Genomic DNA, 56,977 nt, shown 5'->3' with positions numbered 1-56,977 from the left:
ATATAAAGCTTTGAGACCTTCAGCTGTGGAACCACCTGGCGTTGTTACTTGTTCACGGAGGTTAGCTGGATCTTGTGTTTGTTCAAGCATAGAAGCAGAGCCAGAAATCATTTGAATGACAAGGTGTTTTGCGGTTGCTTCATCGACTCCATAACTTTTTGTTGCTTCAATTAAACTTTCAGCAAAGTAATAAAGGAAGGCTGGTGCACTTCCAGTAACTGCAGTAAGTTGATGAACTTCTTCCTCGGTACAAAGTTGCGAAGTACCAATGCCCCCTAAAAGCAATTGCAGGGTTTCTTGATCAGTCTCGTTTACGAATTGTCCCATCGTGTATAAGGAGATAGACTTACCAATTTCAGCAGCTGTATTTGGCATAATCCAAGCAACAGGCGTTCCTTTAGGAAGTCTTTCTTCTAAATAAGATGGGCCGATGCCGGCAGCTACCGTTACGACAAGTTGATTCGATAGTAACGGAGATAACTCTGCTAATAATTCTTCGTGTGCAGAAGGCGGCATTGCTAAAACAATCGTATCAACAGATGTAACATGTTGCTTCCAATCTGTTGTAGTAGACACATTATATCGCGCTCGTAATTGATCTAGCTTTTCTACGTTACTTCGGTTAGAAACGATAATCTCTTCGATGTATTCTTTGCTTGTTTTAAGTAATCCGGAAAATATAGCTTCTGCCATACGACCAGCACCAATAAATAGAATTCGATGTTTAGTTAGCATATCCTCTATTCCTTTCTAGTGGAGATATGTTATAAAAAACGATAACATTTTTAAGAGAATTTTGTAAAAAGAAAAGACTTCCCGTAGGTGGAATGGATAATGAAAAGTAGGAAATTCATGGTAAATGTAAAGTCTATTACTTATACTGGTGATAGGGAATTTATTATACATCTGGGGAGAGATGATCATGATTAGAAGTCCGCTATTTTTAGTTGTTTCTAGTATCATTTGCGTATTGGTTGGATTGTATATTCAATCGAGCTATATTGAAATCTTTGCATCGGTTATGGGGATTATTAATGTTTGGCTATTAGCAAGAGAAAAAGTATCCAACTTTTTATTCGGTATGATTACCGTTGCGGTATTTCTGTATATTTTTATTACACAAGGTTTATATGCAATGGCAGTATTGGCAGGTTTTCAATTTATATTTAATGTATATGGTTGGTATCATTGGATTGCACGTAGTGGGGAGGAAGAGGTAAAAGCAACAGTGCGTTTAGATTTGCAAGGTTGGATTTTTTATATAATCTTTATTTTAGTTGCATGGATTGGTTGGGGATATTATCAAGTCCATTACTTAGAATCAACAAGTCCATATTTAGACGCTTTAAATGCTGTACTAGGATTAGTAGCTCAATTTATGCTAAGTCGAAAAATCCTAGAAAACTGGCATTTATGGATTTTATATAATGTAGTTAGTATTTCAATTTATATCTCCACTGGGTTATATGTTATGTTAATATTAGCTGTTATTAATCTCTTTATATGTGTAGCGGGTTTGCTAGAGTGGAAGAATAATTATAAGGGCCAAAAACATAAAAATAATTATATCTAGAAAATAATTAGAATTAAAAAACCCCTGAAGCATATGTGCCTCAGGGGTTTACTAATAGATTATAAATTTATGCTTTTGTCATACCAAGTAATACAGCGCCACCGATAATTAAAACACTACCTAGTGCAATAAAGATCAATTGACGTTTCGTTTTCTTTTCGCCTAAGAAGACAATCGCACCAAATGTTGAGATAACGATTCCAGTTTGAGATAATGGGAAGCTTGTTGCTACTCCGACACGTGGTAGTGAAAGAAGTAAGAATAAGTTTCCAGTTCCCCATAGTAAACCAGATAAAGCATTACGGATTGCATATTTGTTAAATGGTTTATGTTTAGATGTCAGTACAACCGCCCCAACAAACATACCAACTGCTTGTGGTAAAATAGCAGACCAACCATCGATGTTATACCAACGAATAATAATTACATATACAAGATAGCCGAAAGTAGAAACAATTAAAGTAAGAAGTCCTTTTTTCAATTGTCCTGGTGGCTGAGCATTTTCTTTATCATCTAATGATGTGAATACAACACCAACTACGATTAATAGGATTGCAATCGTTCCCAGAATGATCGTTGTAGTAGTAGTCCACTCGCGGAAAGCGATAACCCCAAAGATAGAAGTTGCAACAAGCTGCATACCAGTAGAAATCGTTACAGTAGTAGAAACACCTAACTTTTCAACTGTTTTTAATTGGTTTACTTGTCCTAAAGCCCAGAATAAACCTGAAATAAAACCAACAATCAAGATTGTCATTGTTAAAGCGGGTTGAGTAAATACATACATAATTGTTGCGAAGAATAGAGCACCGATTGTCATACCTACCGTTTGGCTATATGCACCACCGCCCATTTTTACGCTTACTAATAAGATGTTTCCCCATGCAATTGCAGGAAGAAGCGCTAATAAAATGTCCATTACAAGACTCCCTTCGTTTTGCTATACCAATATAATTACATATCGTTCTAACGATCGGTAATGCCCCACTAATAGAGTAGAAGATTACCGATCGCTAAAACAGGATGAAGAATTCACGATATAAATGCGTTTTCATTTCTTCAATTTTTGAAACACCTCCATATAATAACAGGAAATTGCCTATTTTAGAAAGTAAATTCAAATAGAATGTATATTTAAATAAAAGGTAAAATTCAGTTATTTCCCGGCGGTATATTTTTATTTCCTAAGAAATAAAAAAGCAGCTTTAAAAAAAGCTGCTTTACGAGTTAGTAATTCTTTTATTAATAAGCTGAATACATAGCAAAAATAGGAGGGACATACTAATCGTGATAACTACTAGTGTCCAGGCGAGCTGCATATTACTTGCATCAATCGCCATGTAAATGGCTGTTGGGATAGTCTGTGTTTTACCAGGAATGTTCCCAGCAAACATGAGTGTAGCACCAAACTCACCGAGCGCACGAACAAAGCTCAAAATCATTCCGCTTAGTAAGGCAGGAAATGCAAGCGGAAGTGTGACGTGCAGAAAAACTTGATATTCACTTGCACCAAGATCACGAGCACTTTCTTCAATTTGTACATTCGCGATAGAAAATCCTGTTTTTGCTGATTGGTACATAAGCGGAAATGCAACAACTGTAGAAGCAATGATAGCAGCAGTAGATGTGAACATAATAGATTGCTGAAATATTGATTCTATCCACGTTCCAATAGGACTGTTATTTCCAAAAATGATAATGAGAAAAAAGCCGATTACAGTTGGCGGAAGTACCATTGGTAACAAGAAAATAGTTTCTAATATTACTTTATATCTCCATGAGGAGCGTGCTAGCGCTCGTCCGATTATCGTTCCTAAAATGGTAACGATAATGGTGGCACATGCAGCTACTCGTAAAGATAGAAAGATTGGTGATAAAATAGTATCAAAGCTCATGGCAATTATGATAGGACTGTAAATCCGTATTTTTTAAAGATAGATTGTGCATCTTTTGACTGCAAATACTCATAAAACGAGGTCGCCTCTTTCTTGTGCTTAGATTCTTTTATAACACCTAAAGGATAGTGAATTGGCTCATGAGAAGTATCTGCTGCTGTCTCACCAATTTTTACTTTGTTTGAAATAAGAGCATCTGTTTTGTATACAATACCAGCATCAACATTACCTGTTTCTACATATGTTAACACTTGGCGAACATCTTTTGTAAATACGACTTTATTTTGAACGTCATTCCAAAGATTTTCATGTGTGAGAGAAGCTTTTGCGTATTTTCCCGCAGGTACAGATTCAGGTGTACCAAGTGCGATTTTTTTTATTTTTTCATCTTTTAAATCTTGAATTTTTGTAAGAGAACTATCTTTTGGGACGACTAGAACGAGTTCGTTTCCAAGGAGATTTTTCCCCTCTTTTTCATTAATGAATCCTTTTTTAACGAGAGTTTGGAATTTATCTTCGGCTGCTGAGAAGAATAAATCAGCAGGTGCACCTTGTTCGATTTGTTGTTGAAGTGCACCAGAAGCGCCGAAGTTAAAAGAAAGTTTAATATTAGGTTCTTTTTCTTTATATTTTGTTTCAATTTCTTTTAGCGCATCTTGTAAGCTTGCAGCTGCTGATATAGTAAGTTCAACTGTTTTTCCTTCTTTAGCGGTTGATTTCTCTTTCTTCTCTCCGCTTGTACATGCAACACTAAATATAAGAAGAAAAGAAAGGATAAGTGCCCCGATGGATTGTAATGTAAACTTATTCATAAAAAATCCCCTTTCGTTTTTACATAATTAATTATAACTAAATATAAATAAATATAACTAGTTATAATTGAATATAATTTGAACGATGTAGTTATTTTTAAAATATAGGAGAAATATTCTTTTCTTTGTTACAATGAAGAAAGAAAGTGAGGAATCGTCTATGGATCATCATTCCTACACAACGGAAGAAGTAGCGAAGCGATTAAAAGTATCAAAATTAACTGTATACGATTTAATTAAAAAAGGAGAACTGCCTTCTTATAGAATTGGTAGACAGATGCGCATTGATGCAGCAGATTTAGAACAATATATTAAGCAAATGAAAACAGGTAACGTACAAGTTACTTCTGTAAAGAATGACAGTAATAGTATCTCGAATACATGTATTATTAGCGGACAAGAACTAACGTTAGACATGTTGGCAAAACGTATAGAAAATCGCCTGCCAAGTTCAAATATATTAAGGGCATATCAAGGTAGTTTAACGAGCCTAGTAAAAATGTATCAAGGAGAAGGAAGTATCGTTAGCTTGCATTTGTTTGATGGCGAAACGGGTACATATAATGTTCCTTACGTAAAACGTATTTTAGTAGGACAACCATGTACGATGATTAATTTATTAGCAAGGAACGTTGGGTTTTATGTGCAAAAGGGGAATCCTAAAAATATAAAAACATGGGCTGATTTATCTCAATCATCTATACGATTTATAAATCGAGAAAAGGGTTCTGGTATTAGGGTGTTAGTCGATGAACAATTGCGCATTCAAAATTTAAATAAAGAACGTATTAGTGGATATGAATGGGAAGAATCGAATCATCTTGGTGTTGCTACGCAAGTCGCGAATGGGAAAGCTGATGTGGGAATAGGATCAGAAAAGTTTTCGCAAATTGTAAATGTAGACTTTATTCCAATCATGAAAGAGCAGTATGATTTAGTGATTTTGAAGAATAAAGAAAATGAAGAGTTGATCGAAGTTGTAAAAGACATTCTGCAATCGGAAGAATTTCATAATGAACTAAAAGCGATTGGCGGATATGATATGACGAAAACAGGTCAAATTATATATGAAATAAAGTGAAACTTTAATCAGTGGGGGGCTTCATCCCCCACTGATTATCAGCCCTCACCAATCGGACTTTAATGGGCAGCCCGACCCCACCTAACTTCTTTGCTTTCGCTGAATTTTGAGGTGGGGGTCTTACTGCCCATTAAAGCGGGACAAATTAAAAAGCTGCTTGTCTATAAGACAAGCAGCTTTTTCTATATATAAAGGGGTTTGGGGAAACAAAGTGTTAAACAAGACCTTGAGCAAGTGTGTAAATGAAAGCTGTAAGAAGAGTCGCTCCACTTGCAAGTCCGAAGAAATCTGATTTGTTAAATGTAATGTTGTTCATTATAATCTCTCCTTATTTGTTTAATGTAGTTGCAACGGCTTTTGCATCGACAAGTGCGGATAGCACCATGCCCATTGTATTTAAAAATTTGTTTGATTTCATTTTGTTCATCATGCGTATCCGCTCCTTTTCGAATTGTTGTTGCCCTGCTTTATATCTTAATTATAGGAAATATGATCGCCTGCAACTATCGAATTAGCTTACGGAAGACTTACACTTTTGTAAGAAAAAAAGACATTCGTGTAAGAATGTCTTTTAAAGCATATTAATGTGGTGGTGCTCTTCGATTGTTTTTAAAAAGCTACGCATTGAATTTGTCATATAGCTATCCTTGCGGCGTATGAAAACCGTTGAAATACTGCCGTATTTTTCAGGGATTGCATGACAATGTACTTTCCCTGCTTTAGAAAGGTGGTGGACAGCAGACTGTGGTACGAGCGTAATTCCAAGGCCGAGTGCAACACTGTTTAATATAGTCTCTAATATATTAAATTCCATAATTCTTTTTGGTAGCAAACCTTCGTCTTTCAGCCATCGTTCTAGTTTGGAACGGTATCCACAACCTTGGTTAAAAACGAGTAGAGGCGTTGTTGTAAATTCTTCTATATGAAAAGCTTTATTTTGTGTTACAAGCATTAATTTCTCTGTACTAACATCATATTGTTCAATAAGGGGATGTTTTATTGGCCCTGATATAAAAGCGCCATCTAGTTGATGATCGAGTACTTCTCTAATTAATTCTTCTGTTAGACCTGCTTGTAATGATAAATCGACGTTCGGATAGCTTTTATAGTAAGAAGATAAAATGGTAGGTAATGTACTTACTGTTTCGACAGTACCGATTTTTAATATGCCAGAGGGTGTTTCGCTATCTAAAAATACTTGTTTTAGCTCCTCAACATCTTGCAAAATTTTATTAACATAAACGAGCATTTTTCTTCCTTCAGCTGTTAAAGTCATGCCTCGTTTATGACGATAAAAGAGCGGTGTTTTCAGCTCGTTCTCCAGTTGTTTAATACGCGTTGTTACATTTGATTGTACGTAATTTAATTCCTTTGCTGCACTACTTACACTACCTTGTTCGGCAACGCTCTGGAAGATTTGTAAATCTCTTAATTCCATAATACGATCCTCCTTGATGTTAACTATCATTATAAATGATAGTTAACATCATTTTGAATCATTTTACGTGATATATTTTTTCTTTTACAATTCTCTTTGTGCAAATAGAAAGAAGTGGGGGATTGCGGTGAGAAAAGGTCAAATGATAATAGGCGCTTTAGCGTGTTTAATTGCAAGTATGTCATGGGGAGCAATGTTTCCAGTTGCTGATTATGCGTTAGAATACATAGATCCATTTTACTTTTCGCTTATTCGCTATGGAGCGGTGGCGATAATGCTGATTGTATTGTTGTTAATGAAAGAAGGAAAACAGGCATTTCGTTTAGAAGGAAGAGGAAAGCTGCTCGTCTTTTTCGGAACGATGGCGTTTACTGTATATAATGTACTTGTATTTTTAGGTCAAATGTTAATGGGAAAATCAGGTGTGATGGTAGCTTCCATTATGGAAGCACTTATGCCGATGATTTCTATTTGTATTTTATGGGGATATAAGCATGTAAAACCGAAAAAATATATGATAACGAGCATGATTATCGCTTTTGTAGGGGCTGTATTTGTTATTACAAAGGGCGACATGAGTTTCTTTTTAACATTGAAAGATAACATGTTTTCACTAGCATGTATATTTGTTGGAGTTGTAGGTTGGGTTATTTATACGATGGGTGGTCAAACGTGTAGCGATTGGTCGACATTACGTTACTCTACGTTGACGTGTGTATTCGGTACGACCGTTACAGGAATTATAACGGTACTTATTACGTCGCTTGGATATGTTTCAGTTCCGAGTATGGGAACGATTTCTGTCGTGAAATATGATTTGTTATTTATGATGACATTACCGGGAATTGTAGCATTACTTGCTTGGAATTACGGTGTGAAGATTTTATCATCGATTAATGGGATTTTGTTTATTAACTGTGTGCCTATTACGACTTTAATAATTATGATGATGCAAGGATATCAAATCACGATGTTTGATATTGTAGGGACTTTATTTGTTATTGCAGCGCTTATTCGCAATAATGTTTGTCAGAGAAAAGAAGAAAATATAAATAAGAAGATGTTACAAGAAGAGCAATTACGTCAAGCTGTTTAATAGGCAATTGGAGGATTTCATATGTTAGAAAGTTTATTGTTTTTCTTCGCCGTTGGAGTTGCTTGTGAGCTTGCAGCAATTAATCGAAATGGTCGTAAGAAGATAAAACAACAAGCTGAAATGATACAGCTTTTAAAAGAGTTAAAAGAAAGAAACATGTAAAAAGACGACCGGGCATAGACGGTCGTCTTCTTCTATATAAAGGGGAAAGGGGACACAAAGTTATACAAGCGTAGCAGCGTAAATAAAAGCAGTAAGAAGAAGGGAGCCGCTAGCTAATCCTAAAAAATCTAATTTGTTAAAAGTGATGTTATTCATGATGCATTCTCCTTACTTATTTAATGTAGAAGCAACAGCTTTTGCATCGATAAGAGCGGAAAATACCATGCCCATTGTATTTAAAAGATTGTTCGTTTTCAGCTTGTTCATCATATTGATCCGCTCCTTTTCGAATAATGGTTGCCCTGTTTCTGACTTAATTGTATGAAATATCGCAAGAAGTAACTATCGAATTAGCTTACAAGAAAATTACACTTTTGTAAGAATTGAAAATTAACAATTAATACTCATTTTTATTACCAACTCCTATAACTTAGTGTTATAATTAAGGTAAGAAAATGACTATACTTCGGATGTTCAGAAAGGAACGAAACCAATGTATAAACCAATTACATTTTTGTTGAAATATATATTTAAAACAGCTGGGAAAGTAGAAGTGCAAGGAAGAGAAAAGCTACCAGAAGGTGGTCCGTATGTTGTTGCTTGTACACATACAAGTTTTATGGATGTATTAATGTTAGCTACAGGGATGTACCCAACAGAGATTCATTACATGGCCAAAAAAGAATTATTTGAAGGGAAATTCAAAAATTGGTTCTTTAAAAATGTAAATGCATTCCCTGTAGATCGTGCAAATCCAGGACCGAGTACACTTAAAATTCCATCACGCTTATTAAAAGAAGGAAAAGTGGTAGGGATTTTCCCGAGTGGAACGAGATCGACAGAAGACGTTTCGTTAAAAGCTGGTGCTGTGACAATTGCGATGCGTTCTAACGTTCCATTAATACCGGCAGCTTATATTGGTCCCTCAAGTGTAAAAGAATTAATAAAAGGAAAAAGAGCGCAATTAATTTTTGGAGACCCAATTCAAATTGATGCTGAAGAACAAATAGATCGAAAAATAGCTATGAAAATGATGACAGATCAATTAAATGAGAGGTTTGAGGAGCTAAAGGAAGCTTTGCAATCAAATCAAAAGTAAGAAAAGACGACCGGGCATAGACGGTCGTCTTTTCTATTACTATTTATAAATAAAGGGGAAAGGGGACACAAAGTTATACAAGCGTAGCGGCGTAAATAAAAGCAGTAAGAAGAATCGAGCCACTAGCTAGTCCTAAGAAATCTAATTTGTTGAAAGTGATGTTATTCATCATACATTCTCCTTACTTGTTTAATGTAGAAGCAACAGCTTTAGCATCGATTAGAGCGGAAAATACCATGCCCATTGTATTTAAAAAATTGTTTGATTTCATTTTGTTCATCATATAAATCCGCTCCTTTTCGAATAATTGTTGTCCTGTTTCTGACTTAATTGTATGAAAAAAAGAAGGGGGTAACTATCGAATTAGCTTACAGGAAAATTACACTTTTGTAAGAAAAACGAATGAAGATGTAATGATGAGAAGGTTTGACATATGTTCATAAAATTTATTAAGTTAAAAGTAGAGGTGAGTGTATGGCTAATATTAAAGATATTGCAAAGATGGCGGGAGTTTCAGTTACAACTGTTTCGAGAGTATTGAATGATCATCCGTATGTAAGTGAAGAAAAAAGGAAAGCGGTTATAGAGATAGTTGAGAAGTTGAATTACTCACAAAACGCAAATGCTGTTCATTTATCAAAAGGAAAGACGAATATTGTTGGTGTGATTCTCCCTTACATTAATCACCCGAGCTTCGATGCAATGGTAGGGGGAATGATGGAGGGAGCGTTAACTCATAACTACAGGGTGCTACTTTGCCAAACAAATTATAATAAAAAAGAAGAAATGAAAAGTTTACATATGTTAAAAACGAAACAATTGGATGGTCTTATTATTTGTTCACGTGCGAATGATTGGGAAACGATTGAACCGTATGCTTCTTACGGCACAATCATTGCTTGTGAAGATAATGATATTTCGAATATATCAAGTGTATATACAAATCATTCGGCAGCTTTCCAGCTAGGAATGGATCACCTTATTGAAAAAGGTTATAAAAAAATTGGTTATTGTACGGGGAGAAAGCTAGGACCGAGTAGTCAAAAGCGTTTTGATGTGTATAAGCGTCAATTGCAATCTATAGATGAAGAAGTGAATGAAGAATGGATTTTCACAGAATGTTTTACGTTAGAAGATGGTGTGAGAGTGGCTCATAAATTAAAGGAGATGCAGCATCTTCCTGAAGCATTAATAGTAGCGGGAGATGAAGTTGCGATTGGGGTTATGACAGAAGCTGAAAAATTAGGTTTTCAAGTTCCTAAGGATTTAGCGATTATTGGCTTGGATAATCAACCTATCTCGCAAGTGTTACAACTTACAACTATTGATCAAAATTTAAAGGAAATAGGTAAAAAAGCCTTTGAAATGTTTTATCGGCAAACAAATGATGAAAGTTCTAAACAAGAAAAGGTGGAAATTCCATATGAACTTGTGGAGCGATCTACAGTGTAGTTTTAATCCGTTATGTGTATAAGTGCATAACGGATTATTTTTTTGAAATACCTTTGACAGGAAACGCGTTTCATACTTTATAAAGGGGTTAAACCGGTTTGTAACAATCCATGGATTCTTTTCAAGAATAGTATTTGGAGGGATGATGTGCATGAATGAGCTTTTATTGAGCGTGAAAAAGTATATAGAAGGTGATGAACAGGTTTTCGCTTTTGTAGTAGGGATATTTGAGAAGGATGATTTTACGCTATCGTATCAACATGGGATTTTTGCGGCTACTACTAGACGTCTCCTCTTTTACGGGAAGTTTCCATACTATCCTTCAACATGTAAAGAGTACTCATATTTGCATATAGATAGCATAGTTTTTCGCCCGTATTTCGAATTTATTTGTAATCATGAAACCATCCGAGCTAAGTATATTCAGAAGGGGAATGTGGAGCGATTTGTCCGTATAGTTAGAGCAAATGTGAATAATTAATCACCCCTCTGTTTAAACATAATATCCTGGTCTTTATGAGGAAAAATGCTGAATAAAAACAACTTCTAAACCTCTAGGAGATAGTGATACAATGTCAAATGGGGGAGGGTATGAACTATGGTTAATCAACGTATAAAGGAAATAACACTAATTACAATTGGTTCATTATTATTCGCAATTGGTATTAATTACTTTGCAATTCCAAATCGTCTATCAGAGGGTGGAATTATTGGTTTAACGGTTGTTACGTACTATTTATTTGATTGGTCGCCTGGGATTGTGAACTTTGCTATAAATGCAATTTTACTAGCTGTTGGTTATAAATTTTTTGATAAGAAAACGATGGTTTATACAATTTTAGGGATTGTAGAAACATCCTTGTTTTTATATGTTACAGAACATATTGAGTATCATGTAAATAGTGATACGTTATTAGCGGCACTATTTGCTGGTGTATTTGTCGGTATCGGATTAGGCTGTATGTTCAAAGCTGGAGGTACATCAGGGGGATCGGCAATTTTAGCCCGGTTAGCAAATCAATATTTAGGTTGGAGCGTTGGTAAAGGTGTACTTATTATTGACATCGTTGTAATTGCTGGTTCCGTATTTATAATAGGGCAAGAAAAAGCGATGTACACACTTGTTGCAGTATTCATCGGAGCGAAAGTAATTGATTTCATTGTAGAAGGAATGGACACAAAAACGGCTGTTACAATTATTTCAAATCAACCAGAGTTAATACGTGAGGCTATTACGAAAAACATGACACGCGGCGTTACTGTATTAGAAGGGCGCGGCGGATATACTGGTAAAAATAAAGAAGTTTTATATGTTGTTATTAATAAACAAGAGCTTGTTAAGTTAAAGCAAGTTATTAGCCGAGTAGATGATGATGCTTTCGTCGTTATCCATGATGTACGTGATGTACTTGGTGGAGGCTTTAAAGCGAGTTAAAAGGTGAACGAGTAAATTCGTTCACCTTTTTTTAATTCTTACAAAAGTGTAAGTGTAATGTAATGAGATTCAATAGTAGATTGTATTCCTTCTTTTTAAAATGGATGTATATATATCCTGCAGAGGAGGAATGTTTATTATGAAGAAAAAAATGATCACTACTATAATAGCGATGATAGTCATAGTAATAATGTTACTACCTACGAAACTTGGACCGGTTATCGATAAATATAATCCGCTTTATAAGACGAAAGAATACTATACGGTTGTGAATACAATTGGTCAGCATATTGGTGATGAGTGGTATGAATATGAATTTATTGCATTTGACGAACGTGGAAGAGAACAAAAAATAAAGAAGACTGTTAAGCATATGTTAAAGAGAGATGAAACATTAAAGGTGTATGCAAAAGGACGTTACGGCGAGGCAATTGAAGAAATTGAAGCGATAAATATTCCTATTAATGCAAAGAGTAAACTTTTAGCGATGAGATAGCGAATTATACCCCCACCTATTTTTTGTCGAAAATAAAAATACTAGGTAGGGGTATTTTGGTGTATGCAAAAAAAGCCTTATTCCATATGGACTAAGGCTTTTTTTAATATATAAAGGGGAAGGGGGTACATTGTAGTAGCATGAGTGAAAGGTATAAGAAGAGTAGCTACTAGCAATGTAATTTGGTTATGTGAGTGTTCTTCTTATTTGGCTTACTTGCTAACTTTATTGTACGAGATGTAGGTGAGAGAAACTATCGAATTACATTACACATAGCTTACAAACATGTAAGTCTTCTGTAATGTAATTCGATGGTTAAAAGATAGTGAATTTTATATAGTGTAATTAGAAAGTCTCACTGTATTACTTTCTGTTTGTAATATGAATGAAGAATGAAAAACCAACTACTTTTTAATAGCCTCATCTGTATGGAGATGAGGCCCTTTTTATCCCGCTTTAATGGGCAGTAAGACCCCCACCTCAAAATTCAGCGAAAGCAAAGAAGTTAGGTGGGGGATCAACTGCCCATAAAAGTCCGATTGGTTCAACTAATAATCAGTGGGGGATGAAGAACCCCCCACTGATTAAAGTTTCACTTTATAAACCTTACAACATTGTAAGGTTTACGTAAGTTAATTCGATAGTAATTTTGTCATATTTTTTGCATAATAGATACAAATAGATAAAAATAATTAGGGATATAGTAAGAAGGGAGAAGAATGGGATGCGTAAAGAAGAAGTAGTGAAGTTTCCAATTAAAGATTTCTGTAGCTACTTTACTGTTGCCGTAGTATGTATTGGGTTATTTGATATCATAACAAACTTAATTGTTAAATAATATAGATGACAAAACAAGAAGGGAGATCCTTTCTTGTTTTTTTTATGGGGGAATAAAGGTGAAGTGGATTGATAGTCATATACATGTTGACCAATATAAGGATGAAGAGAAAAGTAAATTACTTAAAGATGTGGAGCATAGTAAAGAGATAAAGGGGCTTATTGCAGTATCTATGAATTATCAATCATGTAAAGAAACTTTATCTTTAGCAAAACTATATCCTTTTGTACATCCAGCAATAGGTTTTCATCCGGAGCAACCGATTCATAAAGAAGAATGTGAGCAAATTTATAAATTAATTGAAGAGCATGTAGATGATATAGTTGCGATTGGTGAAGTTGGCTTACCGTATTATTTAAGAAAAGAAGATGAGCGCATTGCTATCAATTCGTATATATCAGTGTTACAACGGTTTGTTGAACTAGCTAGTAAATATGATTTACCAATTATATTGCATGCAGTGTATGAAGATGCTGATATTGTATGTGATTTATTGGAGAAATATAAAATTCCACGTGCACATTTTCATTGGTTTAAAGGAAGTGAAACAACAATGAAACGTATGATGAGGAACGGTTATTATATTTCTATTACACCAGATGTTTTACATAAGGAGAAGATTAGAAAAATTGTTTCGTATTATCCTCTTGAATATATGATGGTAGAAACGGATGGACCGTGGGAATTTCAAGACGATGTTATGACGCATCCGAGAATGATTCGAGAGGTATTAAAGGAAATTAGTGTTATAAAAAACATGTCTGTTGATAAGGTTATGAAAACGATATATGAAAATACGATTCAATTTTACCCCGCATTAACGGGCAGTAAGACTTCCACCTCAAAATTTGACTAATGCGGAGGAATTAGGTGGGAGATCAACTGCCCGTAAAGCCCGATTGGTTCAACTAATAACCAGTGGGGGATGGACAAAACCCCACTAATTAAAGTTTCACTTTATTTGAAAGGATAGGAGCGTTACTCTTATCCTTTTTATTATGGATATTTTTTCTAATATTTTCTATAATTTATGATGTGTTTAATTTGATGAAGGAAGTTGGGAAGAAAATGGGGAGAGCATATAAAAAAATAGCTATTACAATGATGATCGGTACACTTTCACTTGCAGCGTTTGGATGTGAAGCAGAAAAAAAGACTATCAATTCAAACGTAACACAAGAAAATAAAGAAGAACAAATTGATCCAGTAGTTGAAAAACAGATGAAAGAAAATGAGAAAAATGGCAATACGGTTGGAAACAGTTCTAATAAAGGGAAGATGGCAGAGAGTGATGGATGGGTTTACTATGCAGTAAATGGTAATAAAAATACAGGAGGCATTTATCGTACGAAAGATCAATTTCAGACTTCGGAACGTGTAGTGGAAGGTGTAAATGCTTCTTACATAAATATAAAAAACAAGGTTTTATATTTTATTCATACGGATGAAGATAAGAATGCGGGATTATCTTCTTTAATGAAGTATGATATATCTAACAAAAAGCTAGACACGTTAAAAGCGGATATAAATTATGTTTATATAAAAGATCAAACTTTATTTTATCCGAAAAAATATTCTGAGCATGGTGGTTTTGATATTGTAGGGATTGTAAAGATGGATTTGAAAACGGGACAGGAAGAAGAAGCAGCATTTAAAAATTCTGGTTGGTCTCAAACGATAGATGATAGTATTCTACATTGGAATAAAAATCGTGGAACACAAGTTACAAAAGATAATAAAACTTGGTCAAAAGAAAATTATGCAACAATATCTAGTGCTACATATGATAATGAAAAATTATATGCTGTTGTCGACTTTTCGTTACCTTTTGAAACAAATGAAGCTGAGCATGGCATATATGAAATAGACGTTCAACAAAATAATGAAAAGTTATTGGTAAAGGATGCCTTGCAGATGAATGTGAAAGGGGACACTTTTTATTATATAAAAAAGGATGGAGTATATAAGAAGAGAATGAATGGAGGAAAGGAAAAAGTAATTTATAATAAAGCGGTTGAACCAACTAAATCTTATTTATATTTTGTAGCAGGAGATATGTACCTCTATACGGATAATGGAACTATCATGAATTTGGATACAAAGAAATCAAATGAAGTAAAAGATAAGAAGCTAGCAGATAACGTTATGTTACAGAAAGTATGGAATGCACAGAAGGAACTGACTAATGTTCAAATGGCTGCACTAACAGGAAACCCAAAACGAGTAGGGGATTTTTCATACGGGGAATTAGTGAACCCTATTTATAATACGAAGGATAATTTAGAGACTACGCTATCTACGTATTTCTCAAAATCATTTATAGCAGAGTATATGAAGAGTAAGTATGTGAAAGAGTTAAATGGAAAAATGCACTATGCTATTGGAGATCCAGGGTCAAAAGCAGCAACTAAATTTACAAAAATTATTTCTGCCGAGTTAAAGGATGGAAAAATAAAAGCGCAGGTAGAAACGTATAATGACTATGATAATGTAACGGAAAAAGTGGAAGTTGAATTTATTTATGAACATAATCAATGGGTTATTAATAATATGCCGCGTTTTGGTTTAAGTTAAAAAAACCACCAAGAATTTTGCTTGGTGGTTTTGTATTAGGATTCTAATTTTTTTGCACGTCTTAATAACAATAGAAAGACAATGATGAAGAAACCAAGTATAAGGAAGAATCCATATTGTTTTACATAATCCATTACGTCGCTTGCGCTTGTTGGTTTTTCAACGTGAATGCCATCTTTATTAGTAGTAATATGAATATCCTTCATTTTCACTTCATTTGTTTCTTTTTGTAAATCAATCCATTCTATATTTGGAATACTTTCTAGATCCTTTAGTACTTCTTTTAATGGTTTCACACCTAAGTAAGGATGATAGAATGCACCGATAATGCCGTCAGATAGTTTTGCAACAGATACAGCACGTTCTTTCATTTTAGCGATAGCATGTGGCTTATCTTCTTCAATAAATCCAACTGTTTCAGGCATTAGTTTCATGCCATGTAAAAAGGATGGGGTACTTGTATAAAATGGTGAGTGCATGGATTTCCAAGTTGTATCACTTAGCTGTAGTTGTCCTACATAAGTTGAAAAGTACCTTGATAATATTTCATATCCTTTTTGAGACATCGTGTAATGAGGTGCTTCAAATGCGACAGGATATAATTTGGCATCTACAAGTTCTTGAATGCCTTTTTCAATATGATCAGTTGTATATTTTTCTTCAAATTCTTCCCCTTTTTTTACGTATGCATTATAGGCATCTATAGTAGGGAAATCATCTTTTGTTTTTGGTTTTTCATGCTTTGGTTGACGAATTGGCTGGTCTGTTTTTACGTCCCAAAATTCAAAACCTTCACCAGTTTCACTATCATAAAATTGGTGGGTATAACCATGCATAATAATTGCTGCACCATCATCTTGCATAGAGCGTAAAAGATCGACTAGTTCTGGTTTATCTTTTAAATGTAGTGTTTTACCTGTTTCCGGATCCGTATATACAGGTATAACAGTGATCATGTATGGCATCTTTTTCTCTTTTAGTAATTCAGCAATTTCTTTTAATTGATTTATATCTGCGGCTGGATGAACGTCTTCAAGACGTAAATAAGCTTCTACTTTATTTGTCGTTGGTTTTTGTCCAAAGTAAGAAAATAGCATTTCACCGACGTAATGAGAGATCCAGTCAAAGAGATTTGGTGTTGCAACGTAGTAAGATGTTTCATGTTGAACGATTAGTGGGTTCTTGTTATTTGAGCTTAAAGCGTTAGCAAGAACAGTTCCGTTTGTATCAAAAGATTGAATCAAACGTTCTTCTTCTAGAGTGTTTTTTAATTTATTACTTGGATATTCGATTTTATTAGTTCGTATATCATTATCCTTTAGGGTAATGAATGAAAAACGATTAGATAATTGTTCAACATTTTGCCCTAAAACTAATACTGGGCCTGAGAAATTTTCTATAAGTTGTTTTGCTTCAGTAGGAAACTCTTCTTTTTGTTCACCGATATAGACAATATGTGTATAAGAAGATGAATTAGTAATTTCATGAGCTTTGTTTAAACTTTTCGTAGTTATATCGTTTGTAAAATGTCCTAATTGAGTGTTAAGAATTTGAATATTATTTGTAATTTTATCTTCTTTTGTACTATATAAAACAAGTACTTTTGGTTTTGATGATGTTTGTGCAGAGATGTGGATAGGGATAAGAAGTAAAATACTGAACAAGAGTATTATGCACTTTTTCATTTGGTCTGCTCCTATTCTATATGTAGAGTTCAATTTACAATTATATACAAGAAATACGTTGTAGTCTATGAAAGTTACATTTTTGCACGTATTTACCAGCTGTTTTTTCACAAAATCGGTCTAAAGCATGATGATAATATGTATAGTTATTTGCTATGATAAAAGAGTAAGAGAATGATAGAATGTGGGTAATTGTAAAGGGAAGAAGGCTGAAAGGGGACAAATTTCAGCGGAGAAAGAGGTAGAGGTAGTGAAGAAATTCTTTGTAGGATTTTTAGTTGTTCTTGGGGTGTACTTATATTTCCAAGGAAAGTCTGAAGGAATGGGCAAATTAGTAAATGAGACAAGCTATGTTGACTCAGAAGAAGCAAAACAGATGAAACAAATTATTATAGAGGAAGCAAAGAAAGTCAATCTTCCAGAATGGATACCTCTTACAATTGCCGAACATGAAAGCCGTTTAAATCCAAGAAGTGTTGGAGATAACGGAACTTCATTCGGATTGTTTCAATTGCATCGCGGTGGTGGACTTGCGCCGGATCATTTAACGGATGATGAGCTAAAAGATCCACGTACAAACGCGCAAATTGCAATGCCGCATTTAATGAAAGGATATAAGCGCGGGGTGCAAAAAGGTTTGACGGATTTTGCATTACTAAAATATATAGCAAATACATCTGGGTGGCCAGGGAATTTAGGGCCAGAGTGGACGGATAATAATATGAAGTATAACATCGGATTAGAAGATGTGTACTATCGAAATAAAGGTGTAATTAAAGAGTAGGTTTTTGATACCTACTCTATTTTTTGTGGATAATCGCGTCGTTTTGTTTTGTGAAATATGCTGCTAGTTGTATTTTCACGTCTTCTAGTTTGGTGGAAACTTGCGGTATTTTATACCCTACATACAATGGTGAAACGACAAACCTAGGAACAACTTTACAAATGATTTTTCCGTTTAAGTAATAGAAGAATAAGTTATAACTACTACATCCTTTATGGAAATCTGTCAGTATGTAACGTACAGTTTGCTGAATATAAGTTGCTAGTTCATCTATGCATCCAATATCTTCAATAATGATATTAAATTCAGTAAAACCGATAATAGGACGATCTGAGATATTGAGTTCAATGTGTTCGTTCTTTTGTACAATTACGCCTTGGAAGTTGTCGTGTTCTACGTTATCGAGGTAGTTTACATATTTCATTCCAATAATCTGCATGTGTGCATGATGCAAACTTCCACCTGAGAATGGACCATGATTTTTGTATAAAATTACAGATGTGAATTCTTCATTCTTCTGTAAATCTAACCAATGTTTAATGGAGAAACGGATTAACGATCGCATATGTTCTTCTGTATATGTCGCAATATGATCTTCACAATTATCTGTTTCGATTAACACCGTTTGAAATGTATCTTTTAATGTAGGAAATTTGTTTTTTAGCCAAATAATTGAGCCTTCAGTTGCTAAAATATCCGTTAAATTTTCTCTGTCACAAAAAGGACATGCAGCGCTTCTATTCCGGATGCTTTCTGGTTTTTGTTTGCCGATATCGTTTAAAAAGTATAGTTGTTGTGTATCCATTTGTATATATGCCCCTTTAAAATATGTGTAAAAATCCCGCTTAATATATTCGGGAAAAGGAGAAGAAAATCCTTTAAAGGGAATATAAAAAATAAAAGACAAGATATCCTCATTAAGATAGGGTACCTTGTCTTTTATTTTTTCTTTAATAATGTGTATGGATAATATAAATCGTTTTTATTATGCTTCTTTTTTCTATTTTTTATTGTGTATAAGGCAATTGCTGTACTTGCGATGACAATAATGGCTTTCTTCATATTCGTTTACCCCTTTTTTATTGTTGGTTTAATTCTTGGCTAACTGCTTTTGCATCAACTAGGGCGTGTAAAATCATTTTTACCATGTTCATCATATTCTTTCACTCCTTTTTATAGTTCATTTAGTTCTTTTACAACTGCTTGTCCGTTCACTAATACCTCAAAGATTGCTTTTACGATTTCTTTCATCATGATTGTTTCCTCCTTTTGTTGTCTCTCTTGTTTACATCTTTATTGTATAGGGAGGCATCTTTTCGTACTATCGCTTTCCATTACGTGAACATAACAGTTTTGTAAGATTTGATGTCACTTATCGAAATGTTTAGTCTATCTTCATTATTTTCAGAAAAATGACTATTCAAACATGAAATGGGAAAGTATAATAAAGAAGTAAGTATTAAATTCCGTACGAAAGAGGTGAATGAGATGAAACGTTCTTTAGCTGCACGTGCCAAATTTTTAGATTTTATCTATTTTTGTCGTGCGATTTTTCATGATGTAGTTGTTAACGGGATACGTCTGTCCTTTTTTAACAATTGCATAGTAGCTATAGAACGATAGAGATCTCTTCACCCATTTTTAATAAACGTGTGAAAAGGGAGCTATTTAGCTTCCTTTTTCTATGCCGAAAACCATGGGGAATGTTTCTTTCCCATGGTTTTTTATATTGAAAGGAGTACGGAAAATGACAATTTGTAGTGTAAATAATGTAACGAAATCTTTTGGTGGAAACATCATATTTGAAAATATATCGCTTGAAATAAAGAATGGTGAACGTGTTGGATTAGTTGGTCGTAACGGTAGCGGGAAGACAACAATCTTTCAGCTTTTAACTGGAATGGAAAGTTTGGATGCAGGGGCCATTCATATGAAGAAAGGTACACGTATTGGTCATGTGGCACAAATTCCGAAATTTGATGAGAGTATGACTGTATATGAAGTATTGAGTTCCGCTTTTAAAATAGAAAAGGAATTAGAAAGAGAAATGCGTACTTTAGAAAAAGATATGGCGGAAGAACAGGAATCTTCTGTTTTACAAAAATTAATGGAAAGATACGGAATCATCCAAGAAAAGTTTGCGTTTCTTGGTGGTTATGAAATCGAAGCGAACATTATGAAGGTAGCAAATGGTTTACAGGTGACAGAACTATTCCCACGATCATTTGTGGAGATAAGTGGTGGGGAACAAACAAAAGTAAGCCTTGCATACATGTTGTTGCAGAAACCAGATTTACTTTTATTAGATGAACCAACCAATCATTTAGATTTATTTGCAGTCGAATGGTTAGAGCAATTTTTAAAAGAATACAACGGAACAGTTATGGTGATTTCACATGATCGCTATTTCCTTGATGAAGTTGTAACGAAGATCTTTGATTTAGAAGATGGAGAGATTCACGTGTATCATACAAACTATTCTCGGTTTGTTGAAGAGAAGGAAGAAAGGTTGCTTCAGGAGTTTCAGGCTTATCAAGAACAGCAAAAGAAAATAAAGAAAATGAAAGAAGCAATTAAGCGACTACGTGAATGGGCAAATCAGGCGAATCCTCCGAATGAAGGATTGCATAAGAGAGCGAGAAGTATGGAACGTGCACTGGAACGTATGGAAAAACTAAAGAAACCTATTTTAGAACGAAAACAAATGGGACTTCAGTTTGAAGGGCAAGAGAGAAGTGGAAAAGATGTTGTTGTAATGAAAGAAGTGAGTAAAGGGTTTGCGGAACATCTTTTATTTAACGAAGCAAACTTACATGTTCGTTTTCAAGAGCGTGCAGCTATCGTTGGTCGTAATGGTACAGGAAAGACAACGCTATTAAAGTTATTATTAGAAGAAATAGAACCAGACGCTGGAGAAATTCGAATTGGAAGTAGTGTGAAAATCGGTTATTTATCCCAGCATGCGTACGGAAATATGAAGAGTAACGTATTGGAGGCTTTCAGGGAATGTGTAGCTGTAACAGAGGGAGAAGCGAGACATATATTAGCTAAGTTTTTATTTTATGGTCCAGCGGTGTTTAAGAAAGTAACGCAACTGAGCGGTGGAGAAAAAATGAGGTTAAGACTTGCACAACTTATGTATCAAGATATCAATTTTTTAATTTTAGATGAGCCGACAAATCATCTCGACATTGAATCAAGAGAAGTTTTAGAGGAAGCTCTTGAACAATATAATGGAACGATTTTAGCTGTTTCACATGATCGTTATTTTTTAAATAAGTTATTTGAAAAGACGTATTGGATTGATGAGCGTAAATTATTTGAGTTTGCAGGGAACTATGCATGGGCGCGTCAAAAGTGGGAGGAAAAGCTCGAGACGCAAGTGATAAAGCAGCAACGCCAAGGAAGAAAAAGTATGGAAACAGTCCCTGTAAAAAAGAAAGAAGTTAGGAATATTGAGGAAATTGAAACCGAGTTAATGCATGTTGAAGAAGATATATATACGCTTGAGTGTAAGATGGAACAAGTAGTTGATGTTGAAATGCTTGAACAATTGTATGAAGAAAAAACGAAGAAAGAGTTGTTACGAGCGGAGTTATATAATGCTTTAGAGAATATCATGGAGTAAAGAGATTAGAATGAAAGAGCAAGTTGTTTTCTCATGTTTTGAGGGGGGCTTGCTTTTTTTTGTGTAAGGAAAGAGAAGTAATTGGTATAATTTTCTTGTTATTATAATGAAGAGATGCACTTTAGGTTATTAAAATGTGAGGAGAATTTTATGTTAGGATACGCGCGAATTGTTACAATCGTCATGATTTGTTTTGTTTATGCAAACCATGTTTCACGTGAAACAGCACATTTGCAATTTTTTGTGGGTACAGCACTTTTTATTTATATTGTGAATCATATTTTGCTAGTAAAAGTGAATGGAGGTAAAAAACTTGTTTTTTATACACTATTAGCAAATGGGATAGTCACAGCTTTATTAGGTTTTTTATTTCCCGAGACATGTTTATATTTAATTATATTTGGAATTGATGCAGTAGGGCTATTTATTCATGAATTTCGTAGAAGTATGATGTACTTTTTTATTACTTTTTTCTTTCTTTGTTGGTTTATAAATATATTACATGCGTATCAACATACAGGTAGTTTAGAATTGGAGAGTAATGCCATTAATTTTATGTTCATCGTTTTTAGTGCTTTAGCTGGAAGTTTAATAAAAAAACTTACAGCTGCTCGGAAAATGGTAGATGAGCAATATGAGGAATTGACATTGTCTCATACAGCTCTAAAAGAAGCGCATGAACAATTACGTCTATATGCCAAAGAGGTAGAAGAATTGACAGCCGTTCGAGAGCGAAATGATATTGCCCGAGAAATTCATGATACTGTCGGTCATAATATGACAGCTTTACTTGTCCAATTACAAATGGCAGAGGCTTTGTGGAAACAAAAGTCGGACGCTACGGAAGAGGTTTTACATACATGTCATGGGCTAGCCAGGAAATCACTTCAAGAGGTGAGAGCGTCTGTACATGCCTTAAAAGAAGAAGGTAAACTAGGGAACATAATAGAGAATATGCGTGAAATGTTACATGGATATTCTAAAGCGACGAAAGTACAAGTATCGTTTCAATTACAAGGAGATCCGGTTGTGATTCCGCTGTCACTACAGCCTACACTGCTCCGGGTTATGCAAGAGTCTTTAACAAATGCAAAGCGGCACGGCAAGGCGACTTTATGTGAAGTGAGTTTAACTTGTTCGGCGAAAAAAGTTAAACTATGTATTTTGGATAATGGCGTGGGAGTTAACGAGGTAAGCCCAGGTTTTGGTTTACTTAATATGAGAGAACGAGTAGAGGAACATGGTGGAACTATTCAATTTGAGAGTGAGATAGAAAAAGGCTTTCGGTTACAGATTGAATTTCCACTTCAGGAGAAAACGTGGTTAATAGGGGGAACTGTATGATTCGGATTATGATTGTTGATGATCAATCACTCATTCGTGATGGTTTAGCGATGTTATTAAATTTACGTCAGGAACTTGAAGTAGTGGGAACTGCTACAGATGGAGACGAAGTGATACAAAAGGTGAAAGAGTTACATCCTGAAATTATTTTGATGGATATTCGGATGCCACGTATGAATGGTGTTGAAGGAACACGTTTAGTTAGAGAACAGTTCCCTCATATAAAGGTACTTATGTTGACGACTTTTAGTGATAGTGAGCTTATCTTTGAAGCATTGGAGCAAGGAGCAAGTGGTTATTTATTGAAGGACATGGAGACAGATGCAATCGCTCAAGCAATTTTAACGGTGCATAGTGGAGGGGCTGTGCTTCCTCAGGATATAACAGCGCAAATCATAAAAGAATTAAAAAAGACAAAAGTAGCAGTAGAGTGCACCACACCAGAACAATTAGCGCAATTAACTGAGCGAGAAGTAGATGTTTTAAGGGAAATTGGACTTGGGTTAAATAATAAAGAGATTGCGGAAAAGTTATTTATTACAGAGGGAACTGTTAAGAATCATGTTTCTAATTTAATTAGTAAGTTAGAACTGAGAGATCGAACGCAAGCAGCCATATACGCAGTAAGGTATGGCATCACGATGTACACATGACTTTTGGCATATATAAGTGTGAAAAAGCAGCAGAATTTGCTGCTTTTTTATTTTGTATTTCTATCTCAAGGATGATGGAGAGAAGAAGGAATTTTTCTACAATGAAAGTGTAGATGAATGCAAAGGGGCTGAATCAGTATGTTAGTCATAGATCATATTACGAAATCATTTGGTAAGAAGGAAATCATAAAGAATGTTTCTTTTGAGGTGAAGAAAGGGGAAACATTTGGATTGCTTGGTCCAAATGGTGCGGGAAAATCAACGACGATATCAATGATTTGCGGGTTAATTTCATACGACAGTGGTGATATAAAAGTTGGTGGGAAATCAGTAAAAGAATATCCATTAGAGGCGAAAAAGAAAATTGGTATTGTTCCACAAGACATTGCGCTCTATCCAACACTTTCAGCGAAGGAAAATTTGGTTTTTTGGGGGAAAATGTATGGTTTAAATGGAAAAATTGCAAAAGAGCGAGCGGAGGAAGTATTAGCTTACGTCGGTTTACAGGACCGTGAAAAAGATAAAATTGAAACATTTTCAGGTGGAATGAAAAGGCGTATTAATATTGGTGCAGCACTTATGCATGAGCCAGAGTTGTTAATTATGGATGAACCGACAGTTGGGATTGATCCGCAATCGAGAAACCATATTTTAGAGACTGTTAAAAAGTTAAATGAAAAAGGGATGACAGTTATTTATACGAGTCATTACATGGAAGAAGTAGAGTATTTATGTGAAAGAATTGCAATTGTTGATCATGGAAAGGTAATTGCATTAGGAACGAAAAGGGAACTATGTAATCGTCTGGCGGATGGGTTTATAGTGAGATTGCAATTAAATCGTTATAGTACGGAACTGCTACAAAAGTTGAAAGCACTCTCTGTTGTTGAACGAATTATTTTTGATGAAGATAATAGTACGATTGATATTGGGCTAAATGGTGGCGAGTCCATTGGTACAGTTGTGTCAGTAGTTGTGGAGAACAACGCTCAAATTTTAAAGCTTGAAGTGCAAGAACCGAATTTAGAGGCACTCTTTTTACAATTAACAGGACGTTCACTTCGTGATTAAGGAGGTTAGTGCGAGATGAAAAGTTTTATTATTGCATGGAAAGATTTAAAAATACGTTTAATTGATCGGCGCGGATTTATGATGATGTTAATTATGCCGCTTTTATTAACAGCGATTTTAGGTTCAGCGTTAAGTAATATATTTGATAATGGTGGACTACCCAAAACAGTGATTGGCTATTATCAAGTAGGAAATGATGAGTTTGCAGATGTCTTTCAAAAAGACGTATTGCAATCTAAAGAATTAAAAGATGATGTGAAAGTAAAGATAGTTAATTCTCAAGAAGAGCTTGAAGATATGTTAAAGGAAAAGAAAATCGATGTGGGAATCGTCATCCCGAATAAATGGAGCGAACAATTACAAGATGGAAAATTAAAAGAACCAAAGGTGTTTATAGACCCATCAAAAGATATACAAGCGAAAATCGCTGAATCAATGGTCCGCTCTTTTTCAGAGCGTGTTCAAACAGTTACGGTATCTACTAAAAGTGTTGTGACGGAATTAGCAAATTCTCAGCATAGTAATGTGGAACAAGTTGCAAAAGAAGTAAGTGGAGATTTACAAACAGTAGCAACTTCGGGTGCAGATAACATTGAAAAAGGAACGATAGGTAAAAAAACAGTTGTAGCGATGCAATATTATGCCGCAGCGATGTTAGTCATGTTTTTACTATATAACATAACAGTAGGTGCAAAGTCAGTTGTAACAGAGCAACGAACTGAGACGTTGGCGCGTTTGTTCAGTACACCGACGAGTTCATTTTCAATTTTATTCGGGAAGTTTTTAGGTACATTATTATTTGCTTGTATACAATTTGGGATATTTATAGTTGCTACACACTTTATGTTTCATGTGGAATGGGGCGGAGACTTATCTCAAATAGTAGCGGTGGGAATGTCTTATGCAATTTGTGTTTCGGGTTTATCTATGTTAATTGCCGCTTTTATTCGTGAGGAAAAAACGGCAGATGTAATGGGAGGAATCGGTATTCAAATACTCGCTATATTAGGAGGATCGATGTTACCAATTTACGTATTCCCTGATACACTTCAAACCATTGCGAATGTTGCTCCGAATAAATGGGCACTTACAAGCTTTTTAAATATTATGTCGGGAACATCTTGGGATGTGTTACTCCCTGTTATTTTTAGTTTATGTGGTGCAGGAATTGTCTCCGTTATGATAGGGACATTACGTTTACGTACGAGATAGGAGGGAGAAATGATGAAGAAGGTTTGGGCACTTTGTTGGCTAGAGTTAAAACAAATTTTAATAAAACCACAAAGTTATATACTTATGTTTGGAATGCCTATTATTTTTACACTCATTTTCGGCGGACTTTTAGGTGGAAGTGGGAATAAGAAAGTAAATGTTAGCTTAGTAGATGAAGATGGTTCTGTATTATCTAACAAGTATTACGAGGACATAAAGAAAAGTGACTTAATTTCTATAGAGAAGGTAACGTATAAGGAAGGCAAACAGAAGATTGAAAACAAAAAATCATCCGGCATAGTTCTTATTCCGAAAGACTTTCAAAAGAATATGTTAGATGGAAGGGTAGAAAATATTCAGTTTCAAGCTAGTGCTGATTTTACTGGTGGAACTTCTGTAGAGCAAGTATTGGCAAGTGCATTAAAAAAAATGGAGATAGAAGTTAGTGCAGCGAGAGATTTTGAGAAGAAAAGTAACGCTTCGTGGGAACCTATGTATAAAGAAATTTATACAAAAGTAGAACCTGCTTCGATTCAAAAAGAGTCAATTTCACATGATGATCAAAAGTTAAATAACGTTACAGGGCGAGCGGCAGGCTTTTCAATTCTATTCGTTATGATTGTTATGTTAAGTGCGACGGGGACTATTTTGAAAGCTAGACAACTTGGTGTTTGGTCTCGTTTATTAGAAGCGCCAGTTTCAAAAGTTCAAATACTAACGGGATATATCCTTTCATTCTTCTTAATAGGATGGATTCAATTTGGTGTTCTAATGATATTAACGCATTCCTTATTTAATGTGCAGTGGGGAAATTTGTTAGGGGTTATGATACTCGTTTCCGTATTATTATTAGCTGTCATTGGTCTAGCCTTATTATTAGCAAGTATCGTGAAAACAACAGAACAACAGTCTGCATTAGGTAATATCGTTGTGATTTCAACATGCATGATTGGTGGCCTGTATTGGCCAATTGAAATTGAACCAGCATGGATGCAGACGGCAGCAAATTTTGTTCCGCAAACTTGGGCGATGCGTGGCTTTACGGAGTTAATTGTAAGGGGAGGTACATTGGCAGATGTAGGAGGATATATTGGTATACTCATTTTATTTGCAGGAGTCTTTTTCATAATTAGTTTAACAAGAATACGTTACGACTGAAAAAAACAGAGTTACAGCTTTACACGCTGAACTCTGTTTTCTTTTTGTGTCGTATCTTCTCTTGTTGAAATGATAATAGCTATCCCGAGCATCATAAAAAAAGCTAAAAAGAGGACGAACTTTGGGAAGAACGGGAATAGTAATAGCGCCCCAACTATCATAATTGTTAATAATACGTAGTGAAGGACGTATTGGAATAGGTTGTCCATGTTTTCGCCCCCTTTTTGGTAATTGGTTATTAGTATTCTATGTTTCATACGGAACGAATAGAAGTGAATTTTTAATTTTTTATATGAATTAAAAGGGAATGATTGACATGTTTAATAGTAAAGTTGTGTCTGCACATCATGCACGCATTCAAGGATTACAAGAAGATAACTATAACGGTATCTTGTTAAGTTTACCTAAATTAAAGATAGAACGATAATTTTTAAAAAATTCTCAAAATATTTATTTAGAAAGAATTGACAAAATATAACGGAAGATATAAGCTAATAACCATAAAGTCTACCGGAAAGGTCGGAATAGGATTGTTACCCCTCAAAAACATCTATTTTTTTACGATTAAAACCGACTTTTCCGATTGGCTATAAATGTGCTGTGGGAGGCATACATAAGCTAATAAGTTCAAAGGGTATAACTATTAAAAAGTTAGGGTGGGGACAATGAAAAAAAAGACAAAAAAATGGGCTGGTGTATTTTCGGTATTACTGAGTAGTTCGCTTGTGTTATCTGCTTGTGGGGGACAGGAAGATACGGCTTCTACAGAACCGGTTAAACAGCAGGATTTAAAAAATATAAAAGTTGAAAAAATTGCGGCTACAGATAAGACGAAAGTACCTGATAAGGCGAAAAATAGAAAAGATACGTTTATTTCTGGTATCTCAAAGCCGGGGGGAGTTTTCCTACCTTACTTTCAAGAGAACGGTTGGGATGGCAATGTGACATCGGTTATTTTTGCCTCTCTTGTTACAACAGATAAACAAGGGAAACCTATACCAGATCTTGCCGAGAAATGGGATGTCTCTTCAGACCAATTAACATATACATTTCATTTACGCAAAGACTTGAAATTTAGTGATGGATCGCCATTAACTGCTGATGATGTAGCATTTACATTATCACTTCTACATGATAAAGCTTATGAAGGTGGCGATGATATTTCACAATATGCAATTAAAGGTGGTAAGGAATATAAAGAAGGAAAAGCGACGTCTATTGAAGGAATTCAAGTTGTTGATCCACAAACAATTAAAGTTACGACTGAAAAAGTTAACTCACAAGCGCTAATTGCTTTAGGTGGTCCAGTATTATCAAAAGCTTATTATGGAAAAGAATATAAGCAAAATACTAGTTTAGATTATTTAAAAGAGTTATATGGGAAACCGATAGCTGCGGGACCATATAAGTTTGAAAAATATATCCCAGGACAGGAAGTTCGTTTTACAGCAAATGAAAATTATTATGCAGGTAAACCAAAAATTCAAAACTTTATTTATAAGATTACTTCACCAGATACAAAATTCCAATTATTCCAAACAGGTGAGATAGATTATACAGGAGTAGGTTACGGGGATGAAATTTTAGAACAAGTGAAGAGTTTGCAGTTTGCAAATGTTGAAATAGAGACGGCTTCTTCATTTAGTTATATAAGAATGAATAGTAAAAAACCGTATTTAAAAGATAAGAAAGTTCGTCAAGCTCTTATTTATGGTTTGGATCGTAAAAAATATGTAGATACAGCTTTCAAAGGATACGGTACAGTAGCTAATGTTCCAATTCATCCAACATCTTGGGCTTATACAGAAGAGGGGATTAATAAGTACGAATATAACTTAGATAAGGCGAAGAAATTATTAGATGAAGCTGGATGGAAAGCTGGTTCAGACGGAATTCGTGAAAAAGATGGTCAAAAGCTTAAATTAACGTATTATGGTGCAAGTTCAGCAAAAGACGGTGATTTGTTTATTCCGATAGCAAAAGAGAACTATAAAGAATTAGGTGTTGAGTTCAATCCTGAATTTATGGATTTCAATACGATGCTGTCAAAAGTGAAAAAAGGCGATTATGATTTAGCTTCAGTTGCAACACCAATTACAACAGACCCAAGTGAAACTGTAAGTGGTTACTCCTCAGAAGGTGATGATAATACTTTAGGTTATAAAAATGAAAAAGTAGATGCATTAATTAAAAAAGGAATTGAAACTGTAGATATTGAGAAACGTAAACCGATTTACAAAGAACTGTACAAAGAACTAAGCGATGATCCACCAGTAATTTTATTAAATTATCGTAGAGTCATCACAGCTTACAATGGAAACATTAAAGGAATTGATCCTGAGAAGTATGACAGTATTAGTTCAAACTCACCAGTATTATCTATTGAAAAATAACGAGAAGAATGTATAAGTAGAAGACATTTTTTCATTCGGCTAGTAATAGGCTGATTCGAAAAAATGTTCTTCTATTTTAAGCATAAGATTGGAGAGAAAAAGGGTGAAAACGTATATCGTTCGTAGGTTGTTACAAATGATTCCTACACTTTTGGGAACGTCAGTTGTTATTTTCTTCCTGTTTGCACTTCTTCCAGGTGATTATATTGATTCGAATCCTAAGATTACACCGCAAAGGGCGGAAGAGCTTCGGGAATTGTACGGATTAAATAAGCCAATTGTTGAACGCTATTTTCACTGGCTAGGTAATGCGTTACAAGGAGACTTTGGTTTTTCGCTTCAATATCAAGAACCTGTAACATCACTATTAAATAAATTTATTTGGAACTCTTTTATTGTAGCAATTGTTGCATTGTTTTTTATTTGGCTAATCGCACTTATTATCGGTGTATTTTCAGCGACGAAGCAACATTCTTTATTCGATAAGCTTGTAACAATTGGTATCTTTGCAGCAATGTCATTTCCTTCATTTTTTATAGGTCTGTTTCTAATTAAGGTGTTCGCAGTAGATCTTAATTTATTGCCAATAGGTGGAATGATTGATGTTGGTAGTAATTCAACTGGATTCGCTTATGTGATAGAAGTTGCAAAGCATATGGTTTTACCGGTATTTATTTTGACTCTTCTTGGTGTGGGCTCATTAACTCGCTACTTTAGAACGAGTATGTTAGAGGTTGTAAGACAAGATTACATACGAACGGCACGAGCAAAAGGGTTAAAAGAGAAGACTGTTATTTATAAACATGCATTAAAAAACGCCATTTTACCGGCTATTACATTGCTTGCGTTTGAGTTGCCTGGATTGTTTTCTGGAGCGATTATTATTGAACAAATTTTTAACTGGCCAGGGATTGGCGGTATTCAATTGGAAGCACTAAATTTCCGTGATTATACAGTATTGATGGCATTTACGATGTTTCTTTCTTGTTTAACAATCGTTTCAAACTTTTTCGCAGATATCGTATATGCAGTTGTTGATCCGCGAATTCGGTTGAAGTAAGGGGGGAATGAGATGGAAACTGTTACAGTAATTAAAGAGAAGAAAGAAAAAAATAGAAGAAAAAATGAATCATCGCCATGGCGACAAGCTCTTAAAAAGATAAAAAGAAATAAGATGGCGCTCGTAGGATTGTATGCATTAATTTTTATGTTTATATTTTGTTTTATCGGTCCGTTCTTTTCGCCGTATGCATCAGGAAAAATACAAGTTACGTTAATTAACAAACCACCTAGTTTTTCTCATTGGCTCGGTACAGATCAATTGGGAAGAGATATTTTAACGAGGCTTATGCAAGCAGGACGAATCTCATTAACGATTGGCCTAGCTTCTATGGTTTTATCAGTGATATTAGGAGCTGTATTAGGGGCTATTGCAGGATTTTATCGCGGCATCGTTGATAATATTATTATGCGTCTTGCCGATATTTTAATGTCGATGCCAGGATTACCGTTACTTATTATAATGGGAGCGATTTTATCAGAGTGGAAAGTACCATCTGATTATCGTCTATATGTCATTATGATTATTTTAAGTTTAGTAGGTTGGCCGGGGCTTGCGCGTCTTGTAAGAGGTCAAATTTTATCACTTAGAGAGCAAGCGTTTATGCAAGCTGCTGATGTGTTAGGGATAAAAGATTACCGGAAAATTATATATCACTTAATTCCTAATGTTTTACCAATATTAATTGTTGTATCCACATTAGGCGTTGCAGGTTCTATTTTAGGAGAGTCCGCACTAAGCTACTTAGGTCTCGGCGTTGTCCCACCTACACCATCATGGGGGAATATGATTAGCGCAGCGAACTCATTAATTGATTTTCAAAAGCGTCCGTGGTTATGGATTCCGCCTGGTTTTGCAATCTTTATAACAGTTGTATCCATTAATTTACTTGGTGATGCACTTCGTGATGCGTTAGATCCAAAGATGAGACGGTAGGTGAGGGAATATGAGTAAAGCGGTAGTAGAGTTGAAAGACTTACAAACACACTTTCAGACAGAAGAAGGAACAGTAAAAGCTGTGAATCATGTTAGTTTTACAGTTCGAGAAGGTGAAACTGTTTGTGTTGTAGGTGAATCTGGTTGCGGGAAAAGTGTAACGGCTTTATCTATTATGGGACTTATTGCTGAATCAGGCAGTGTAGTAGGTGGAGATATTTTATATGAAGGAAAAAGTCTTTTAGGAATGAAAGAGAAAGAGCTTCGTAGTTTACGAGGGAATGATATTGCGATGATTTTCCAAGAACCGATGACATCGCTAAATCCAGTCTTTACTGTAGGGGAACAAATTGTAGAGACGTTAAGGGAGCATGAACTGCTTAGTAAAAATGAAGCATATAAGAAGGCGATTGAGTTAATTCGTAAAGTCGGTATAGCTCGTGCGGATGAAATCGTCCATTCTTATCCACACGAACTAAGTGGTGGTATGTTACAACGTATTATGATTGCTGTTGCACTTAGTTGTAATCCGAAGTTATTAATTGCGGATGAACCGACAACGGCTCTTGATGTTACGATTCAGGCTCAAATATTGGATCTATTAAGACAAGTGAAAGAAGAATTTAAAACATCGATTTTATTAATTACACATGACTTAGGTGTCGTAGCAGAAATGGCGGATTACGTTGTCGTTATGTATGGCGGGAAAGTTATTGAAGAAGCCCCAGTACTAGAAATATTCCAAAATCCGAAGCACCCGTATACGAAAGGTTTGTTGAAATCAAAACCAGTGATGGGTAAACGAATAGATAAACTATATTCTATTCCAGGGCAAGTTCCTAATTTAGTTGGTTTGGATGAGTTTTGCTACTTTAGTGGTCGTTGCGAGCATTGTATGGAAATATGTAAAGAAGAAGTGCCAAGTTTGAATCTACATGATGAGAATCATAAAGTTGCTTGCTGGTTATATGAGGAGCGTGCGGAACAATGAGTGAACCATTATTAGAAGTAAAGAACTTAAAAACATATTTTCCAATTAAAGGCGGCATATTTAGTAGAACGGTTGGACATGTAAAAGCAGTTGATGGAGTAAGTTTTACTATTAATAAAGGTGAAGTATTCGGCCTCGTTGGTGAATCGGGAAGCGGAAAAACGACGATAGGAAAAACAATTTTACGTCTCGTTCAAAAAACGGAAGGGGAAGTGAAGTTTAAAGGGCAAGATGTTCACTCTTTATCTAAGGAAGAATTGAGAAAACATCGTCCTAATATGCAACTTGTTTTCCAAGATCCATTTAGCTCATTAAATCCGAGAATGAGAATTGGGGAAGCGCTTGGTGAGCCGATGTTAGCTCATGGATTAGCGACGAAAGAAAATGTTCGTGAGAAGGTGACAGAAGTATTAGAGTTATGTGGCTTAGCTCCATATCATATTGACCGGTACCCTCATGAGTTTTCTGGTGGACAACGTCAACGTATCGTTATTGCAAGAGCTATGGTATTAAATCCAGAATTTATTGTGGCTGACGAACCTGTGGCAGCACTAGATGTATCTATTCAAGCACAAATCATTAATTTATTTAGTGAGTTACAGGAGAAAAAAGGACTATCTTATTTATTCATTTCACATGATTTAAGCGTAGTAGAGCATTTATGTACGAAGATTGGAATTATGTATTTAGGAACAATTGTGGAAACAGCGCCACGTGATGAGTTATTTATAAATCCGCTTCATCCGTATACAAAAGCATTGTTATCGGCTGTGCCAATACCAGATCCAACAGTGAAGCGAGAGCGAATTATATTAGAAGGTGATATTCCAAGTCCAGCGAACCCACCTTCAGGTTGTCGCTTTCATACACGCTGCCCGTTTGCAACAGATATTTGTAAACAAACGGTACCTGAATTTCGTAATGTTGGTGAGGAGCATTTTGTTGCTTGTCATCATGTATAAAAGAAAAAGGACTCTTTCAAATAGAAAGAGTCCTTTTTTTATTTACTAGATGAAGTTTGTTTTAATACAAATTGCTCGATTGCATGAGCAACACCATGTTCATTGTTTGTTAATGTTACAACATCACATAGTTTTTTTACATCTTCTTCAGCGTTTCCCATTGCAACTGATAAACCAGCTGCTTCTAACATGGGTACATCGTTAAAATTGTCACCGATAGCAACTGTATCTTCAATTGATATATTAAAATGGGCTGCCATTTGTTTCAGTCCATTTCCTTTATGTCCATTCTTGTCCATAATTTCTAAATTAGTAGGAGCAGATGCTGTAACCATAATATCAGTATCTTCTTGTAACATACTTAATAGCTGTGCGCGATGCCCTGCGTTAAATGTCAAAATAAAGAATTTAGATATTTCTAATTCTGGATTGTTTACAACATCTTCAATTTTTTGGAAATCAGTAATTAAGTTTGATTTCTTTTGTTTTTCTGTAATTCTTTCAAGTTCCTCAAGCGTAACATCTAGTGCATGCTTGTTCTCTTCGAACGCTTGCATGACTTGATCTTGCCATGTATATGGAGAATAAACTCCTTTATTCGTATATAGCTTATAAGGAAAACCTTCAGATTCTAGTAATTTTGCAAGCTTGTATACTTTATCATTTTGTAAACAACGCGAGTTAATTACTTTTCCATCCACATAAACAATTGCCCCATTGCTCGCTCCAACTGGAAGAGATAGTTTATATTCTTCCAATAATTTCAAAGCATCCTCTTTTGCACGACCAGAACAAATCATGACTATATGACCAGCCTCTTTTGCAGTTTGGATAGCTTGTAAGTTCTCTTTGGAGATTTCAAGACTAGATGATAGTAGTGTTCCATCCATATCTAATGCGATTAATTTCAAAATGACCACCTCTTTGTTTTTATTATACATAGTTATATGGAGGAAACATATAAACTTATCTTGGAAAGATTGTATTTTATCTCGTATGAACTATCAGTAAGAATTTGATAGATTCCACTTTATTAATGAAGGATTTATCTTAATTTGTAACAAAAGTAGAGGTGAGTATGGCGATATTTCGTTATATGACTGTAATGTTACAATAACATTACAAACATAAACTTAGTAGAAAATGCATTAAAACAAGGTTTTTAAGGGTGTTTATAAAAAAACGTAAAAAAAGTGTAATAAAATTTACGTAATTATATTGCAACGTAACAATAGTTATGTTACATTAATGTTACAAACGTTACGTTATTAAATTTAATGTAACGTCAACATAAAAACTATGAAATAAACATTTCTTAGAAATTACATATAGATAAATTATTAAAAGGAGGATACATAATATGAAAGAGCAAGTATTACAAGTAACAAAAGGTGACTTCGTAGGATCAGCAAGTGGAGCAGTAGTGTTAACGGCGTTAATCGTATTTCTATCAAGCGTATTAGTATAATAAAAGTTTTGTAACAAAAGAAGAGAAGGGAGAATGAAAAACATGAAGGAGCAAGTATTACAAGTAACAAAAGGTGATTTCGTAGGATCAGCAAGTGGAGCAGTAGTATTAACAGCATTAATCGTATTTTTATCAAGCGTGTTAGTATAATAAAAACTTTGTAACAAAAGAAAAATGAGAGGAGAATGCAAAATGAAAGAGCAAGTATTACAAGTAACAAAAGGTGACTTTGTAGGATCAGCAAGTGGGGCAGTAGTATTAACAGCATTAATCGTATTTCTATCAAGTGTATTAGTATAATAGAAGTTTTACATTATACAAAACGAAAGGAGAATGAGGAATATGAACAGTGAACAAGTGTTACAAGTAACAAAAACAGATTTATTAGGATCATTAGGTGGAGCGGTAGTATTAACATCATTTATTCTATTCCTTGCAAAAGTATTAGTATGAGACATATAAATACAATCATTCAAAAAAAATAAAGACTCTAGCATATTAGTAAGTAATTAATATGTTGGGGTCTTTTTTATTTTTCTTCTATATATCCCTTCAAGTATGAATAGCCCCTCTATATTTTAAAGAGAAAAAAGTCGAATTTTATATGTAAGAAAAAAAGAGGAATTTGACAGAAAAGATAGAAAATTTTAAAGGTCAGAATTTGTTAGCTTGCTAACTAATTTCTATTGATTGATGTTGGAAGCGTTTTCGGTTGGTTTTAAGTATGAACCATTTAATCTATTTACAGGGGGATGAGGATTTTATGAAACAAAAATCTATGGATACGCTAGCTGCACAAATGGAGGACTTTTTTCCAGTACGTGATGTAGATCATTTGGAGTTTTACGTAGGAAATGCAAAGCAATCAAGTTATTATCTTGCGAGAGCATTCGGATTCAAAATTGTGGCTTACTCTGGATTAGAAACTGGTAACCGTGAAAAAGTATCTTATGTTCTTGTGCAAAAAAATATGCGTTTCGTTGTGTCTGGGGCTTTAAGTAGTGACAATCGTATTGCAGAGTTTGTAAAGACTCATGGTGATGGCGTGAAAGATGTGGCATTACTTGTTGACGATGTTGATAAAGCATACTCAGAAGCGGTGAAACGTGGTGCCGTCGCAATTGCTCCGCCTGTAGAGTTAACAGATGAGAACGGTACATTGAAAAAAGCAGTTATTGGTACGTATGGTGATACAATTCATACGCTTGTAGAGCGTAAAAATTATAAAGGGACATTTATGCCAGGATTCCAAAAGGCTGAGTTTGATATTCCATTTGAAGAGTCAGGTTTAATTGCTGTAGACCATGTAGTTGGTAATGTTGAAAAGATGGAAGAGTGGGTTAGTTATTACGAGAACGTTATGGGCTTTAAACAAATGATCCATTTTGATGATGATGATATCAGTACAGAGTATTCAGCATTAATGTCGAAGGTTATGACAAATGGAAGTCGTATTAAGTTCCCTATTAACGAACCAGCAGATGGAAAGCGAAAATCACAAATTCAAGAATATCTAGAATTCTACAATGGAGCAGGTGTACAACATCTTGCTTTACTAACAAATGACATTGTTAAAACAGTAGAAGCGCTTCGTGCAAATGGTGTGGAGTTTTTAGATACACCAGATACTTATTACGATGAATTAACTGCACGAGTTGGAAAAATTGATGAAGAAATTGATAAGTTAAAAGAATTAAAGATTTTAGTAGATCGCGATGATGAAGGCTATTTACTACAAATTTTTACGAAACCAATTGTAGATCGTCCAACTTTATTTATTGAAATCATTCAACGTAAAGGTTCTCGCGGATTTGGAGAAGGAAACTTTAAAGCGTTATTCGAATCGATTGAAAGAGAACAAGAGCGTCGCGGAAATTTATAAAATTTATATCCACCAGCAAAAACTCCTTTGTTGGTGGAAATTTCATTTTCATAGGGAGGAATCAGGATGAAATTCGTTACATTTCGTCTTCCTTCGAAAGAAATGCGAGCTGGATGGCTTGAAGGTGGCAAGGTAATTGATATGAATCTTGCTAGTGGTGGGAAATTACCTTCTTCTATGTTCGCCTTTTTAGAGAAAGCGGATGAGTATGTAGAAGTGTTGCGTAATATTAAGAATCCGGAAAAGGGCATATATTCCTTAGAAGAAGTACAATTAGCAGCGGCAATTCCTAATCCGAGTAGTATGCGGGATTTTTACGCGTTTGAACAGCACGTAAAAACGGCACGTAGCCGAAGAGGGTTAGATGTTGTACCTGAATGGTACGATATCCCGGTTTTTTATTTTACGAACCATCGTGCTGTAATTGGTCCAGATGATGTTGTAATTAGTCCGAAGAAATCTAAAAAACTTGATTATGAGTTAGAGATTGCTTGCGTAATTGGGAAAGAAGGAAGAAATATTTCTCGTGAACAAGCAGAGGAATATATTTTTGGTTATTGTATTATGAATGATTGGAGTGCAAGGGACTTACAAGCAACAGAAATGAAGGTAGGACTTGGTCCAGCAAAAGGAAAAGATTTTGCAACTTCATTAGGAGCGTACCTTGTTACGAAAGAGGAACTAGATATTTATCGTAATGGTGACCGTTATGAGTTAGAGATGACTGCTCATGTAAATGGAAAGCTATTATCAAAAGGGAACTTTCGAGATATTTACTATACATTTGCTGAAATGATTGAACGTGCTTCGGAAGACGTTACGCTATACCCAGGCGATGTAATTGGTTCTGGAACAGTAGGAACAGGTTGTATTTTAGAACTGGGTACAGAAGAGTGGCTACAAGATGGTGATGTGGTAGAACTTACGATTACTGGTTTAGGTACGTTACGTAATACGGTCAAAATAGAACGGGAAGCAGGTGATGGGCATGTTTTATCGTCACATGGGGGAGCTACCTCATAAACGACATGTACAATTCCGTAAAAAAGATGGATCGCTTTATCGTGAGCAGGTAATGGGAACAAAAGGTTTTTCTGGTACGCAATCTATTTTGTACCATCATTATATGCCAACGGAAGTAGGGCATGCGGCATTATCTCATTCTTGTCAGTTGCAGTATGAAGAAGATGTAGCTCTTGCTCATCGTCATTTTCGCACGAAAGAAAATAAAAAAACTGGCGATGCAGTAAGCGGAAGAAACTTTATGCTTGGGAATGAGGATTTATTAATTGGAGTAGTGACTCCAACAGAAAAAATGGACTATTTCTACCGTAATGGTGATGGCGATGAAATGTTATTTGTTCATTACGGAACAGGGAAAATTGAAACGATGTTTGGAACGATTCACTATCGAAAAGGCGATTATGTAACAATCCCAATTGGAACGATTTATCGTGTTATTCCTGATGAAGGAGAGACTAAGTTTCTTGTTGTAGAGGCGAATAGCCAAATTACAACACCGCGTCGCTATCGCAATGAGTATGGACAATTGTTAGAGCATAGTCCGTTTTGTGAGAGAGATATTCGTGGCCCGGAAAAATTAGAGACGTATGATGAAAAAGGTGAGTTTGTCGTAATGACAAAGTCGCGAGGGTATATGCATAAACATGTTTTAGGACACCATCCGTTAGATGTAGTTGGATGGGATGGCTATTTATATCCGTGGGTCTTTAATGTAGAGGACTTTGAACCAATTACAGGTCGTATTCATCAGCCACCTCCAGTACATCAAACGTTCGAGGGTCACAATTTCGTTATTTGCTCTTTCGTACCACGTTTATACGACTATCATCCAGAATCTATTCCGGCCCCGTATTATCATAGTAACGTGAATAGTGATGAAGTACTGTACTACGTAGAAGGTAACTTTATGAGCCGAAAAGGTGTGGAGGAAGGGTCTATTACACTTCATCCGAGCGGCATTCCTCATGGGCCACATCCTGGGAAAACAGAGGCGAGTATAGGGAAAAAAGAAACGCTTGAATTAGCTGTTATGATAGATACATTCCGTCCGCTTCGTATTGTAAAACAAGCACATGAAACAGAAGATGAAAAATATATGTATAGCTGGATTGAAGAGGGATCATATACTGTGAAATAAGTAAAAAGAGGCATGCTCAATAACGGAGCATGCCTCTTTCATGGAATCGACATGTATAATAATACCAAAGAAAGTTATAGAAAGATATATAGAAAGAATGATAAAAATCGTGCATATTCATAAGAGTTTCTACTTATTTCGACAAAAGTATTGACTGGGGAAAGTACTATGAGTAAAATAAAAAAGCGAATTAAAAATTTTCAGAAAATTTAAAACTTGGAGGAGCATGCTATGAAGCAAATTTTTCAAAAGAAGCCTATTGCAAAGTTAATGCAAGAGAGTAAACAAAAGACGTTAGCAAGAACATTGGGCGCACTAGATTTAACGATGCTTGGAATCGGGGCAATTGTTGGAACGGGTATTTTTGTTCTAACGGGCGTGGTAGCAGCGAAACATTCTGGACCAGCTATTATATTATCATTTGCGATAGCCGCGTTAGCATGTGCCTTTGCTGCATTTTGTTATGCTGAATTTGCTTCTTCAGTTCCTGTCTCAGGCAGTGTGTACACGTACACATATGCGACGATGGGAGAAGTATTCGCATTTTTAATTGGATGGGACTTAATGCTTGAGTATTTACTTGCAACCTCTGCTGTGGCAAATGGTTGGTCCGCGTACTTCCAATCTTTATTAAAGGGATTTGGAATTCATATTCCTATCATCCTTTCCTCAGCTCCTGGTACAGGAAAGGGTGGAATAATTGATTTACCTGCCGTTCTAATTATTTTAGTGATGACGGTTCTTTTATCTAGGGGTGTTCGTGAAAGTGCACGTGTAAATAATATTATGGTATTTATTAAACTAGCGGTTGTTCTTATTTTTATCTTTGCTGGTTTTAATTATGTGAAACCTGAAAACTGGACGCCTTTTATGCCATTTGGCTTAGATGGTGTAATGGCTGGAGCTGCTACAGTGTTCTTTGCATTTATAGGGTTTGATGCAGTTTCAACGGCAGCAGAAGAAGTGAAACGTCCACAACGTGATTTACCAATTGGTATTATTGCATCTTTATTAATTTGTACAGCTCTTTATATTGTTGTTTCGCTTATTTTGACAGGGATTGTTCCATACGGACAGTTAAATATATCAGATCCAGTCGCTTTTGCACTTCAATTTATTGGACAAGATAGTTTAGCAGGAGTCATTTCGGTAGGGGCAATTACAGGGATCACAACAGTAATGTTAGTTATGATGTATGGGCAAGTACGTGTTTCGTATGCAATGAGTAGAGATGGGTTATTGCCGAAGCGTCTTGCTAAAGTTCACCCTAAATTTAAAACACCGTTTTTAAATACGTGGACAACAGGAATTATTGCAGCACTTATTTCAGGATTAATAGATTTAAATGTATTAGCGCATCTTGTAAATATGGGGACTTTATCAGCCTTTGCACTTGTAGCTGTTGCTGTTATTGTAATGAGAAGAACTCATCCTGATTTACCAAGATCATTTAAGGCGCCGCTTGTACCATTTTTACCAGCGTTAACAGTAATTTTTTGTTTATACTTAATGCTTCAATTATCCGGAACGGCTTGGATTAGTTTTGGCGTATGGATGGTTATTGGTATTGCGGTTTACTTTTTATATAGCCGAAAACATAGTGCTTTAAATAATAGTAAAGACGAAGACGATGTAGCAAATTTATAAGTAGGAAAATCCATTCTAATTCTGTTGGAATGGATTTTTTTATTTGAAAATTTACATTTTTCTGAATCTATTATAAGATAATTGTTGGTGAACTAAAGGGGTGAAATGATGAAGAATACGTGGCGTGAATTAAGGGAGATGGACCGTAACGTATGGATTCGGTTTATTGGTGAGACGTTAAATGGAATTGCAATGATGATGTTGATGCCTTTCTTTGCATTATATTTAAAAGATAAGGTAGATTCGTTATTACAGGTTGGAGTTATTATGGCGCTTTCTCCAATTGCTGCGAGTTTTGGATCCATTATAGGGGGAAGAATCGCTGATATATATGGAAGAAAGCCGATTATGATATTTTCGATGGTGAGTAATGCATTATTAATGCTCGGTTTTTTATTTATAGAAGGATTTATTCCGTATGCGATTTTATCAATTTTTTTAGGGTTAAGTAATTCGCTATTTCATCCAGCTGCATCAGCGATGGTTGCGGATGTAACAGTGCCAGAAAAAAGAACAGAAGCATATGGTTTGTTGCGGATGGGGCATAATATAGGTGCTGCAATTGGCCCGATAATGGGGGCTTCAGTAGTTATGTTGTCGAAGAACCTTGTGTTTATTATTGCCTCGTCTACGATGTTATTCTATGCATTGCTTGTATTCGTTCTTATTCAAGAGACAATGCCAAAGATTGCGAATGAGGAAGAGGATAAAGAAAAGGAATCAGGAGTGGTGTGGAAAGTTGTATTGCGAGATAAGGCACTCATGATTTATTTATTAGCAGGTATCATTATTTCGATGGGATTTTCTCAAACAGAAGGTATGTTGCCATTGCACTTTGATAATGAAATGAAAGATATTTTTGGAACTAACAATCCATACCCATATTTAATGGCGTTAAACGGACTATTAGTTGTGTTGTTCCAATTTCAAATTTCAAAATGGGCCACAGATAAACCTGTCGGAAAGACGATGTTATATGGTGCATGTTTGTTCGGGATAGGTTTGTTTTTTATAGGTTGGTTACCGAAGTGGTTTGGAGGATTAGATACGAATGCTACAATTATTTTAATAACGTTACTGTTTGTGTATGCCATATATACATTAGGCGAGATGATTATGTCGCCTGTACAGATGACGTTTGTAGCGAATTTGGCCCCTGAGCATTTAAGAGGGACTTATATGGGGGCTGCAAGTTTGCAGTGGATTACAGGAAATGCATTTGGTCCACTTCTTGGGGGGTTTTTATTAGATCGATTACTTGGTCACTTCCTATTTACAATTTTAGCTATAGGATGTGTAGTTGCAGGTGTTGTATATATTTCTTTAGATCGTCTCGTTGAACAAAGGCAAAAAGGCACGCTAACCAAACAATCTTCTTAATAATTAGATGACATACACAAAACAGGGATTTCTACATATTTTAGGTACATAACTAGATTGGGTTGCAATTTTATCCCACTTTAATGGGCAGTAAGACCCTCACCTCAAAATTCAGCGAAAGCAAGGAATTTAGGTGGGGGATCAACTGCCCATAAAAGTCCGATTGGTTCAACTAATAATTAGTAGGGGATGAAGCCCCCCACTGATTAAAGTTTCACTTTATATATTTATGAAGAAATTTAAGTGGAAAAAGTATAGAAAACTAATAAGTGGTGTCATTTAATTATTTGTGGAAGTTGCATTTTATTTCAAATAGGAACTACCTATTTTTATAAAAAGTGCTAAAATAGAAAAATGAAAACAATTGGTTAGGGTGATTTCAGTGACAAAAATTAAATTAGGTTTATTATATGGTGGAAAATCAGCTGAGCATCAAGTTTCGCTACAAACGGCTCTTGCTGCTATTAAAGCATTAAATCAAGATAAATTCGAGATTCATCCAATTTATATTACAGAACAAGGTCAATGGGTACGCGGTGAGCGTATTGAAGGTGAAGTAACAGATGTTGAAGTTCTAAAAATGAGCGGTGCAGAAAATGCGATTTCTCCGCTATCATTAAGCACAGAAATCATTCCATCTGCAAATGCTGAGGAAAATGCTATCGACGTTATTTTCCCATTACTACATGGACCAAATGGTGAAGATGGAACGGTACAAGGATTATTAGAATTAATGAATATTCCTTATGTAGGAAATGGTGTTCTAGCATCTGCTGCTGGTATGGATAAAGTTGTTATGAAAAACATCTTTGCAGAAGCTGGATTGAAACAAGCAAAATATGCATCATTTATTCGTAGTGCATGGGAAAAAGATCGTGAAACAGCATATGAAAAAGTAGAAGAAGTATTAGGTTACCCTTGCTTCGTAAAACCAGCAAACCTTGGTTCAAGTGTTGGGATTAATAAGTGTAAAAATCGTGAAGAACTTGAGAATGCATTTGAAGAGGCATTCCAATTTGACCGTAAAATTATTGTGGAAGAAAATATCGTTGGACGTGAAGTAGAAGTTGGTGTACTAGGTAATGATGAACCGAAATGTTCAGTTGTAGGTGAAATCGTACCTAAAAAAGACTTCTATGATTATAAGTCGAAATACATCGATGGTGATACAGCGTTAATTATTCCAGCTGAAATGACAGAAGAAGAGTCTAATGTTATTAAGCGAGATGCGATTGTTGCATTCCAATCGTTAGATGGTGCTGGCTTAACGCGAGCTGATTTCTTCTTAACGAAAGATGGAGAAGTATACATTAACGAAGTGAATACGATGCCAGGATTTACGCCGTTTAGTATGTTCCCTCTACTATGGCAACATACTGGATTACCGTATCCAGAATTAATTGAAGAGCTAATTCGTTTAGCAATGGAGCGTCACGAAGAAAAACAAAAAATTAAATATACAATCTAACAAAAAAAGGAGGAGGCACTATTCGAAGGAATAGTGCTTCCTCTATGTAAGGAGTGTTTTTATGATAAATCGAACGTTAAAACAAGTAGAACAAATGACAAATGGTACGGGATTAGCAGAGCAGTATGAGGGAATTACTATACAAGGAGTGTCTATTGATACGAGAAAAATCGAAAAAGGAAACTTATATGTTCCGATTCAAGGTGAACGTTTCGATGGACATGCTTTTGTAGATAAAGCTGTTGAAAATGGAGCTGTGGCGACATTATGGATGAAAGATGTAGCAAATCCACCTGAGAATCTTCCGGTTATTTTTGTAGAAGACACGCTATCAGCATTACAAATGTTAGCAAAAAACTATCGCGACCAATTGGATGTTAAAGTGATTGGTGTGACAGGTAGTAACGGTAAAACATCTACAAAAGATATTGTAACAAGTCTTCTTGCGACTAAATTCAAAGTTCAAAAAACAGAAGGAAACTTCAATAATCATATCGGGCTACCTCTTACTATTTTAAACTTAGAAGAAAATACAGAAGTAGCTGTATTAGAAATGGGAATGTCAAGCCGTGGGGAAATTGAATTCTTATCTAAGTTAGCTCGTCCAAATGCAGCTATCATTACGAACATTGGTGAAGCGCATTTAATGGACTTAGGCTCTCGCGAGGCAATTGCTGAAGCGAAATTAGAAATTGTGACAGGATTACAAGAAGGTGGAGTGTTCGTATATAACGGAGATGAGCCATTATTAACGAATCGTGTTCCTGAAATGAATTTAATAGCTGAAACAGTTACGTTTGGTGATGCTAGAGCAAATGATTACTATCCAACGACTGTAACGTTACAAGCAACTGGGACACACTTTAAAATGAATAGAGAAGAAAATATTTCATTCTATCTACCGGTATTAGGGAAACACAATGTGTATAATACGCTTGCTTCTATGGCAATTGCGAAACATTTTGGTGTAACGTGGGAAGAGATGAAAGAAGGTTTAGTAACACTTCAAATGACAGGCATGCGTATGGAAATTGTAAAAACAAATAGTGGATTAACAATTATCAACGATGCTTATAATGCAAGTCCAACAGCTATGGAAGCAGCATTCCACCTAATGAATGGTTTAGATGGATTCTCTAAAAAAATTGTTGTTCTCGGCGATATGTTAGAGCTTGGAGATCAAGAAGTACAGTTTCATTATGAGGTAGGTAAATTAATCGATCCAGCAAAAATCTCCTATGTGTTCACATATGGTAAATTAGGGGCTCAAATTGCTGAAGGAGCGAAAATTAATTTCCCTAACGAACGTGTAAAGGCTTATGATAATAAAGAAGAGTTAGTAAAAGAGTTGCAAGCAGTAGTCGATGCAAAAGATGTTGTATTAATAAAAGCATCTCGCGGTATGAAATTGGAAGAAGTAATTACGATGTTGAAATAATTGGTGTATATAAATAGGGATGATAGCAACGAAAAAAGAAGAAACTTATAATAAGCGCTTACAGTAAATATAAAAAAATAAAAGTGAAGAAAAAACCTCTGAATATGAAAATAAGGTAACAGTTGGGTTTGCTTTTTACACATACAAAACTTATAATTGATAAAGTGTAATAACGTTTAGAAGTATTTTCGTGAAGAATATACGCCCGTTTATATACGTGAGCATTCAGGAAAAGGGCTTTTCCGCAAATTCGGAAAACGCCTTTTTTTAAATGATAAGTATAGGATAGAAAAGGAGAAGTAACATTGACAACATTTCGAGAATTAGGATTAAGTGATTCTTTACTGCAATCTGTTGAAAGTATGGGCTTTGAAGAGGCTACGCCAATTCAAGCTGAAACAATTCCACATGCATTGCAAGGTAAGGATATTATTGGGCAAGCACAAACAGGTACAGGGAAAACAGCAGCATTCGGATTACCACTATTAGATAAAGTGGATACACATAAAGAATCGGTTCAAGGTATTGTTATCGCACCAACGCGTGAATTAGCAATTCAAGTTGGAGAAGAGCTATACAAAATTGGTAAACATAAACGCGTTCGTATCTTACCAATTTACGGTGGTCAAGATATTAACCGCCAAATTCGTGCTCTAAAAAAACACCCACACATTATTGTTGGTACGCCGGGTCGTATTTTAGATCATATTAACCGTAAAACACTTCGCTTACAAAACGTAGAGACAGTTGTTCTTGACGAAGCGGATGAAATGTTAAACATGGGCTTCATTGAAGATATTGAAGCAATTTTAACAGATGTGCCAGAAACACACCAAACATTACTATTCTCAGCGACAATGCCGGATCCAATCCGTCGTATTGCTGAGCGTTTCATGACTGAGCCTCAACACATTAAAGTAAAAGCAAAAGAAGTAACAATGCCAAACATTCAGCAGTTCTATTTAGAAGTGCAAGAAAAGAAAAAGTTTGATGTATTGACACGCTTATTAGACATTCAATCTCCAGAGCTTGCGATTGTATTCGGTCGTACAAAGCGTCGTGTTGATGAATTATCAGAAGCATTAAATTTACGTGGTTATGCTGCGGAAGGTATCCATGGTGATTTAACTCAGGCGAAACGTATGTCTGTATTACGTAAGTTCAAAGAAGGTTCTATTGAAGTTCTTGTTGCAACAGACGTTGCTGCACGTGGTCTTGATATTTCAGGTGTAACACACGTATACAACTTCGATATTCCACAAGATCCAGAATCATACGTTCACCGTATTGGCCGTACTGGTCGTGCAGGTAAAAAAGGTATTGCAATGCTATTTGTAACACCACGTGAATCTGGACAATTAAAAAATATCGAGCGTACAACAAAACGTAAAATGGACCGCATGGATGCACCAACACTTGACGAGGCACTAGAAGGTCAACAACGTTTAATCGCTGAAAAACTTCAAAACACAATTGAAAATGAAAACTTAGCATACTACAAGCGTATTGCGGAAGAAATGTTAGAAGAGAACGACTCTGTAACAGTAGTAGCTGCTGCTTTAAAAATGATGACAAAAGAGCCAGATACAACTCCAATCGCTTTAACATCAGAACCACCAGTTGTTGCAAGAGGTGGCGGTTCTAAAAAACGCGGCGGTAACGGAGGCGGATACCGTGATGGTAACCGTAATCGTAGTCGTGATGGACGCGGTGGCGATGGTCGTAACCGTGACCGCAATCGTGATGGTCGTAATCGTGACGGTAACCGTGATCGCAATCGTGATGGCGGCAACCGTGGTCGTCGTGGAGAAGGTCAAGGTCGCCCAGGATCTTCAAACGGACGCGGCGAAAGAAAACATCATAGCCGTAAGCCACAAGCTTAATAGTAAAAAAGAGAATGCCCTTTTCCGGCATTCTCTTTTTTTATTTCTGTAATTGTACATACTACATAATAACTTGTGTAGAAATGAGGTGCTACATGCTTGTAAGACTTGGGTATGTTGCGATGAGTGTACATTTGAAAAACGCATCCCCATCTCAAACGATGACGTACGCGCAGTTTCAAAAAATAGATGATCGGGAAGCGGCGATTCGTAAACTTGAAAGAATTGCTAATTCGAATTTGGAAAATTGCTTACGGTTATTAAAACATAACAAAGGCCATGATATATCCTTTTTTCGACTTAGTTCCAAGTTGATTCCTTTAGCGAATCATGAGGAGTTGTTAGAGTGGAACTACATTCGTCCCTTAAAAGAAAATTTAAAAGTGCTAGGTGATTACGCTATTCGAATGAATATGCGTATTGATTTTCATCCAGATCATTTTGTTGTACTTAATTCACCCGAGGAGAATATTTTTAAACAATCTGTCAAGACATTACAAATGCATAGAAAATTATTAAAAGGTATGGGAATTGAACATAAGCAACGATGTGTAATGCATGTTGGGGGCGGATATAAAGATAAAGAGCTCGCATTAGAGCGTTTTATAGAGAATTGGTCTAACGTCCCAAGAGGTATTCAGGAAATGATTATGTTAGAAAATGATGATACAACTTTTACGCTCGAGGACACATTATATTTAGGAGAAAAGTTGGACATTCCCGTTGTATTTGATTTACATCATCATATGATGAATCATGATCGAGAAGATTGGCATGAAGATTGGGCGCGTGTTGTACATACGTGGGAATCGTCTTTGTTACCGGTGAAAATGCACATTTCTAGTCCTAGAGAGGGAAAAGACCCAAGGGCACATGCGGACTTTATTAATGTAGATACTTTTTTATCTTTTTTAAAAAAGATAAAAGGAAGTGTTCCGCAAATTGATTGTATGATTGAAGCGAAGAAGAAGGATGAGTCTTTATTTCAACTCATGAGAGATTTAAGTGAACAAACAGATGTGGAAATTGTCGATGGTGCGAGCTTTTATATTAAATGAGCTCTGCACCATCGAGTTTTTTTATTAATAAAGGGGTGCAAATACCACCAATGATCAATCCTGTTAAATGGCTGATAGGGTTGGCAGAGGGATTGAAGAAAGTGAATAGTAGTAATATACATATCATAATTGAAAAAATAGCGATGTCTCTTGGATTGGAAGAACGATATCGGCTATACAATAGAAATAACTGTGCACCTAGCAATCCGAAAATGCCACCAGATGCCCCGGCATGAATGTATTCATGAGGCATAATAAGGTAAGACGAAATATTTCCGAGAATGCCAGAAAGGAAAAAAATAATGATGAAAGAAAAGTGCCCTAGTTGTTTTTCAATAGAAGAGCCAAGCATGAATAAACAAATACTATTAGAAAGAAAATGTTGTAAGTCTACATGTACGAGCAGGGAAGTTATGAGACGCCACCATTCTCCTTTAGCGATATATTCATTAGAAGCTGCCATAGGAAAGAGGGAAAAATCCCCTAATATAATCATGATTAATTGTATGAGAAGTAAAGCAATGGTGATGGGTTGTAAGGAAATGCGGGCGGATGGTATTAGCATATGGTGAGTATCACTCCTTTTGCATCAGAAAGATTCTCTGTTATTCTTACAATATGAAAAAAGAAAGCTAAATAGAAGAAGGGGATTTTGAAATGATTGTAGGGATTGGAATCGATATTATTGAATTGAATCGAATTGAAAAAATGATAGATGGAAAGCTTAAATTTATGGAACGTATTTTAACTGAAAGTGAACGTAATGTTGCTAAGGGGCTGAAGGGAAGCCGCCTTACAGAGTTTGTAGCTGGAAGATTTGCAGCGAAAGAGGCGTATTCAAAAGCGGTAGGGACTGGTATCGGGAAAGAAGTGAGTTTTTTAGATATTGAAGTAAGAAATGATGATAGAGGCAAGCCGATTCTTATTACAAGTACAGAGCATATTGTTCATTTATCAATTAGTCACAGTAAGGAATTTGCTGTTGCTCAAGTTGTTTTAGAAAGCTCGTCACGCTAGTCTGCATATTTTATATCTTTGTCTCATATATTTGTGGTAGCGATAAGGAAGGTACATCTTCCATTCATTTATAGGGGCAAAGGGGCTGAAGTGATGAAAAGGCGTCTGTTTTTAGTTCTTGTCGGTTTATTAACCGTTTTTGTGTTGGCCGGTTGTATGGAGAAGAAACAAGATGATGTTGTGAGAGATTTAGAGGCGAAAGTAAAAGGGTTGAAAAGCTATCAAGCTGAAGCGAAATTATCTATTAAAACAGGGAATGAGCCTCAGGAGTATAAGGTAGAAATATGGCATAAGGAACCTTCTTTTTATCGTGTGAATTTGCAGAATGCGAAAAAAGATCAAAGTCAAATTATTTTAAGAAATGAAGAAGGAGTATTTGTATTAACGCCAGCTCTTAATAAGAGTTTCCGTTTCCAAAGTGATTGGCCGCAAAATAGTAGCCAGGCTTATTTATACGAATCTCTTGTGAGAGATATTTTACAGGATAAGAAAAACCTTACTTTTGAAAAAACAGATAAGCATTATATTTTTAAAACAAAAACAAACTATCAGCATCAAAACATGTTGCCGAGACAAGAGATTACGTTGAAGAAAAGTGATTTAACGCCAGTTTCGGTGAAGTTAATGGATAATGATCAAAATGTTCTTGTGAAAGTAGATTTCTCTAAAGTGAAATTCGACGCGAAATTTGATAAAGGTGCATTTGATACGAAACAAAATATGTCTAGAGCGCAAGTAGATGTTCAAACGACAGCGAAAGAAGACAAACCGTTTGCTATTTTATATCCACGTGATACGCCACAAGGTATGACTTTGAAAGATGAAAAAGAGTTGAAGACAGACAGTGGCAAGCGTGCAATACTCACATACACTGGAAGTAAGAAATCCTTTACTTTAATACAAGAAAAGGCAAAAGTTGCAGAGGCTTCGTCAGCAATAAGTGTGAGCGGAGAATTGGTTGATCTTGGCTTTACAATTGGAGCATTGACGAAAGACTCTTTAACGTGGTCGCATAACGGAGTAGAATATATGCTCGTGTCTAAAGGTTTAGAGCCGAAGGAGCTATTAATGGTTGCTCGTTCAGTTACAGAGAAGCAAGTGAAGTAACTTCTTAGACGTGGTGATATATGTGCACCACGTCTTTTCTTAGTTTGAAGGGTGGATTTCATAAAAGAAGCATATAAAAGAATAAGCTTCGCATATCGTGTATAAGGAAGTGTATTTATGGAAGAAGCACCATTTTACCGTGACACTTGGGTGGAAGTGGATTTAGATGCCATTTATAACAACGTTACACATATTAAAGAATTTATCCCGAGTGGTGTAGAAATTTTTGCCGTAGTTAAAGGGAATGCATATGGGCACGATTATGTACCGGTGGCTAAAACAGCATTAGAAGCGGGGGCGACAAGGTTAGCAGTTGCGTTCTTAGATGAAGCTTTAGTGCTTCGAAGAGCTGGTATTACTGCGCCGATTTTAGTGTTAGGTCCTTCTCCTCCTCGTGATATAAATGTAGCTGCTGAAAATGATGTAGCATTAACTGTTTTTCAAAAGGAATGGGTAGATGAAGCAATCAAACTTTGGGATGGTTCGTCTACGATGAAATACCATATTAATTTCGATAGTGGTATGGGGAGAATTGGAATACGTGAACGTAAAGAATTAAAAGGATTTTTAAAAAGCTTAGAAGGTGCACCATTCTTAGAATTGGAAGGAGTTTATACACATTTTGCAACAGCAGATGAGGTGGAGACTTCTTACTTTGATAAGCAATATAACACATTTTTGGAGCAGTTAAGTTGGTTGAAAGAATTCGGAGTGAATCCTAAGTTTGTTCATACAGCTAATAGTGCTGCAACGCTACGTTTTCAAGGGATTACATTTAATGCAGTACGAATTGGCATTGCGATGTATGGGTTATCTCCATCTGTAGAAATACGCCCTTTTTTACCGCTTAAATTAGAACCAGCGCTATCATTGCATACGAAAGTTGCTCATATTAAACAGGTGATTAAAGGGGATGGAATTAGTTATAACGTCACTTATCGAACGAAAACTGAAGAATGGATTGCGACCGTTGCAATTGGTTATGCAGATGGCTGGCTTAGAAGATTACAAGGATTTGAAGTGCTTGTAAATGGTAAAAGGGTACCGATTGTGGGTCGAGTAACGATGGATCAATTTATGATACACCTTCCTTGTAAAGTGCCTCTTGGTACGAAAGTTACACTCATCGGAAGGCAAGGAGATGAATATATTAGCGCTACAGAGGTTGCGGAATATTCAGGAACTATTAATTATGAAATTATTACAACGATTAGTTTCCGTGTGCCGAGAATATTTATACGGAACGGTAAAGTTGTGGAAGTAATCAATTATTTGAATGATATATAGAAGGTAGTATGATTTGCTTCTTGTCATGTGAGAGGACTTTTCGTTGGCTAAGAATAAGTTCGTTTTTTGACGAGAAGCTTTTTACTTATCATTACTTTTAACATAATTTAACGTGGAAACTCTTCCGTTTCTTGTTGTAATGAGATAAAAAATAAAAGAATATGAATGTTTTGTTTGTGAATTGGAAAACATAAGCAAGGAATAAGGAAGTCTTTGCAACAGGCTCCATACAATGGTATTATTACAATAGGTGTCATATATATATTTGGGTGTGTAGTTGACGGTGGAGGTGTATTTTTGTGTCCGAATCAAGTGTAACTACTGAAATCGTGGTTCGGTTGCCAAAGCAAATGGTAACGGAATTGGACGGAATTGGAAAACAAGAGAATAAGAATCGCCATGAACTAATTTGCCAGGCAACACAACTGTTATTGCGTCAACATAAGACGAAGAAACGCTACCAACATGAATCAATGCGACGTGGGTACATTGAAATGGGAAAAATTAATCTTGGTATTGCATCTGAAGCTTTCTTAGCAGAGTATGAAGCAGCTCATACAGTAGAACGCTTAGTTAGCGGGGGGTAATATTTTGATTGTAAAACGCGGCGACGTGTATTTTGCAGACCTTTCCCCAGTTGTTGGTTCTGAGCAAGGAGGCGTTCGTCCGGTTCTTGTCATTCAAAATGACATCGGAAATCGTTTTAGTCCAACGGTGATTGTAGCGGCTATTACTGCACAGATTCAAAAAGCGAAATTACCCACTCATGTGGAAATTGATGCGAAAAAGTACGGTTTTGAGAGAGATTCTGTTATTTTACTTGAGCAGATTCGAACAATCGATAAGCAGCGCTTAACGGACAAAATCACTCACTTAGATGAAGTGATGATGATTCGTGTAGATGAAGCGCTACAAATTAGTTTAGGACTAATAGATTTTTAAATCGGCAGTTTAAGTTGCTCTCTTTGAAGGGCAACTTTTTTTATTATAGAGGAGGTTACGGTTGTATATGGAAATGGTAGATAATCGACAAGCGTTAATGAAAATGTTAGTGAAGGAATTAGGCTTTACCGAAAAGCAAGTTCGTCATGTTATTCAATTAACAGAAGAAGGTAACACAGTTCCATTTATTGCTCGTTACCGAAAAGAATGGACAGGCTCTTTAGATGAAGTGCAAATTCGTACAATTTTAGAGAGATGGCAATATATAATGCAGCTTGAAGATAGGAAAGAAGAGGTTCTTCGTCTTATTGATGAGAAGGGGAAACTGACAGGAGAATTACATCAGCAAATTGTGAAAGCTACAAAGTTGCAAGAAGTAGAAGATTTATATCGTCCGTATAAAGAGAAGAGAAGAACGAAAGCAACGATTGCAAAAGAAAAAGGGTTAGAGCCATTAGCTGAATGGTTATTGTTATATACGAAAGAAGATCCGAATCAGAAGGCAATAGAGTTTATAAATGCCGAGAAAGAAGTGCAATCTGCAGAGGAAGCATTGCAAGGTGCTCAAGACATTATTGCAGAAATCGTTTCAGATGAAGCGGCATATCGTAGTTGGATTCGGAATGTTACTTTTCGAAAAGGTGTTATGTCCTCGGCTGTAAAAGATGAAGAGAAAGATGAAAAAAATATATATGAAATGTATTACAGTTATGAAGAACCGTTGCAGAAAGTCGTGCCGCATCGCGTATTAGCGATGAATCGAGGTGAGAAAGAAGATATATTGAGAGTTTCTGTTGTTCCACCAGTAGATGAGATAGTAACTTTCTTATATAAGAAAGTAATTCGTGATAACGATTCAAAAAGTGCACAGTATGTAAAGTTAGCAATTGAGGATGGTTATAAACGATTAATTCAACCCTCTATTGAAAGGGAGATTCGAAAAGAATTAACAGAAACAGCTGAGGAACAAGCGATACATATTTTCTCTGAGAACTTACGTAATTTGTTATTACAACCTCCGATGAAAGGAAAGGTTGTGTTAGCTGTAGACCCTGCATATAGAACGGGGTGTAAATTAGCTATCGTAGACGATACGGGAAAAGTTTTATATATTGATGTTATTTATCCGCATCCACCAGTGCGTAAATATGAAGATGCAAAAGCGAAAGTTCTTTCTATTATAGATAAATATCAAGTTGAAATGATTGCGATTGGGAATGGTACAGCTTCTAGAGAATCGGAAGAATTTATAGTTGATGTATTACAAAATGTGGAACGAGAAGTCTTCTATATTATTGTAAACGAAGCTGGTGCGAGTGTGTATTCGGCTTCTGATTTAGCACGTGAGGAATTCCCGGATTTACAGGTTGAAGAAAGAAGTGCGGTTTCTATTGGTAGGCGTCTGCAAGACCCACTTGCTGAACTTGTAAAGATTGATCCGAAATCAGTTGGGGTTGGACAATATCAACATGATGTGTCTCAAAAAAGATTAAATGAATCATTAACGTTTGTAGTAGAGACAGCAGTTAACCAAGTCGGTGTGAATGTAAATACAGCTTCAGTTGCGTTGTTACAATATGTTTCAGGCTTATCAAAAACTGTTGCGAAAAATATTGTAGCAAAGCGTGAAGAAGAAGGGAAATTTACAAAACGAACAGACTTAAAGAAAATACCACGTCTAGGTGCGAAGACATATGAACAATGTATAGGTTTCTTACGTATATTAGAAGGGGCAAATCCGTTAGACCGTACAGGTATTCACCCAGAACAATATAAAAATGTTGAATTGTTATTAAAGAGTCTAGGTTTATCAAAAGATGACGTAGGGCAACCACAATTACAAAAGAGTTTAGAAGAAGTGGAGATTTCTAAGTTGTCGCAAGAAACGGGAATTGGAGAGCCAACATTAGTCGATATTATAGATGCACTCATTAGTCCAGAGCGAGACATGAGGGATGAGTTGCCTAAACCGCTTCTGAAAAAAGGGATTTTGAAATTAGAAGATTTAAAACGTGGTATGGAACTGGAAGGAACAGTTCGTAACGTTGTTGATTTCGGTGCTTTCGTTGATGTAGGTGTGAAACAAGATGGGTTAGTACATATTTCTAAACTAAGCAAACAATACGTGAAGCATCCGTTAGATGTTGTATCTGTCGGACAAATCGTCAAAGTATGGGTAGATGATATTGATACGAAAAAAGGTCGCGTTGCATTATCTATGTTGCCGATTGAATAGTAAGAGAAGAGAGCAGATGAAACTGCTCTTTTTTTATAGGATAAAACGTGTAATGGATTAGGAACTTTGATGTATTTTGCTATAATAAAACCAGCATTCATTTAGTAATTTAATTTGATACCGGTTTTTTTCAAAATATGCGCGTTGCATTTGTTTTTTGAGCCATGTAGGCATAGGAATCCCTCCTTGTTTAATCCTACTCTCATAAATGTAAAGTACTATTAATGAGAGGTTGGTGAGTGGATTTCTATTTTTGCTATGTTTTTAGAAACCACGCTTCTTGAATGAGGATGGGTATATGTACTATTTAATATATGTATAAGAGAGGAGAAAAGTGTAAAAATATTTTTTTGTTTAGGAGGAATGAAAATGGATGAGCAAGAAATACAGCGGCTAGTGGAAGAAGTATCACTACAATATTTCGGAATGCCGTTTTTACATAAAGCAATGTTTAATAGTAGGTTGCGTACAACTGGTGGACGTTATCTGTTGAATACACATAATATTGAACTGAATTATCGATATTATGAAATGTATGGGAAAGAAGAATTAGTTGGGATTGTTAAACATGAACTTTGTCATTATCACTTACATATTGCGGGAAGAGGGTATAAGCATCGGGATAAGGATTTTCGAGAATTATTAAAGGCAGTTGATGCACCACGCTTTTGTAAACGAATGATAAATGAAGAGAAGGGCAAAAAGGTTTATATGTATGAATGTATGGAATGCTCACTTCAATATGTAAGGAGGCGTCAAATAAATACAAAAAGATATGTCTGCGGAAAGTGTAAAGGGAAACTAATCTTGATAAAGAAAACATCTTGACAGTGAAAACGCAATCCAGTATATTATAAACATGTCACGTTTGTACAAGATGTTGTGAAAAAACCTCTTGACTTACGATAAGAATTTTTATAAGATACAAATTGTCTTTATTATTCCGCAGTAGCTCAGTGGTAGAGCTATCGGCTGTTAACCGATCGGTCGTAGGTTCGAGTCCTACCTGCGGAGCCATACAGAGAAGTACCCAAGTGGCTCAAGGGGCTCCCCTGCTAAGGGAGTAGATCGCGAACGCGGTGCGAGGGTTCGAATCCCTTCTTCTCTGCCATTCATATTGGCCCGTTGGTCAAGTGGTTAAGACACCGCCCTTTCACGGCGGTAACACGGGTTCGAATCCCGTACGGGTCACCACTTCGGAGGATTAGCTCAGCTGGGAGAGCACCTGCCTTACAAGCAGGGGGTCGGCGGTTCGATCCCGTCATCCTCCACCATAATATTATAATGAAAAGTAAAATGATATTAATGTAAAGATTAAATGGTCCCGTGGTGTAGTGGTTAACATGCCTGCCTGTCACGCAGGAGATCGCCGGTTCGACCCCGGTCGGGACCGCCATTTTAACTTCTGCTAATTGGCAGTTGTTTTTTATTGGTCATTATGGTACAATAACATTTGTCTTTGAAAATAAGATAAGTATTTCGATGGGCTATAGCCAAGCGGTAAGGCAACGGACTTTGACTCCGTCATGCGCTGGTTCGAATCCAGCTAGCCCAGCCATTTACGAGCCATTAGCTCAGTTGGTAGAGCATCTGACTTTTAATCAGAGGGTCGAAGGTTCGAGTCCTTCATGGCTCACTTTTGTTTTTTCCGCGCGGTCGTGGCGGAACGGCAGACGCGCTAGGTTGAGGGCCTAGTGGGGGAAACCCCGTGGAGGTTCAAGTCCTCTCGGCCGCATCAAAAATCTTTTGAAAAAAGTACTTGCATTTAAAAATGTAGTATGATAAGATAATTGAGTCGCCAAAATACAACGACGAAAAAACATCATGAATAAGCGCCCGTAGCTCAATTGGATAGAGCGTTTGACTACGGATCAAGAGGTTAGGGGTTCGACTCCTCTCGGGCGCGCCAATTACGGGAAGTGGCTCAGCTTGGTAGAGCACCTGGTTTGGGACCAGGGGGTCGCAGGTTCAAATCCTGTCTTCCCGACCACGCGGGTGTAGTTTAGTGGTAAAACAAGAGCCTTCCAAGCTCTGGTCGAGAGTTCGATTCTCTTCACCCGCTTTTAGTTCTTTGAAAACTGAACGAAACAAACAACGTGAAACGTCAATTTTTATTTTAGATGCTAGACAAACTAACTTTATTGGAGAGTTTGATCCTGGCTCAGGATGAACGCT

General features: G+C 35.9%; 60 protein-coding genes and 11 tRNA genes (1 of these 71 cut by a window edge). 56 read left to right on the top strand and 15 right to left on the bottom strand.

Going from position 1 to position 56,977, the window contains the following annotated elements:
- Positions 1-735, bottom strand: the 5' portion of a protein-coding gene (proC, locus tag ACTFSI_RS23815; protein ID WP_000956262.1) for a pyrroline-5-carboxylate reductase. Its footprint begins 69 nt before the window's first position; 735 of the gene's 804 nt are visible here — the first part of the coding sequence; it begins with the start codon at positions 733-735; its stop codon lies off the left edge, out of view.
- A 187-nt stretch (positions 736-922) separates the two neighbouring features.
- Here proC and pnuC point away from each other — a divergent pair, with 187 nt between their 5' ends.
- Positions 923-1,573: a nicotinamide riboside transporter PnuC gene (gene pnuC / locus ACTFSI_RS23810; protein WP_000621370.1), complete on the top strand. Its 651-nt coding sequence runs from the start codon at positions 923-925 to the stop codon at positions 1,571-1,573.
- Between the two features lie 67 nt (positions 1,574-1,640).
- Here pnuC and ACTFSI_RS23805 read toward each other — a convergent pair whose 3' ends face one another.
- The 3 genes from ACTFSI_RS23805 to modA form a co-directional block, all read right to left on the bottom strand.
- Entirely contained in the window at positions 1,641-2,492 is an 852-nt protein-coding gene (locus ACTFSI_RS23805) for a GRP family sugar transporter (protein ID WP_000353544.1), read from the bottom strand.
- Positions 2,493-2,793: 301 nt separating this feature from the next.
- Positions 2,794-3,468, bottom strand: coding sequence for a molybdate ABC transporter permease subunit (modB, locus tag ACTFSI_RS23800; protein WP_001996525.1), 675 nt, complete (start codon positions 3,466-3,468; stop codon positions 2,794-2,796).
- Between the two features lie 5 nt (positions 3,469-3,473).
- Positions 3,474-4,280 carry a molybdate ABC transporter substrate-binding protein gene (gene modA / locus ACTFSI_RS23795; protein WP_001032218.1) on the bottom strand — a complete coding sequence of 269 codons (807 nt, stop codon included), beginning with the start codon at positions 4,278-4,280 and terminating at the stop codon, positions 3,474-3,476.
- A gap of 133 nt (positions 4,281-4,413) precedes the next feature.
- Here modA and ACTFSI_RS23790 point away from each other — a divergent pair, with 133 nt between their 5' ends.
- Positions 4,414-5,361: a helix-turn-helix transcriptional regulator gene (locus ACTFSI_RS23790; RefSeq protein WP_138322561.1), complete on the top strand. Its 948-nt coding sequence runs from the start codon at positions 4,414-4,416 to the stop codon at positions 5,359-5,361.
- Positions 5,362-5,575: 214 nt separating this feature from the next.
- Here the strand turns inward: ACTFSI_RS23790 and ACTFSI_RS23785 are convergent, their stop codons facing one another.
- Complete coding sequence (locus ACTFSI_RS23785) at positions 5,576-5,677, bottom strand: DUF3948 family protein (RefSeq protein ID WP_001060013.1); 102 nt, start codon at positions 5,675-5,677, stop codon at positions 5,576-5,578.
- 255 nt (positions 5,678-5,932) lie between these two features.
- A complete protein-coding gene (locus tag ACTFSI_RS23780) occupies positions 5,933-6,799 on the bottom strand; it encodes a LysR family transcriptional regulator (RefSeq protein WP_000423069.1) in 867 nt (288 codons plus the stop codon).
- Positions 6,800-6,926: 127 nt separating this feature from the next.
- Between ACTFSI_RS23780 and ACTFSI_RS23775 the strand changes: the two genes are divergently transcribed.
- Together ACTFSI_RS23775 and ACTFSI_RS23770 are read left to right on the top strand one after the other, a co-directional pair.
- The gene (locus tag ACTFSI_RS23775; RefSeq protein ID WP_138322560.1) at positions 6,927-7,895 is read left to right on the top strand and encodes a DMT family transporter; all 969 of its coding nucleotides are present in this window, start codon (positions 6,927-6,929) and stop codon (positions 7,893-7,895) included.
- 21 nt (positions 7,896-7,916) lie between these two features.
- Entirely contained in the window at positions 7,917-8,057 is a 141-nt protein-coding gene (locus tag ACTFSI_RS23770) for a YrzO family protein (protein ID WP_000894070.1), read from the top strand.
- Positions 8,058-8,117: 60 nt separating this feature from the next.
- Here ACTFSI_RS23770 and ACTFSI_RS23765 read toward each other — a convergent pair whose 3' ends face one another.
- Positions 8,118-8,213: a DUF3948 family protein gene (locus tag ACTFSI_RS23765; RefSeq protein WP_001060007.1), complete on the bottom strand. Its 96-nt coding sequence runs from the start codon at positions 8,211-8,213 to the stop codon at positions 8,118-8,120.
- A 337-nt stretch (positions 8,214-8,550) separates the two neighbouring features.
- Here ACTFSI_RS23765 and ACTFSI_RS23760 point away from each other — a divergent pair, with 337 nt between their 5' ends.
- Positions 8,551-9,156 carry a lysophospholipid acyltransferase family protein gene (locus ACTFSI_RS23760; protein ID WP_000277771.1) on the top strand — a complete coding sequence of 202 codons (606 nt, stop codon included), beginning with the start codon at positions 8,551-8,553 and terminating at the stop codon, positions 9,154-9,156.
- Positions 9,157-9,229: 73 nt separating this feature from the next.
- On the opposite strand, the gene ACTFSI_RS23755 is transcribed toward ACTFSI_RS23760, so the two are convergent.
- Complete coding sequence (locus ACTFSI_RS23755; RefSeq protein WP_001059999.1) at positions 9,230-9,325, bottom strand: DUF3948 family protein; 96 nt, start codon at positions 9,323-9,325, stop codon at positions 9,230-9,232.
- A gap of 305 nt (positions 9,326-9,630) precedes the next feature.
- Between ACTFSI_RS23755 and ACTFSI_RS23750 the strand changes: the two genes are divergently transcribed.
- The 6 genes from ACTFSI_RS23750 (at position 9,631) to ACTFSI_RS23725 (ending at position 15,951) form a co-directional block, all read left to right on the top strand.
- Complete coding sequence (locus ACTFSI_RS23750; RefSeq protein ID WP_001273916.1) at positions 9,631-10,608, top strand: LacI family DNA-binding transcriptional regulator; 978 nt, start codon at positions 9,631-9,633, stop codon at positions 10,606-10,608.
- Between the two features lie 151 nt (positions 10,609-10,759).
- Positions 10,760-11,089, top strand: a complete 330-nt coding sequence (locus tag ACTFSI_RS23745) for a PH domain-containing protein (RefSeq protein WP_138322559.1) — start codon at positions 10,760-10,762, stop codon at positions 11,087-11,089.
- Positions 11,090-11,206: 117 nt separating this feature from the next.
- Positions 11,207-12,043 (top strand): YitT family protein, encoded by an 837-nt coding sequence (locus ACTFSI_RS23740; protein ID WP_000248047.1) that lies wholly within the window; start codon positions 11,207-11,209, stop codon positions 12,041-12,043.
- Positions 12,044-12,182: 139 nt separating this feature from the next.
- Positions 12,183-12,539: a YxeA family protein gene (locus tag ACTFSI_RS23735; RefSeq protein ID WP_098669217.1), complete on the top strand. Its 357-nt coding sequence runs from the start codon at positions 12,183-12,185 to the stop codon at positions 12,537-12,539.
- Positions 12,540-13,435: 896 nt separating this feature from the next.
- Positions 13,436-14,233 (top strand): TatD family hydrolase, encoded by a 798-nt coding sequence (locus ACTFSI_RS23730; protein WP_138322558.1) that lies wholly within the window; start codon positions 13,436-13,438, stop codon positions 14,231-14,233.
- Positions 14,234-14,445: 212 nt separating this feature from the next.
- Complete coding sequence (locus ACTFSI_RS23725) at positions 14,446-15,951, top strand: DL-endopeptidase inhibitor IseA family protein (protein ID WP_070805091.1); 1,506 nt, start codon at positions 14,446-14,448, stop codon at positions 15,949-15,951.
- A gap of 35 nt (positions 15,952-15,986) precedes the next feature.
- Here ACTFSI_RS23725 and ACTFSI_RS23720 read toward each other — a convergent pair whose 3' ends face one another.
- Positions 15,987-17,636, bottom strand: coding sequence for a DUF2334 domain-containing protein (locus tag ACTFSI_RS23720; protein WP_000710540.1), 1,650 nt, complete (start codon positions 17,634-17,636; stop codon positions 15,987-15,989).
- Positions 17,637-17,886: 250 nt separating this feature from the next.
- Here ACTFSI_RS23720 and ACTFSI_RS23715 point away from each other — a divergent pair, with 250 nt between their 5' ends.
- Positions 17,887-18,420, top strand: coding sequence for a transglycosylase SLT domain-containing protein (locus ACTFSI_RS23715; RefSeq protein WP_000713259.1), 534 nt, complete (start codon positions 17,887-17,889; stop codon positions 18,418-18,420).
- Positions 18,421-18,436: 16 nt separating this feature from the next.
- Here ACTFSI_RS23715 and ACTFSI_RS23710 read toward each other — a convergent pair whose 3' ends face one another.
- Complete coding sequence (locus tag ACTFSI_RS23710; protein WP_241747714.1) at positions 18,437-19,225, bottom strand: DUF4931 domain-containing protein; 789 nt, start codon at positions 19,223-19,225, stop codon at positions 18,437-18,439.
- 134 nt (positions 19,226-19,359) lie between these two features.
- Positions 19,360-19,482, bottom strand: coding sequence for a hypothetical protein (locus ACTFSI_RS23705; protein WP_000709145.1), 123 nt, complete (start codon positions 19,480-19,482; stop codon positions 19,360-19,362).
- Positions 19,483-19,908: 426 nt separating this feature from the next.
- On the opposite strand from ACTFSI_RS23705, the gene ACTFSI_RS23700 reads away from it, so the two are divergent.
- From ACTFSI_RS23700 to ACTFSI_RS23670, 7 genes are all read left to right on the top strand, one after another.
- The gene (locus ACTFSI_RS23700) at positions 19,909-20,043 is read left to right on the top strand and encodes an RAxF-45 family protein (RefSeq protein WP_000830642.1); all 135 of its coding nucleotides are present in this window, start codon (positions 19,909-19,911) and stop codon (positions 20,041-20,043) included.
- Positions 20,044-20,167: 124 nt separating this feature from the next.
- Complete coding sequence (gene abc-f / locus ACTFSI_RS23695; RefSeq protein WP_000150899.1) at positions 20,168-22,048, top strand: ribosomal protection-like ABC-F family protein; 1,881 nt, start codon at positions 20,168-20,170, stop codon at positions 22,046-22,048.
- A 150-nt stretch (positions 22,049-22,198) separates the two neighbouring features.
- The gene (locus ACTFSI_RS23690) at positions 22,199-23,392 is read left to right on the top strand and encodes a sensor histidine kinase (RefSeq protein WP_044790877.1); all 1,194 of its coding nucleotides are present in this window, start codon (positions 22,199-22,201) and stop codon (positions 23,390-23,392) included.
- Positions 23,389-24,045 (top strand): response regulator, encoded by a 657-nt coding sequence (locus ACTFSI_RS23685; RefSeq protein WP_000619343.1) that lies wholly within the window; start codon positions 23,389-23,391, stop codon positions 24,043-24,045. Before ACTFSI_RS23690 ends, ACTFSI_RS23685 begins: the two co-directional genes overlap by 4 nt.
- 138 nt (positions 24,046-24,183) lie before the next feature.
- Positions 24,184-25,116, top strand: coding sequence for an ABC transporter ATP-binding protein (locus ACTFSI_RS23680; RefSeq protein ID WP_044790876.1), 933 nt, complete (start codon positions 24,184-24,186; stop codon positions 25,114-25,116).
- 15 nt (positions 25,117-25,131) lie between these two features.
- The gene (locus ACTFSI_RS23675) at positions 25,132-26,328 is read left to right on the top strand and encodes an ABC transporter permease (protein WP_044790875.1); all 1,197 of its coding nucleotides are present in this window, start codon (positions 25,132-25,134) and stop codon (positions 26,326-26,328) included.
- A 12-nt stretch (positions 26,329-26,340) separates the two neighbouring features.
- Positions 26,341-27,486, top strand: coding sequence for an ABC transporter permease (locus ACTFSI_RS23670; RefSeq protein ID WP_044790874.1), 1,146 nt, complete (start codon positions 26,341-26,343; stop codon positions 27,484-27,486).
- Between the two features lie 11 nt (positions 27,487-27,497).
- On the opposite strand, the gene ACTFSI_RS23665 is transcribed toward ACTFSI_RS23670, so the two are convergent.
- Positions 27,498-27,695 (bottom strand): hypothetical protein, encoded by a 198-nt coding sequence (locus ACTFSI_RS23665; protein WP_000369262.1) that lies wholly within the window; start codon positions 27,693-27,695, stop codon positions 27,498-27,500.
- Between the two features lie 98 nt (positions 27,696-27,793).
- Here ACTFSI_RS23665 and ACTFSI_RS23660 point away from each other — a divergent pair, with 98 nt between their 5' ends.
- The 6 genes from ACTFSI_RS23660 to ACTFSI_RS23635 all read left to right on the top strand — a co-directional run bounded on the left by ACTFSI_RS23660 (position 27,794) and on the right by ACTFSI_RS23635 (position 33,828).
- Positions 27,794-27,913: a peptide ABC transporter substrate-binding protein gene (locus ACTFSI_RS23660; protein ID WP_138322554.1), complete on the top strand. Its 120-nt coding sequence runs from the start codon at positions 27,794-27,796 to the stop codon at positions 27,911-27,913.
- A gap of 238 nt (positions 27,914-28,151) precedes the next feature.
- Entirely contained in the window at positions 28,152-29,879 is a 1,728-nt protein-coding gene (locus tag ACTFSI_RS23655; RefSeq protein WP_000730684.1) for an ABC transporter substrate-binding protein, read from the top strand.
- Between the two features lie 103 nt (positions 29,880-29,982).
- Positions 29,983-30,939, top strand: a complete 957-nt coding sequence (locus ACTFSI_RS23650) for an ABC transporter permease (RefSeq protein ID WP_000860750.1) — start codon at positions 29,983-29,985, stop codon at positions 30,937-30,939.
- Positions 30,940-30,951: 12 nt separating this feature from the next.
- Positions 30,952-31,875, top strand: coding sequence for an oligopeptide ABC transporter permease (opp4C, locus tag ACTFSI_RS23645; protein ID WP_000451073.1), 924 nt, complete (start codon positions 30,952-30,954; stop codon positions 31,873-31,875).
- A gap of 10 nt (positions 31,876-31,885) precedes the next feature.
- The gene (locus tag ACTFSI_RS23640; RefSeq protein ID WP_000030798.1) at positions 31,886-32,866 is read left to right on the top strand and encodes an ABC transporter ATP-binding protein; all 981 of its coding nucleotides are present in this window, start codon (positions 31,886-31,888) and stop codon (positions 32,864-32,866) included.
- A complete protein-coding gene (locus tag ACTFSI_RS23635) occupies positions 32,863-33,828 on the top strand; it encodes an ABC transporter ATP-binding protein (protein WP_001294511.1) in 966 nt (321 codons plus the stop codon). Before ACTFSI_RS23640 ends, ACTFSI_RS23635 begins: the two co-directional genes overlap by 4 nt.
- Before the next feature lie 38 nt (positions 33,829-33,866).
- Here ACTFSI_RS23635 and ACTFSI_RS23630 read toward each other — a convergent pair whose 3' ends face one another.
- Positions 33,867-34,739, bottom strand: a complete 873-nt coding sequence (locus ACTFSI_RS23630) for a Cof-type HAD-IIB family hydrolase (protein WP_000766439.1) — start codon at positions 34,737-34,739, stop codon at positions 33,867-33,869.
- Between the two features lie 449 nt (positions 34,740-35,188).
- On the opposite strand from ACTFSI_RS23630, the gene ACTFSI_RS23625 reads away from it, so the two are divergent.
- The 13 genes from ACTFSI_RS23625 to uvsE all read left to right on the top strand — a co-directional run bounded on the left by ACTFSI_RS23625 (position 35,189) and on the right by uvsE (position 48,213).
- Positions 35,189-35,296 carry a DUF3948 family protein gene (locus tag ACTFSI_RS23625; protein WP_000664237.1) on the top strand — a complete coding sequence of 36 codons (108 nt, stop codon included), beginning with the start codon at positions 35,189-35,191 and terminating at the stop codon, positions 35,294-35,296.
- A gap of 33 nt (positions 35,297-35,329) precedes the next feature.
- Complete coding sequence (locus tag ACTFSI_RS23620; protein ID WP_001984868.1) at positions 35,330-35,446, top strand: DUF3948 family protein; 117 nt, start codon at positions 35,330-35,332, stop codon at positions 35,444-35,446.
- A 42-nt stretch (positions 35,447-35,488) separates the two neighbouring features.
- Complete coding sequence (locus ACTFSI_RS23615) at positions 35,489-35,596, top strand: DUF3948 family protein (RefSeq protein WP_000664237.1); 108 nt, start codon at positions 35,489-35,491, stop codon at positions 35,594-35,596.
- 33 nt (positions 35,597-35,629) lie between these two features.
- A complete protein-coding gene (locus ACTFSI_RS23610) occupies positions 35,630-35,749 on the top strand; it encodes a DUF3948 family protein (RefSeq protein ID WP_001984893.1) in 120 nt (39 codons plus the stop codon).
- Positions 35,750-36,059: 310 nt separating this feature from the next.
- Complete coding sequence (gene hppD / locus ACTFSI_RS23605) at positions 36,060-37,178, top strand: 4-hydroxyphenylpyruvate dioxygenase (protein WP_000810913.1); 1,119 nt, start codon at positions 36,060-36,062, stop codon at positions 37,176-37,178.
- 66 nt (positions 37,179-37,244) lie between these two features.
- A complete protein-coding gene (locus tag ACTFSI_RS23600) occupies positions 37,245-38,201 on the top strand; it encodes a fumarylacetoacetate hydrolase family protein (protein ID WP_138322553.1) in 957 nt (318 codons plus the stop codon).
- Complete coding sequence (locus tag ACTFSI_RS23595) at positions 38,167-39,339, top strand: homogentisate 1,2-dioxygenase (RefSeq protein WP_000499913.1); 1,173 nt, start codon at positions 38,167-38,169, stop codon at positions 39,337-39,339. Before ACTFSI_RS23600 ends, ACTFSI_RS23595 begins: the two co-directional genes overlap by 35 nt.
- A gap of 231 nt (positions 39,340-39,570) precedes the next feature.
- Positions 39,571-40,986, top strand: coding sequence for an amino acid permease (locus tag ACTFSI_RS23590; RefSeq protein WP_138322552.1), 1,416 nt, complete (start codon positions 39,571-39,573; stop codon positions 40,984-40,986).
- A 108-nt stretch (positions 40,987-41,094) separates the two neighbouring features.
- Positions 41,095-42,366: an MDR family MFS transporter gene (locus ACTFSI_RS23585; protein ID WP_138322551.1), complete on the top strand. Its 1,272-nt coding sequence runs from the start codon at positions 41,095-41,097 to the stop codon at positions 42,364-42,366.
- A gap of 382 nt (positions 42,367-42,748) precedes the next feature.
- Entirely contained in the window at positions 42,749-43,834 is a 1,086-nt protein-coding gene (locus ACTFSI_RS23580; protein WP_000161443.1) for a D-alanine--D-alanine ligase, read from the top strand.
- Between the two features lie 61 nt (positions 43,835-43,895).
- Complete coding sequence (murF, locus tag ACTFSI_RS23575; RefSeq protein ID WP_000610682.1) at positions 43,896-45,272, top strand: UDP-N-acetylmuramoyl-tripeptide--D-alanyl-D-alanine ligase; 1,377 nt, start codon at positions 43,896-43,898, stop codon at positions 45,270-45,272.
- 305 nt (positions 45,273-45,577) lie between these two features.
- The gene (locus tag ACTFSI_RS23570; protein WP_000206582.1) at positions 45,578-47,155 is read left to right on the top strand and encodes a DEAD/DEAH box helicase; all 1,578 of its coding nucleotides are present in this window, start codon (positions 45,578-45,580) and stop codon (positions 47,153-47,155) included.
- A 95-nt stretch (positions 47,156-47,250) separates the two neighbouring features.
- On the top strand, positions 47,251-48,213 hold the full coding sequence (gene uvsE / locus ACTFSI_RS23565) for a UV DNA damage repair endonuclease UvsE (protein WP_000961156.1): 963 nt from the start codon (positions 47,251-47,253) through the stop codon (positions 48,211-48,213).
- Here uvsE and ACTFSI_RS23560 read toward each other — a convergent pair.
- Positions 48,206-48,778, bottom strand: coding sequence for a rhomboid family intramembrane serine protease (locus ACTFSI_RS23560; protein WP_000906920.1), 573 nt, complete (start codon positions 48,776-48,778; stop codon positions 48,206-48,208). The genes uvsE and ACTFSI_RS23560 overlap by 8 nt on opposite strands.
- Positions 48,779-48,870: 92 nt before the next feature.
- On the opposite strand from ACTFSI_RS23560, the gene acpS reads away from it, so the two are divergent.
- The 6 genes from acpS (at position 48,871) to ACTFSI_RS23530 (ending at position 54,802) form a co-directional block, all read left to right on the top strand.
- Entirely contained in the window at positions 48,871-49,230 is a 360-nt protein-coding gene (gene acpS, locus ACTFSI_RS23555) for a holo-ACP synthase (RefSeq protein WP_000635037.1), read from the top strand.
- A 156-nt stretch (positions 49,231-49,386) separates the two neighbouring features.
- Positions 49,387-50,337 carry a LolA family protein gene (locus ACTFSI_RS23550; RefSeq protein WP_025388382.1) on the top strand — a complete coding sequence of 317 codons (951 nt, stop codon included), beginning with the start codon at positions 49,387-49,389 and terminating at the stop codon, positions 50,335-50,337.
- A 117-nt stretch (positions 50,338-50,454) separates the two neighbouring features.
- Positions 50,455-51,624, top strand: coding sequence for an alanine racemase (alr, locus tag ACTFSI_RS23545; protein ID WP_000390609.1), 1,170 nt, complete (start codon positions 50,455-50,457; stop codon positions 51,622-51,624).
- A gap of 299 nt (positions 51,625-51,923) precedes the next feature.
- Positions 51,924-52,211 carry an antitoxin EndoAI gene (locus ACTFSI_RS23540; protein WP_000004570.1) on the top strand — a complete coding sequence of 96 codons (288 nt, stop codon included), beginning with the start codon at positions 51,924-51,926 and terminating at the stop codon, positions 52,209-52,211.
- Positions 52,212-52,215: 4 nt separating this feature from the next.
- Positions 52,216-52,566, top strand: coding sequence for a type II toxin-antitoxin system endoribonuclease NdoA (ndoA, locus tag ACTFSI_RS23535; RefSeq protein ID WP_000635963.1), 351 nt, complete (start codon positions 52,216-52,218; stop codon positions 52,564-52,566).
- A gap of 67 nt (positions 52,567-52,633) precedes the next feature.
- Positions 52,634-54,802, top strand: a complete 2,169-nt coding sequence (locus ACTFSI_RS23530) for a Tex family protein (RefSeq protein WP_000426219.1) — start codon at positions 52,634-52,636, stop codon at positions 54,800-54,802.
- 57 nt (positions 54,803-54,859) lie between these two features.
- Here the strand turns inward: ACTFSI_RS23530 and cmpA are convergent, their stop codons facing one another.
- The gene (cmpA, locus tag ACTFSI_RS23525; protein WP_001143642.1) at positions 54,860-54,976 is read right to left on the bottom strand and encodes a cortex morphogenetic protein CmpA; all 117 of its coding nucleotides are present in this window, start codon (positions 54,974-54,976) and stop codon (positions 54,860-54,862) included.
- 195 nt (positions 54,977-55,171) lie between these two features.
- Between cmpA and ACTFSI_RS23520 the strand changes: the two genes are divergently transcribed.
- The 12 genes from ACTFSI_RS23520 to ACTFSI_RS23465 all read left to right on the top strand — a co-directional run bounded on the left by ACTFSI_RS23520 (position 55,172) and on the right by ACTFSI_RS23465 (position 56,864).
- Positions 55,172-55,630 carry a SprT family protein gene (locus tag ACTFSI_RS23520; RefSeq protein WP_000344246.1) on the top strand — a complete coding sequence of 153 codons (459 nt, stop codon included), beginning with the start codon at positions 55,172-55,174 and terminating at the stop codon, positions 55,628-55,630.
- A 114-nt stretch (positions 55,631-55,744) separates the two neighbouring features.
- Positions 55,745-55,819: transfer RNA gene (locus ACTFSI_RS23515), tRNA-Asn, on the top strand.
- A 3-nt stretch (positions 55,820-55,822) separates the two neighbouring features.
- Positions 55,823-55,913 (top strand) — tRNA-Ser (locus tag ACTFSI_RS23510).
- A gap of 8 nt (positions 55,914-55,921) precedes the next feature.
- Positions 55,922-55,996 (top strand) — tRNA-Glu (locus tag ACTFSI_RS23505).
- Positions 55,997-56,000: 4 nt separating this feature from the next.
- Positions 56,001-56,076, top strand: a tRNA-Val gene (locus tag ACTFSI_RS23500).
- Positions 56,077-56,122: 46 nt separating this feature from the next.
- Positions 56,123-56,198: transfer RNA gene (locus ACTFSI_RS23495), tRNA-Asp, on the top strand.
- A gap of 87 nt (positions 56,199-56,285) precedes the next feature.
- A tRNA-Gln gene (locus ACTFSI_RS23490) sits at positions 56,286-56,360 on the top strand.
- A 5-nt stretch (positions 56,361-56,365) separates the two neighbouring features.
- Positions 56,366-56,438 (top strand) — tRNA-Lys (locus tag ACTFSI_RS23485).
- Between the two features lie 16 nt (positions 56,439-56,454).
- Positions 56,455-56,537 (top strand) — tRNA-Leu (locus ACTFSI_RS23480).
- Between the two features lie 97 nt (positions 56,538-56,634).
- A tRNA-Arg gene (locus tag ACTFSI_RS23475) sits at positions 56,635-56,711 on the top strand.
- Between the two features lie 4 nt (positions 56,712-56,715).
- Positions 56,716-56,792: transfer RNA gene (locus tag ACTFSI_RS23470), tRNA-Pro, on the top strand.
- Position 56,793: 1 nt separating this feature from the next.
- A tRNA-Gly gene (locus ACTFSI_RS23465) sits at positions 56,794-56,864 on the top strand.
- Positions 56,865-56,977: the final 113 nt, after the last annotated feature.

It is taken from the genome of Bacillus cereus group sp. MYBK101-2 (assembly GCF_051918845.1).
Taxonomy (GTDB): Bacteria; Bacillota; Bacilli; order Bacillales; family Bacillaceae_G; genus Bacillus_A; species Bacillus_A paranthracis.
Note: the sequence above shows the minus strand (reverse complement) of the source record. Positions and strands in the feature narration are given on the sequence as shown.

Bases quoted from the DNA above. Each gene is read 5' to 3' on its own strand.
- ACTFSI_RS23725 (WP_070805091.1), top strand. From the start codon at position 14,446: ATGGGGAGAGCATATAAAAAAATAGCTATTACAATGATGATCGGTACA.
- ACTFSI_RS23705 (WP_000709145.1), bottom strand. From the start codon at position 19,482: ATGAAGAAAGCCATTATTGTCATCGCAAGTACAGCAATTGCCTTATAC.
- ACTFSI_RS23745 (WP_138322559.1), top strand. From the start codon at position 10,760: ATGAATGAGCTTTTATTGAGCGTGAAAAAGTATATAGAAGGTGATGAA.
- ACTFSI_RS23530 (WP_000426219.1), top strand. From the start codon at position 52,634: ATGGAAATGGTAGATAATCGACAAGCGTTAATGAAAATGTTAGTGAAG.
- uvsE (WP_000961156.1), top strand. From the start codon at position 47,251: ATGCTTGTAAGACTTGGGTATGTTGCGATGAGTGTACATTTGAAAAAC.
- ACTFSI_RS23700 (WP_000830642.1), top strand. From the start codon at position 19,909: ATGAAACGTTCTTTAGCTGCACGTGCCAAATTTTTAGATTTTATCTAT.
- ACTFSI_RS23750 (WP_001273916.1), top strand. From the start codon at position 9,631: ATGGCTAATATTAAAGATATTGCAAAGATGGCGGGAGTTTCAGTTACA.
- pnuC (WP_000621370.1), top strand. From the start codon at position 923: ATGATTAGAAGTCCGCTATTTTTAGTTGTTTCTAGTATCATTTGCGTA.
- ACTFSI_RS23625 (WP_000664237.1), top strand. From the start codon at position 35,189: ATGAAAGAGCAAGTATTACAAGTAACAAAAGGTGACTTCGTAGGATCA.
- ACTFSI_RS23740 (WP_000248047.1), top strand. From the start codon at position 11,207: ATGGTTAATCAACGTATAAAGGAAATAACACTAATTACAATTGGTTCA.
- ACTFSI_RS23655 (WP_000730684.1), top strand. From the start codon at position 28,152: ATGAAAAAAAAGACAAAAAAATGGGCTGGTGTATTTTCGGTATTACTG.
- ACTFSI_RS23670 (WP_044790874.1), top strand. From the start codon at position 26,341: ATGAAGAAGGTTTGGGCACTTTGTTGGCTAGAGTTAAAACAAATTTTA.
- ACTFSI_RS23805 (WP_000353544.1), bottom strand. From the start codon at position 2,492: ATGGACATTTTATTAGCGCTTCTTCCTGCAATTGCATGGGGAAACATC.
- modB (WP_001996525.1), bottom strand. From the start codon at position 3,468: ATGAGCTTTGATACTATTTTATCACCAATCTTTCTATCTTTACGAGTA.
- ACTFSI_RS23690 (WP_044790877.1), top strand. From the start codon at position 22,199: ATGTTAGGATACGCGCGAATTGTTACAATCGTCATGATTTGTTTTGTT.
- ACTFSI_RS23755 (WP_001059999.1), bottom strand. From the start codon at position 9,325: ATGAATAACATCACTTTCAACAAATTAGATTTCTTAGGACTAGCTAGT.
- alr (WP_000390609.1), top strand. From the start codon at position 50,455: ATGGAAGAAGCACCATTTTACCGTGACACTTGGGTGGAAGTGGATTTA.
- ACTFSI_RS23665 (WP_000369262.1), bottom strand. From the start codon at position 27,695: ATGGACAACCTATTCCAATACGTCCTTCACTACGTATTATTAACAATT.
- ACTFSI_RS23550 (WP_025388382.1), top strand. From the start codon at position 49,387: ATGGAGAAGAAACAAGATGATGTTGTGAGAGATTTAGAGGCGAAAGTA.
- ACTFSI_RS23710 (WP_241747714.1), bottom strand. From the start codon at position 19,225: ATGGATACACAACAACTATACTTTTTAAACGATATCGGCAAACAAAAA.
- ACTFSI_RS23635 (WP_001294511.1), top strand. From the start codon at position 32,863: ATGAGTGAACCATTATTAGAAGTAAAGAACTTAAAAACATATTTTCCA.
- ACTFSI_RS23600 (WP_138322553.1), top strand. From the start codon at position 37,245: ATGAAATTCGTTACATTTCGTCTTCCTTCGAAAGAAATGCGAGCTGGA.
- ACTFSI_RS23615 (WP_000664237.1), top strand. From the start codon at position 35,489: ATGAAAGAGCAAGTATTACAAGTAACAAAAGGTGACTTTGTAGGATCA.
- ACTFSI_RS23735 (WP_098669217.1), top strand. From the start codon at position 12,183: ATGAAGAAAAAAATGATCACTACTATAATAGCGATGATAGTCATAGTA.
- ACTFSI_RS23675 (WP_044790875.1), top strand. From the start codon at position 25,132: ATGAAAAGTTTTATTATTGCATGGAAAGATTTAAAAATACGTTTAATT.
- ACTFSI_RS23620 (WP_001984868.1), top strand. From the start codon at position 35,330: ATGAAAAACATGAAGGAGCAAGTATTACAAGTAACAAAAGGTGATTTC.
- ACTFSI_RS23680 (WP_044790876.1), top strand. From the start codon at position 24,184: ATGTTAGTCATAGATCATATTACGAAATCATTTGGTAAGAAGGAAATC.
- ACTFSI_RS23640 (WP_000030798.1), top strand. From the start codon at position 31,886: ATGAGTAAAGCGGTAGTAGAGTTGAAAGACTTACAAACACACTTTCAG.
- ACTFSI_RS23595 (WP_000499913.1), top strand. From the start codon at position 38,167: ATGTTTTATCGTCACATGGGGGAGCTACCTCATAAACGACATGTACAA.
- ACTFSI_RS23770 (WP_000894070.1), top strand. From the start codon at position 7,917: ATGTTAGAAAGTTTATTGTTTTTCTTCGCCGTTGGAGTTGCTTGTGAG.
- opp4C (WP_000451073.1), top strand. From the start codon at position 30,952: ATGGAAACTGTTACAGTAATTAAAGAGAAGAAAGAAAAAAATAGAAGA.
- ACTFSI_RS23785 (WP_001060013.1), bottom strand. From the start codon at position 5,677: ATGAACAACATTACATTTAACAAATCAGATTTCTTCGGACTTGCAAGT.
- hppD (WP_000810913.1), top strand. From the start codon at position 36,060: ATGAAACAAAAATCTATGGATACGCTAGCTGCACAAATGGAGGACTTT.
- ACTFSI_RS23720 (WP_000710540.1), bottom strand. From the start codon at position 17,636: ATGAAAAAGTGCATAATACTCTTGTTCAGTATTTTACTTCTTATCCCT.
- ACTFSI_RS23790 (WP_138322561.1), top strand. From the start codon at position 4,414: ATGAAGAAAGAAAGTGAGGAATCGTCTATGGATCATCATTCCTACACA.
- acpS (WP_000635037.1), top strand. From the start codon at position 48,871: ATGATTGTAGGGATTGGAATCGATATTATTGAATTGAATCGAATTGAA.
- ACTFSI_RS23590 (WP_138322552.1), top strand. From the start codon at position 39,571: ATGAAGCAAATTTTTCAAAAGAAGCCTATTGCAAAGTTAATGCAAGAG.
- ACTFSI_RS23610 (WP_001984893.1), top strand. From the start codon at position 35,630: ATGAGGAATATGAACAGTGAACAAGTGTTACAAGTAACAAAAACAGAT.
- ACTFSI_RS23560 (WP_000906920.1), bottom strand. From the start codon at position 48,778: ATGCTAATACCATCCGCCCGCATTTCCTTACAACCCATCACCATTGCT.
- modA (WP_001032218.1), bottom strand. From the start codon at position 4,280: ATGAATAAGTTTACATTACAATCCATCGGGGCACTTATCCTTTCTTTT.
- abc-f (WP_000150899.1), top strand. From the start codon at position 20,168: ATGACAATTTGTAGTGTAAATAATGTAACGAAATCTTTTGGTGGAAAC.
- ACTFSI_RS23585 (WP_138322551.1), top strand. From the start codon at position 41,095: ATGAAGAATACGTGGCGTGAATTAAGGGAGATGGACCGTAACGTATGG.
- ACTFSI_RS23520 (WP_000344246.1), top strand. From the start codon at position 55,172: ATGGATGAGCAAGAAATACAGCGGCTAGTGGAAGAAGTATCACTACAA.
- ACTFSI_RS23780 (WP_000423069.1), bottom strand. From the start codon at position 6,799: ATGGAATTAAGAGATTTACAAATCTTCCAGAGCGTTGCCGAACAAGGT.
- ACTFSI_RS23685 (WP_000619343.1), top strand. From the start codon at position 23,389: ATGATTCGGATTATGATTGTTGATGATCAATCACTCATTCGTGATGGT.
- ACTFSI_RS23660 (WP_138322554.1), top strand. From the start codon at position 27,794: ATGATTGACATGTTTAATAGTAAAGTTGTGTCTGCACATCATGCACGC.
- ACTFSI_RS23760 (WP_000277771.1), top strand. From the start codon at position 8,551: ATGTATAAACCAATTACATTTTTGTTGAAATATATATTTAAAACAGCT.
- ACTFSI_RS23765 (WP_001060007.1), bottom strand. From the start codon at position 8,213: ATGAATAACATCACTTTTAACAAATTAGATTTTTTAGGATTAGCTAGC.
- murF (WP_000610682.1), top strand. From the start codon at position 43,896: ATGATAAATCGAACGTTAAAACAAGTAGAACAAATGACAAATGGTACG.
- cmpA (WP_001143642.1), bottom strand. From the start codon at position 54,976: ATGCCTACATGGCTCAAAAAACAAATGCAACGCGCATATTTTGAAAAA.